This window comes from Leptolyngbya boryana PCC 6306, assembly GCF_000353285.1.
Lineage (GTDB): Bacteria > Cyanobacteriota > Cyanobacteriia > Leptolyngbyales > Leptolyngbyaceae > Leptolyngbya > Leptolyngbya boryana.
Genome location: NZ_KB731324.1, coordinates 6,134,010 through 6,191,680 on the forward strand (window position 1 = coordinate 6,134,010; position 57,671 = coordinate 6,191,680).

Sequence of the window (57,671 nt, forward strand, 5' to 3'; positions counted from 1 at the left end):
CAGCCCGATAATCAGGTGAGATTTCTAGCACTGACTGATCCAACTCGAAGTTCGATCTCAGTGCAATCACAAGCCCAAAAGAATCAAGCAACCAGTGTTCAATTCACTGCAGATGGGAAAAGTTACTTACAGACAGAACAGTGGATGTCGATCGAGCCGCCAACTGCGAAAGTGGCGAGTCAGAAATCCGGTACAACTGTGGTGAAAGTTTCAGTTCAACCTGTCAATAAAGTAAACGATGTGAAAGAGCAGATTGATGCTGCACTTCCTGTAAACGCATTTATGCGTTGACACAAGATAGGTTCTGCAGGCTCCCAAATGCGGGACTTTGAATTGAAGCAATGATGGGGCACTTGAGCAGGTGAGCTTGAGTGCTTTTTTGATTACTTCTGGACTACCCAAGCTGGATCAAGTGCTTGAAAGCGTTGAGCGAGATGATTCAGAGGAGCATCAGAGACAGGAGTTGAAGTTGATGCAGGCTCGACGCGCAGCGTGCTTTGGATCGTTTCAATCTCAGTCATGATGTGCTGAAGTTGGCTTTGGAGCTTTTGCATTTTTGCGATCGCATCCGCTTCATTGGGAGCAGTAGTAGACTGAGCTACCGCAGTCGAGCGTGAAAATCCCAGATAGGTTTGGGCTGCATGAAGAGGTACGGCAGTTTGAATTTGAGCCGCAACAGGTTGAGTCCCTTGAGTTGACCTGACAGCAGGTTGAGGCGTGACCAACTTAGGAACGCCAGGAGTAGGGAGCGGCACATCTTCATCGAGGAAAAACTTCAAGTTAGAATCTGCTAGATAAGCTTCAGACATCAGCGTGTTCTGCAACTGAGCTTCTTTCTGCTTCAGCTGCTTTTCTACTTCTAGAAGTTGCGCTTCAGCGAATTCTGAGTTTTGGGCAGCACGTCTCCAACCGAGAGCCGCACAGATCGTTAGGCTAGTTCCCAAGCTGAGAAAGCCGGCGATCGCGAGATAAGGAGTTGCAACCTCTCTCAATTGTCCCTCAAATATACGCTCTTCCTTAAATTGAACCGCGAGCGGCTGAGAACCATATAGCGTAAGAGGGACAGCAGAGGCTGAGAAGACCGCTCCAGCACTGAGGGCAGCAGGCACAAAGAGTTTTGCAAGTGAAGACATAAGTGACTGTTCTGAGTATCTTGGTTAGAAAACCGGGTTAGAGCAGTAATTTCTTTGAGTGATCGCGGCCAGGATTCACGATGGAAACGGAATCAAGACAACCGACGGCACTCGGAAGGATTACTTATTGCTACTAACCTTAATCTGTTTAAGAGGGAAAACAGGTGTAAATCTGATGAAGAATCGCCAAATCACAGAAAAGTTTCTGTAAAAATGCGGTTGTTTTTATCAAGATTCACGAAATTCAACGGCTAACAGGGGTTAGATCCGTAGAGGCGAAATCGCAGAGGTTTGTCGCGATTTCAGGAATTCACAAAAGTTTCATCAATGAAGATGAGACTTTTGTCTGAGGGTTACGTCAAGGATGGAAGAGTATTTTAGATGAGCATTTTCGCGATCGCTGCTTCAGGTTTAATAGCGCAAGATTCCTCTGCTTTATTCAGGTTTCTCTTTCAAACATTCCCGAAATCATGAGACTCAATCAGCGAATTGATTGCTTTGTAAATAGGCTCCGTGAATTCTTGATTCGATCAATTTTGCATCGGCACTTGAGCCGTAAACCGTTCTATCCAATTCTGTTTGTCGCCGCGATCGCCGCAATTCTTTTCAATTTCATTGCACCTGAATCTTTGCCTTCCGTGGCTCAAATGACCGTGCGAATTCAACTTCCGCTCTCGACACGGGGATCTGAGATTGTAGATGCGGCAGGGCAACCTGTGTTGCTGCGAGGGGTGAACTGGTTTGGACTGGAGACAGAGACGAATTCGCCGCATGGGCTTTGGGCGCGTGACTATAAAGAAATGTTGGGGCAGATCAAGGGGTTGGGATACAACGTGATTCGATTGCCGTATTCGGTGCAAGGATTGCGGGCGGCTGAGGTAAGCGGGATCAATTTTGCGATCGGGAGCAATCAGGAATTACAGGGGAAAAAGCCGATCGAGGTAATGGATGCAGTGATCCAAGAGGCAGGACAGCAAGGATTGATGGTGTTACTGGATAGCCATCGCTTAAATAATCAGCGCATTCCTGAGCTTTGGTATGGCGATGGATTTACAGAAGAGGATTGGATTTCCACTTGGACAATGCTGGCAGAGCGATATAAGAATCAGCCGCATGTGATTGGGGCTGATTTGAAAAATGAACCGCATGGCAAAGCAAGTTGGGGTACTGGAGATCGAGCAACAGATTGGCGATTGGCGGCAGAACGGGCTGGAAATGCCATTTTGAAAGTAAATCGCAATTGGCTGATTGTGGTCGAAGGGGTTGAGAACAATGTGCCAGGGCAGAGACTGAAGCACTGGATGGGCGGCAATCTTGAAGGGGTGAAGCGATTCCCGGTTCGTTTAGCCGTGCAGAATCGCGTGGTTTACTCGCCGCATGAATATGGTGCAGGGGTCTTTCAGCAGCCTTGGTTTTCTGCGATCGATTTTCCGCGGAATCTGACCACCCGATGGGAGCAAGGATTTTTTTATATTGTCCGACAAAAGATTGCGCCGATCTTTGTTGGAGAGTTCGGCGGTCGGCAAGTTGACGAAAAATCTAAAGAAGGGATTTGGCAGCGCCGATTTGTGGATTATTTGAAGCGCAACCAATTAGGATTCGCGTATTGGAGTTGGAATCCGAATAGCCAGGATACAGGTGGGATTTTGCAGGATGATTGGGTCGCGATCGATCAACCGAAACAACAGTTACTCAATCAATTGCTCCCCGTTCAACCGATGCAGACCCAAGCTCGTTAACAGCACACTGTTTGAATATCAGTTGGTTTCACGTCAATGGGTCTCACGCTCATGGATTTAACGTTAGTGGGGCGGGGACATTCCTCGCCAACACTTTACTTAAAGTTCTTCACCGGGTTCTAGAATGCGCTGAAAGAGATAGCCTGTTCCACGAGCCGTCAAGATCAGTTCTGGATTGCTCGGATCGTCTTCCAGTTTGGCGCGCAGGCGGGAGATATGTACGTCTACAACGCGGGTATCGACATGGCGCTCAGGCGTATAGCCCCAAACTTCTTGGAGAATTTCCGATCGCGAAAATGGCTCGCCGGATCGGCTGACTAAGAGTTCGAGCAGGCTGAATTCCATGCCCGTTAAGCGAATCCGTTCGTCCCCTTTGTAAACTTGGCGTTTGTTGGTATCGATACGAATGCTGTTAATGTGGATGACGCCAGAACTGGGAATTCCGGTTACGCCCGTTTTGTCTACCCGACGCAGAACCGAACGAATGCGAGCTTCGAGTTCTTTAGGCGAGAATGGCTTGACGACATAATCATCTGCACCCAATTCGAGTCCGGTAATACGATCGGCAACATCACCCAGAGCAGTGAGCATGATGATCGGGACATCGGATTCTTTACGGAGTTCTTGGCAGACACCGTAGCCATCCAGCTTTGGCATCATGACGTCGAGAACGACGAGATCGGGATCAGCGTTGCGGAATGTATCAAGGGCTTCTTCCCCATCAGCAGCCGTCACGACATCGTAACCAATCATTGAGAGCCGAGTTTCTAGAATACGACGAATGCTTGCTTCATCGTCTACAACCAGAATTTTTTCTTTATGACTTTCCACGATTTGTAATACTCCTTAAGTCAAATCCGTAGTCGTTAATTTTTCCAACTTTTATTATGGAGATAGTAGCTCACTTTTTAATTTTCAGGGCATCAAATCCTGATTATGTCTGAGCTTCAAGCTTTCTTAAGCTTTGCTAATGTCTACACGCAATTTATCATTAATTTTTACGAATGCCTAAAGTACGATCGACGTTTGTTTGCAATGAATGTGGGGCTGAATTTTCTCAACATTTTGGGCGCTGTCCGAGCTGTTCCACATGGAATTCGTTAGAGGAACAGGTCTCGCGCCCAACGACTCCCCCTGCGGCGGCTCAGATGACCCGGTTACGAGGCGCAACGAAAGGGCGTATGCAATCCGACTCTCCCGCCCGCGCGATCGCGTCGTTGAAATTGAATGAGATTTCGGATACGGCGCAGGATCGATTAGGGTCAGGATATGTGGAACTCGATCGCGTTTTAGGAGGCGGAATCGTACCAGGATCGCTGGTGTTGATTGGGGGCGATCCAGGAATCGGGAAATCGACGCTGTTGCTGCAGACAGCGAATCGATTAGCGACGAAATATCGGACGCTATATGTCTGTGCGGAAGAATCCGGGCGACAAGTGAAACTGCGAGCGCAACGGCTTGGCGTTGGCAAGCAGGGAGAAGCAACTGAACTGCTAGAGCCTTCTGAGGAGCAAGGCAGTCTGCATTTATTGCCAGAGATTGATTTAGATACGATTCTGGCAGAGTTGGAATCGCTGAAGCCAAGAGTGGCGATCATCGATAGTATTCAGGCGTTGTACTACAGTGCGTTGACTTCGGCTCCGGGATCAGTTTCGCAGGTGCGTGAGTGTACTTCGGTGCTGATGCAGGTTGCAAAACGGCAGAATATTACGCTGTTTATCGTCGGGCATGTAACCAAAGAAGGCGCGATCGCGGGTCCAAAAGTCTTAGAACACTTGGTTGATACTGTTTTGTATTTTGAAGGCGATCGCTTTGCAAGTCATCGATTATTGCGATCGGTGAAGAATCGATTCGGAGCAACTCATGAAATCGGCGTATTTGAAATGGTCGATCAAGGGCTGCAAGAAGTTCTGAATCCGTCGGAATTGTTCTTAGGCAGTCGAGAAGAAGCGGCAACCGGAACAGCTACAATCGTCGCGTGTGAAGGAACTCGTCCGATTGTGGTGGAATTGCAGGCTTTGGTGAGTGCGACGAGTTATAGTTCACCTCGTCGATCGACGACAGGGATTGAATACAATCGATTGCTGCAAATTCTGGCAGTTCTAGAGAAACGGGTTGGCATTCCGTTATCGAAGTTGGATGCCTATGTTGCGTCGTCGGGTGGGTTGAATGTTGGGGAACCTGCGGCGGATTTGGGCGTAGCAGTCGCGGTGGCAGCGAGTTTTCGCGATCGTATTGTTGATCCCTACACGGTTTTGATCGGTGAAGTCGGTTTGGGGGGGCAGGTGCGCCCGGTTTCGCAGACGGAATTAAGACTGAAGGAGGCGGCGAAATTGGGATTTAAAAAAGCGATCGTTCCCAAGGGCGCGAGTTATGGAGATGTCGGAATGGAAGTGATCCCAGTGTCACGGGTTTTGGATGCGATCAGTGTCGCGCTGGCGGGAAGTCGGGCGCGACAGCAAGAGGAACATGAAATTGAGCGGGAGGATGTCGTCGAGTAGAGAAGTCATCGGGAGGTGAGATAGAATTCTCGGTAGGTTTTCCTTTCGTTACAGCTTGGATTATGCGTCAACAAGAAGCCCTTGCAGTACTGGCAAACCATCAAACAACGCTGAAGAGTTTTGGCGTGAAGTCTCTCATGCTGTTCGGTTCAGTGGCACGGGATGAAGGGCGAACAGACAGCGATGTGGATCTGCTAGTAGAGTTTGATCGTCCGGTCGGGTTATTCACGTTTGTACGCTTGAAGCGATATCTGGAAGAGATTTTAGAGTGCCCGGTTGATCTGGGCACGCCTGACTCTCTCAAACCTTACTTGCGAGAACCCGTTTTTCGGGAGGCGATCCGTGCCTTCTAGAGATTGGCAAAATAGAGTCAGAGACGTGCTAACTGCGATCGTGGAGATCCGAGAGTTTACAAACGGGATCACGTTTGAACAGTTCCAAGCCGATCGAAAGACGATCAGTGCCGTTTTGTATAACCTTGCCATGATTGGTGAAGCAGTTCGTATCATTCCACCTGACTTAGAAGCTTCACACCCTGAAATTCCCTGGAACGACATGCGCGGAATGCGGAATATCGTGATTCACGAGTACTTTCAAGTGAATTTGTCTATCATCTGGCAAACGATTCAAGAAGACCTTGTTTCATTGGAATTTTCTCTTCGCCAATTACTAGACCCTTGAGGACAAAGCTAAAGGTTGCACATCATTGTAAGGATGCAAGGAGAGAAGTTTTAGTTGCGCCCTTTTATGGATGGGTGATCAGGGCAGTAGCGGACGATTTCGATCGTTTGAGGCAATACGCCGACCATTAGCGCAAACGCTTCGCTCGGTAAGCGGGACACTAATTCGGCTCCAAAATAATTTTCAAATTGATTCAGGATCATTTGCGCGCGCTGAAACGGCAGCGCATTATCTGTAATCTGCTGCGTTAAACGAATCCATTGCCGACGAATTAAATAAGCCTTCTGCCGCTCATCGTGAGCTTTTGGATACACTAATGACAGATCTCCGACTGCCAACACCCCTTTGCAATCTCGATCGAATAAATTTCCGACCGCCGCACCTGGACCTGCAAACTCCGCATGAAACTGCTTATAAATAATTAATCCATTTCGTCTACGGCTATTCACTATCAGCGATTGCCCGTGGCTAAGCTGAGTCAGAACATCAGACACTTTACGTAAAAAACAAGAACTTAAAGTTTGTGCCACTACACTCTAGTGGCTTTTTTCTGATCTGTCATGGGTGATGGACAGTTTCAAGACAGGATCATTGGCATTCTCTATACCCTTATTTTCGCCCCTGGCTTGCAAGCTGAATGCGATCGCTGAGTTGCCGTAAGGTTTGCGCCATGCTGGAGTCTTTCTCTTTTAATTGTCCGATTTTTTCGCAACTGTACATGACCGTCGTATGATCCTTGCCCCCAAACACTTCACCGATTTTTGGCAGACTCAATTCAGTGTGATGACGCATTAAATACATCCCAACTTGTCGAGCAACGCTGATTTCTCGACGGCGAGAGTTGCCTTTGAGATCCTCGATCGACACTCCAAACGCCTCTGAAACCGAGTTCAAAACCGCTTCAGGAGAGGCTTCAACTTTCTCGATCGGTGGATTCAGCATCGGCGCAATATTCTCAACGGTCATCGGCAACCCAGAGATTGAGATATATGCCACCGCTCGAATCAGTGCGCCTTCTAATTCTCGAATATTCGAGGTGTAGCTAGAGGCGATGTACTCGATCACTTCCCGCGGCAGTCGCATGTTCTCGTATTCCGCTTTCTTCTGCAAAATCGCCATCCGAGTTTCGAGATCGGGCGGTTGAATGTCGGCGATTAAGCCCATGGAAAAGCGAGAACAGAGCCGCTCTTGCAGGCGAGGAATCTGATTCGGGGGGCGATCCGAAGCGAGCACAACCTGTTTGCCTGCTTCATGCAACGTATTGAAGGTGTGAAAGAACTCTTCTTGGGTGTATTCCTTGCCTTCGATAAATTGGATGTCATCGACGAGGAGCACATCAGCAGCACGATAGCGATCGCGAAAACTCTGCAAATCGTCTTTACGAATGGCTGTGATCAAATCGTTGGTAAATTTCTCAGTTGAGACGTAGAACACTTTCGCATCCGCAGAAATCTCAAGACGGTAATGCCCAATCGCCTGCATCAAATGAGTTTTGCCCAGTCCGACCCCACCGCAGAGGAATAAAGGATTGAATTCTCGTCCGGGAGATTCGGCAACTGCCAGCGACGCGGCATGTGCCATGCGGTTATTCGGCCCGACAACGAGACGAGAAAAGACGTATTTCGAGTTGAGGTCAGTAGACTTGCTCGCTTGACCCTGAGCAGGTAACTGGTTATTAATCGGCGGAGGTTCCGTCATGAACGGATAAAACAAATCGGCATCCTCCTCGACCACCGCATCCGGATCAGGCACAAACCGAAATTGCACCTCGACCGGACGACCGAGAACATGGTGAACGACTTCGAGAATCGTTTTCATGTAGTACTTCTGAATCCAGTTCTTGGCAAATGGATTCGAGGTTCTCAACGTTAAACAAGTTTCTGTCAGCTCTTCAGGGATCGCCGTTTTCACCCACGCCTCAAACGTTGGGCGGCTGAACTTGAGGGCCAAAACGTCCAGAACTTCAGACCACATTCTATCGATCGAACTGTCTACCGCCATAGTTGCGCTCCGAACCCCAGACCAAAGCATAGAATAATCTACTCTATTGCATTTTGCCTCGAAGCGATCAAGCGAACTTTTTTTCGATCAAAACCGCATTCTGCGGTAATATCGATCGCTTACGTTAGCATGAGAGCGTAAAATCATTTAAGACTTTTATCTGATTTTTAGTCCTTACCTTTTGGCTTTCCGTGGTGAACACTTCCCCTTCCAGAGTTGATCTTTCTAAGCTCTACCCGTTTGAACTCGACGAATTTCAATTGAGCGCGATCGCTGCACTGGATGCCGGAAAATCCGTTGTCGTCTGCGCCCCGACCGGATCAGGAAAGACATTAGTGGGGGAATATGCGATTCATCGCGCACTCGCAGGTGGGAAACGAGTGTTTTACACCACGCCGCTCAAAGCCCTCTCAAACCAAAAGTTACGAGATTTTCGAGAAACGTTTGGAGCCGAAAATGTCGGGTTGCTGACGGGAGATATTTCAATCAATCGAGACGCACCGATCGTGGTGATGACAACTGAGATCTTTCGCAACATGCTGTATGGCACACCGATCGGGGAAGTTGGGACTTCAATGATTGGCGTAGAGGCGGTTGTGCTTGATGAATGTCATTACATGAACGATCGCCAGCGCGGCACAGTTTGGGAAGAGTCGATTATTTACTGTCCGCCTGAGATCCAACTCGTCGCACTCTCGGCAACCGTAGCAAATAGTGATCAATTAACCGATTGGATCTCGCAAGTTCATGGTGAGACGGAGTTAATTTATTCAGATTTTCGTCCGGTTCCGCTGCAATTCTCATTCTGCACTCCGAAGGGGCTGTTTCCACTGTTGGATGAGACGGGCAAGAAAATGAGTCCAAAACTGAAGCCGAAGCGCGCTCAGTACCGTCCAAGAGGGGCAAATCAACGCGGAGCAACTCGCCCAGAACCGCCCAGTTTGGCATTTACGATTAGCCAACTGAGCGCGAAGAATATGCTCCCGGCGATTTATTTCATCTTTAGTCGCCGGGGTTGTGATAAAGCGGTCAATGAACTGGGTGCTTTAACCTTGGTGAATGACGTGGAAACGGCAAGGTTAAAAAAACGGATTGATGATTTTCTCGATCGTAATCCTGAAGCCGGACGGGCAGGACAAGTTGAACCGCTGTATCGCGGCATTGCCGCTCACCATGCTGGAATTCTCCCGGCTTGGAAAGGGTTGGTCGAAGAACTGTTCCAAGAAGGTTTAATTAAAGTCGTATTTGCTACAGAAACACTGGCAGCGGGGATTAACATGCCTGCGAGAACGACGGTGATTTCCAGTCTTTCTAAGCGGACAGATGCAGGGCATCGATTGCTGAATCCTTCCGAGTTTCTGCAAATGTCAGGGCGGGCAGGACGACGCGGCATGGACGATCAAGGCTATGTTGTGACGGTACAAACGCCGTTTGAAGGGGCAAAAGAAGCGGCGTATTTAGCAACGTCTGGAGCCGATCCATTAGTCAGCCAGTTCACACCCAGTTATGGGATGGTGTTGAATTTGTTGCAAACGCATTCGATCGAAGAAGTAAAAGAATTGATCGAACGCAGTTTTGGACAATATTTGTCAACGCTTTATTTACGCCCGCAACAGCAAGAACTCGATCGCTGTAAGCTCGAATTAAAACAACTTGAAACGATCGTTTCTGACATTGATTGGAAGCTTTTGACGCAATACGAAAAGCTACAAGGGCGAATCAAAGAAGAGAAGCGCTTGCTGAAAACGTTGCAGAGTCAAGCAGATGATATGCAAGCAGGGGAACGGGCGATCGCACTTTCTTTTGCTGTTGCCGGAACTGCTTTAACACTGAAAGGAGATGGCTCCACACTAATTCCAGCCGTTTTGGTGATGAAGGCTCCTGGTTCTGGGCAGTTTCCTTACTTTGTCTGTTTGGGGCAGAACAATCGCTGGTATGTGGCAAGCGTCGCAGATGTGGTTGCCCTTCGAGGTGAGATTCCGCGATTGCAGGAAGTCGATGGGTTGACCCCACCTCCGGAGTTGGTATTTAAACCAGGACAGGCGCGTCGAGGAACAGAAGAAAGTGCAGCGATCGCACAAATGATTCCCGACCCCGCCGGATTGCCAGATGATGCGCCGGAAGTTTACGCGCAGAAGCAAAGGTTGAATGCTGTTCAGGCTCAGCTTGAGGCGCATCCAGTGCATCAGTGGGGCGATCGTCCCCAAATTATCAAGCGGCAGAAGCGGATAGAAATGCTGCAAAGTGAGATTGACGATCGACAAGAAAAACTCGATCGTCAATCTCAACGACACTGGGAAGAATTTGTGGCGCTGATCGAGGTACTCAGGAAGTTTGGATGTCTGGATGATTTGACTCCGACAATTCTTGGAGAAGCGACGGCTGCAATTCGCGGAGATAACGAACTGTGGTTAGGATTGGCGCTGATGTCGCATGATTTGGATCATCTTGATCCGCATCACTTGGCGACCGCTTGTGCTGCCTTAGTAACCGAGGTTTCGCGTCCGGATAGTTGGACTCGCTATGACGTGTCGGAACCTGTGCTAGAAGCGTTGAGCGAGTTAAGACGGGTGCGACGGCAACTGTTTCAGGTGCAGCGGCGGTATCAGGTCGTGCTTCCGGTGTGGCTAGAAGATGAAATGGTGGGATTGGTCGAGCAGTGGGCTTTAGGAGTCGATTGGTTGGAGTTGTGTAAGAATACGAGCTTGGATGAGGGAGATGTAGTGAGATTGTTGCGGCGGACGTTGGATTTTCTGTCGCAGATTCCGCATACGCCCCACGTTTCCGATGCTTTGAAGGCGAACGCGGGACGGGCAATTCAATTACTCGATCGCTTCCCGGTCAATGAAAGTGTGGAGTGACATTACTTTTCCTGAAGTGTTTCGAGGGAAGCACTAACCACATCGTCTTGGTTTGCTATGCGGGAGTGAAACTCGAACGATCGCAGACCTAATTCCGGCAGCAGTTCACTTTATTGCGTTGCACTCATCAGATATACAAGCTCCGATCCAAGCGATCGCAATATTCTGTATAGTTTTGTTAGGAGTCTTAGGAGACAAAATTTATGGCAGTAGTCACTTACTTTGCATTAGTTGGCAGCATGATCGCGGTTGCTTATGGCTTATTTCTCGCCTTCCGCTCGATCAAGCTCATCTAGGCAAGATGGGGGAATGGGGAGAGTTAAAACAATTTCTTCTGTTGCCTGTTGCGAAACATCGCACACGATTCTCCCCATCTTCCACTTTTCCAGTTCCTACTCCTCTATCTCCCTAACCTTTTCTTCACCCCACTCAACTTCAACACATCCTCCATCGTCGAGCAATAATTCGCCATCCCAAAGGATGCCGGACTCACTGGATTCAGATGTGTAAAGTGGCGATATTTCATCGAAAACCGATCCCATTCGCCCACCTGAATCCGAAACAGAAAGATGATAATATCCGCCATCCACAAGAGCGGAATATTCATCAAGGGGCGTAATTTCAGGTAATCACACAATTCCTCGATCGCTTGATTTACCGTAATTTTTGCATTGCCTAAAACTAAACTTTGTCCCGGTGCGGGATGATCGACCAAGTATCGCACAACCTGGGCAATATCATGTCCATGTGTAAAGTGAAAACTTCCATCCGCTTTAAACAGCCGAATTAATTTCGCCCATTTCGCGACGCCGGGAATTCCGGCAGTGATGGCTGAATAAGGATATCGATCTCCACCTCCAATCACTAAAGTTGGAAAGAGTTTGGTGATTTTCTTAGAGATCTCTAACTGCTCTAATTGCTCATAGCAAAGATATTTTGACTTCAAATACTCATTGCCCATTTCCTTCGCTTCAGGCAAGAGTTGATTTTGACGATCGAGAATACTCGCAGTCGAAAAATAGAGAATTTGCTCCACCCGATTTGGATCAAGCATGGAAATCAATTGCAGATTCCGCTCCACATTCACGTCATAAACAGCATCTCCACCCCAAGCGGTTGCCGCTAAGATTGCACAATCGATCGTCTGTAACAAATCCCGATGCTGCTCAATCTCCTGCATATCAGATTGAATCACAGTCACATTCGGTCTGAAAGTCACATCGATCTTGAGCTTTCGGGCATCCCGAACTAGCAAAAATAATTCATGCTCAGTCTCTTGGATCAGGGTTTCAACAAGGTAGTGACCAATGCAACCTGTTGCACCTGTCACAAAAATTCGCTTGGTCATTGGGGGAGGTGATGATGGATGAAAGACATGATTACGTGTGAGGAAATCCCTATGAATAAACAGAATAAACGCTTCTGCCTATTTCTGATCCTTTCACCTGTCTTTTCAGTGAATCAGTAGGGTCAGTGTTTTCGCGACGTTTAAAACAGATCCAGCCCCCTAAATCTCCCAAATTTGCAGGACTTTGAACGGTAGAAATTTCTCAAGTCAGAATAATTTCTCTTGCTCAAAGTCCCCAGATTGGGGGACTTAGGGGGCTAAACTCTCGAATCAAAGCGATTAGACAGCGCTCAGGAGTTGATCAACTTGTTTTGCAGTCTCAAAGAAGTAAGCTGCATTTTCCTCAGGCGTATTCGGCAAAATGCCATGACCCAGGTTCAAAATATGTCCTCGGTTGCCTGCTTTGCGAATCGTGTCGAGAATGCGATCGCGGATAAATTCCTTCGAGCCAAACAATACGCCTGGATCAAGGTTTCCTTGCACTTTCACATCTTTGCCCAATCTGGCACGCGCATCTGCCATATCGACTGTCCAATCGATCGTCAAAATGTCCGCGCCTGCTTTCGACATCCGCTCTAACAAACCCGCGCTTCCGGTCACTAACAGAATCAACGGAGTCTCCGGATGAACCTGCTTAATCTTGCGGAAGACTTGTTGCTGATACGGTAATGCAAACGTATCGTAATCTTGGGGGCTAAGCTGACCCGCCCAAGAATCAAACATCTGAATCACTTGCGCGCCGCAATCGATTTGATAACAAGCGTACGTTGCGATCGCATCTGCCAATTTCGACAACAACTGATGCAGAATGGCTGGATCAGAAAACGCCATATTCTTAATCACCGAATAGGTTTTCGACCCTTTTCCTTCCACCGCATATGCTGCCAACGTCCAAGGCGCACCGACGAAACCGAGAACAGTTGCCTCGTTCTTCACTTCTTCGCGCAACGAATTCAAAATCGTTTTAATAAACGGCATCGTCTCTTCAGGAACCAAAGGATGGAGCTTGTCCACCTGAGCCTGAGAGCGAATCGGATCAGCGATAATGGGTCCTTTCCCTTCAGCGATATCCATTTCGATACCTAGCCCCGGTAAAGGAGTCACAATATCTGAAAACAAAATCACTCCATCGGGCTTAAATGCGCGCCACGGTTGCAGCGAGACTTCGATCGCGACTTCTGGAATTTCAGACCGCTCCCGGAATGACGGATAGCGATCGCGCAAATCCCGATATGCCTTCATATAGCGACCAGCCTGTCGCATCATCCAAACTGGCGGACGATCCAACGCCTCGCCTCGTGCTGCCCGTAACAAAAGTGGAAGGTGCGAAGAACCCGTCATGGAGAAGCCTCTTAATAAATCCTTTTGTTTTCTACGTTTCTTAGCCTATCACCGGACGGGATCGCGTTGTGCCGCAAACCCAATCAATGTAACGGTTTTGAAATATTCATGCTGCTAAGTGAAGAGGGTTCTTTACCACGAAATGTCCCTATTAACAGAGGGGATCTCAAGCTTTAGTCAGATTTAACGGGGGTTCAAAATTTCTACGCTGGAGTCGTTCAAGGTGAAACGAGGTTTATAAATCATGTCTAATTTTGCTGCAAAGTTTGCAATTGTATCTGCTTTGATTCTTGCTCCGTTGTCTCTGCCAGCGATGAGCCAAACCACTCCTGGCGAACCGGGAACTGGAACTGGAACGACTGCGGTTGATGCTGATTATCATCAAGAAGGTCGGAATGGCTATTGGGGCTTGTTAGGGTTGTTGGGTCTGTTTGGTTTGATGGGACGCAAGAGCAGTCGCGATGAGTACTCGTCGTCATCGTCGGCAACAGCATATCGCGATCCTGCTGATGTATCGAGTACCCGCGATCGCTACTAAACGTATCCCAGAACTTCGGGATATTCCAGAACTCCGGGCTTGCAGAAGCTCGGAGTTTTTTAAATTGATAGGGCTGATTCACAACATCCAGATACCGACTTAAAGCTCAGCCTTGATGCAATCTCGTGCTGTTCAATAGCAAGAAAAGTAAGCACTATACGAAGCAAAATTTCAGACTGTAAAATGAGATATTCCTCAGTTCGAGAAATTTGATGCATGAGTAGTCCGATCAATCTTCTGAGCAATCGATATCGCATTCTCAATGTTTTGGGAGAGGGAGGATTTGGCAAAACCTACCTGGTCGAAGATACTCAAATGCCTTCGAGACGAAAATGTGTTCTCAAGCAACTCAAACCCATTCATGACAATCTCCAAATTCATCAACTCGTCCAAGAGCGATTTCAACGAGAAGCCGCAATTCTCGAACAATTAGGAGAACATCACCATCAAATTCCACGGCTCTATGCTTACTTTGCCGAAGGAGAAGAGTTCTACCTGGTAGAAGAATGGATCGAAGGCGAAACCTTGACACAGTGCGTCGAATCGCGAGGCGTGTTTAGTGAGAGGCAAGCACGATCGCTCTTACTGGATCTCTTACCCACGCTTTCAGATATTCATCGTCAAGGCATTGTCCATCGCGATATCAAACCCGACAACATCATTCTGCGGCATTCGGACGGAAAACCCGTTTTGATTGACTTTGGAGCCGTCAAAGAAACGATCAATACGGTAATGAGTGCTAGCGGGAATCCAACCCATTCGATCGTAATTGGCACCCCTGGATATACACCCTCGGAACAGATGGCAGGTCGTCCCGTATTTTCCAGTGATTTGTATAGCTTGGGATTAACTGCAATCTATCTGCTGACTGGCAGACAGCCACAACAGCTAGATAATGATCCGATGACCGGAAAAGTATTGTGGCAGCAGTATGCTCCGAATGGGAGTCCTGACTTTGCAGCAGTCCTCGATCGAGCAATTCAGCCCTACGCCAATCAACGATTTGCAGGCGCAGAAGACATGGCGATCGCATTAACGCCCGGTGCAGTTCCACCCTCGACGATCCTGCCGTCTGTATCTCAAATCCCTAACGATACGATACAGATTGCGCCAACACCTCTAACCCAACCGCCCTCTGTGGCACGATCTCCCTGGACTTGGCAATGGGCATTTGTTGGCGTAGCCGTAGCTTCTCTGGCGGGAATCGCTGGGTTGATTGCCTACTTCACAAGCCGATCGACTCCGATCATCTCGAATTCGCCAGTCGAGAACGCGATCGCATCTCCGTCTCCGAAGCCATCTCTCGATCCATCTCCTGCACCTTTACCCAGCGAACCGCCGCAGTCAAAGCCTTCTCCAATTCCTGAGCAACCCGCAAAGCCTCCTGAGCCGCCTGCTAAACCTGTACCCGCGATCGACGCATCGTGCAGATTGCAAACAGGAACAACATTGAGATCGCAAACGTTGACCTTAGATACTTGTTCGATCGATGCCAGTAATCCTGCGGTGATTCGCTTTGTGTACTATCTCGATGCCGAACAAGTTCGAGCAGAAACCGACTGTGCGAGCGGGACTTGGAAAAGCTTGCCAGAACAACAGGTGAATCGTCCTCAATCTGCTGCAACTGAGCAAATGCTAGCGCGCATTTGTGGTCAAACAGTACCGCAAGATTCAGTCTCCAAAGCAGACGTTGCCACTGTAATTGATCCACCCTCGAATGTCAGAGCTTCGCCGAATGGAGCGATTCTTTGTGCCGTGCGAGAAAAGCAAGAAATTAACGTTTATGAACGGAAAGGAGATTGGTACACAACAGATGTGTGCGGAACTCCAGGCTTCATTCATCAAGGACAACTGAAATTTTAGACGAGTGTATTTTCAAGTACCCGTTCCGCTAGATTGCTGAACATTTCTTACTTTTTGCGGAAATTATGCTGAAACCATGAATGATGCTATCGAAGAAGACCATAGGCTTGATCTTAGGTTGCGCGAGGACGTTGGATGAAACTCTCTTGGATATCTCTAAAGCTGTTGCGATTTTTGGCGATCGCGGCTCTCACAACCAGCACTATTGTTGGACTGATTCCACAATTCGTTGTTTCACAGACAGAAACGCTAGAGATTCCGGTACGAACTGTACCAGCTAGCACGATGCGACCTTCCTACGGACACTTTCCTTATCGAGAAGACGATCCATCGCGATTGAAAACGGTCGGTCAGTTTGTCCGTAGCCGCTCTTCGAGGTCTGAATCGATGGATGTTGAAGCCGTTCAAGCTTTTCAGCAGATGGCGATCGCGGCTCGAAAATCAGGTGTGTCGCTGATGCCCATTTCTGGATTTCGGTCTGTCTCGGTGCAGACTGGATTATGGAAGCAACAGATTGCCCGTCGAGGCAGCAAACAAGCAGCGGCAAAATGGAGCGCTCCACCCGGATACAGCGAACATCATACAGGCTATGCGATCGATATTGCTGATCGGCAACGCCCCGATACGGATTTACAGATCAGCTTTGCAAACACTCGGGCGTATCAATGGTTAGCTGCGACGGCTGATCAATATGGATTTGAGCTATCCTTCCCACGCAATAACAAGCAGGGCGTGAGCTTTGAACCTTGGCACTGGCGGTATGTCGGGAGTGCAAGAGCAGAACAAATTTTTTCTGTTGCTCACAAAAGCGGATATTAGTCATGCAAGCCTGCCTCCCAAACGCCTACATAAATCCGATCTTGTTCATTCCGGGCAATGACTCCTTGCAGATTGCCCTGTTGGAAATTATGGAGATTGCTCTGTCTGCGATAAACTCGCTTCAACGCCTCAATCACTTCTGGATTTGCTTCACTGCCTAACATGCCATTGACTGTGACTTGCATGGTCAAATTATCCACAGCTTGAGCAAAGGAGGCTTCAGTTTGTCTGACTTGGTTACTATTGCGATCGTATAAATATGCCAAGGTAATGCGATCGGGAACAACCTCATACAAAACGCTGCGAGTATTTTGCCAATAGCCCGGTTTCGTTTGGGCAGGCTCTCCTAGTGCGGCTCGCACCTCTCGTTCTGAAGTGCCAACAGCAAAGCCTGGAACGCGACTCGGATTAGCTCGAGAGGCGGTGGGAGCTTCTTCTGTAATCGGCGCTGGCAGGGATGGATCGATCCGCACAGGCTGGGGTGCGGGTGTCGGAGTGGGCGATGCAGCAACGCTCGGTTTGGGTTTTGGTGTTTCAGAAGGCGTAGGTTTCGGTGGTGCAGAAGGGGTAGGAGAAACCGAGGGCAAGGGGCTTGGGGAATTGAGCGTAAGTTGTGGTGCCGGGGGTTGGCGGGATTGCCACCAGAGAATCGCGATCGCGACTCCAGTGAGCGTTAATCCTGATAAAGCAGCAAGGAGCCAAACGGCTCGCAATCCCGGTTTCGCGATCGTCGTCATCGGTTCACGCGCAGGCAGCACGACAACGGTTGCAGAAGTTCCCGGTTTGGGGGGCTGAGTCACCGTTGAGCTAAGCTGAGTCACCGTTGGGCTAGACAGGGGCAATAGCTCTAGCCATTGCGCGATCGTCGCAGGTCGATCGCTGGCATTCATCGCCATTCCGCGCAGGATGGCTTGATTCACGCCTGGGCTGATCGAAGGTTCTAACTCTCTGGGTTCGGGCATCTGTTCGTGATCGCGTAAAATTGATGCCGTCGGAATTCTGGCGGTGACTAATGCATACAGGGTTGCTGCTAAACCGTAAACATCACTAGCAGGACTGCGTTTTTCTTGAGCAAAATACTGTTCGATTGGTGCATATCCGACCGACATCATTTGCGTGTGAGTTTGGGTTTGATTCGGTGTAAATTCTCGTGCAATTCCAAAGTCGATGAGAATTGCTTCTTGAGTTTTCTCATGCAAAATGATGTTTTGCGGCTTGATATCTCGATGCAGCAGACCGTTGCGGTGAACGACTTCAAGGGCTGAGCCGATTTGATGGATGTAGCGAATTGCGATCGCTTCGGGCAGCGGTCGATCGGGAAAGACTAAGTCTTCCAAGGTCTGCCCTGGAATGTAATCCATCACCATGTAAGCGCGATCGTTTTCAACAAAAAAGTCGCTGACCCGGACAATATTGGGATGAATACAAGTCGCAAGCCGTCGGGCTTCATCTTGGAATTTGCGCTGAAAATCGGCAAAGTTTTTCTCTGCCTTCAAAGCTTCATTCAGCGTTTTGATCACGACGGTTTGATCCAAAAAGTGATGAACGGCTTTGAAGGTAATGCCAAATCCTCCCCGCCCGATTTCTTCTTGCAGGGTGTACTTGCCGTTTGAAATTGTCTGACCGATGAGTGAATCCATGCCTAAGATTGAACCGCATTTCGAGGAAGAACGCACCGCAGTTGTGTGACGGTTTCGTTCAACTTTCCTAACTCTAACCGACCGTTCATCACCTCGACCAAAGTTTGGTTCATCAGCAGGCGAAATCCCAGAGAAGGTGGGTCTAAATCTTTTGGAGCTTCGGTTTTGAGCAGATCGATCGCTTCTCGCCATACCTCGATCGGTCGCTGATCTTCTAGCTCAATCACTGCAAATTCGGATTCTATGTGAGCTGAGAGCTTGAGCGTGCCTTCCTGCATTGTTGCGATCGCGCTACTGATCAAACTGACTAAAATCTGCTCTAGCGTTTTGCGATCGACAAACACATCCAGATCGGGTTCTGGTAACACGATTTGAAATCGCAAATTCCGGTTTTCTGCTAATAGATGCGTTAAAGAAAAGACATTGTCAAACACATCACTGACGGAAACAGACTGAAAGTCTAATGGGCTGGTTCCATATTCGACTTTAGAAACATGGATGACTTCATCCAATAATTTCACGAGCTTTAAAGCGGATAGGTTCGCCTGTTCAATAAATTCGCGCTCCTCTTCAGGCGATTCGCAGAGATCGCCTAGAACTAATTGCTGCGAACCGATTAATCCACTTAAGGGCGATCGTAACTCGTGGGAAGTGCGGGCTAAAAATCCTGCCTTGAATTGCGCAAGTTCGAGTGCGGATTGATACGCCAATTCCAATGTGCGATCGGGAGTAGAGGATGCGACTTTAGACGATCGCTTCGCCCACCAACCCCCCACAAATCCAATTCCCAAGCCGCCAGCTAGCCAAACCAAATTCATCCAACTCATCGTTCTGGATTGCAAAAAGAAAGTCTTTATCACTCTAAACGACTTCACCCATTGCACTCGAAATCCTGACACCGAATTGATTTGTAACCAAATCAAACCAATTTAGTATCAGGATCTCATTTTTTCTAGAAACGTCGCAGATCTAACAAATCTCTAGCTTGAGCGAGACTGCTAAGCCGTTTTACCAACGACCCCTTCTACGAGCCAGTTCATCGATTCAAGCTCGATCGCAGTTGTCGCATAGTCTTTTCCAGCAGGGACAACCTCTTTACCCGTATTATCTTTGAGTCCGCCTTTGTAAATGACTAGCGAACCCGCCTTCATTTTGTCCCTCGCGGCTTCTGCGTCCTTCTTCGCAGTCTCAGACACCGCCGGTCCAAATGCCGAAATCTTCACAAATCCATCCTTATATCCGCCGCGCAGCAAATGCGGAATCCCTCCATTCATCAAGGTTTTACCTTCTTGAATCATCTTGACGTAATCGGAATACACCTTCGTCCAATCCCACTCTGCACCCGTCAGATAGCCTTTCGGCGCAAGTGCTGCCTGATTGGCGTGATAGCCAGACGTAAACGCCCCGCGTTTCTCTGCCGTTTCTATCACAACTTTCGGACTGTCTACATGGCAAGTAATCACATCTGCCCCTTGGTCAATCAAACTGTTGGTCGCTTCCGCTTCTTTTACTGGCAAAGACCAGTCCCCGGTAAAAATCACCTGGGTTGTAATTGTTGGCTTAACGCTTCGCGCTCCCAGGGTAAAACTATTGATGTTGCGAAGCACTTGTGGAATTGGTTTTGCTGCCACAAAACCTAACTTTCCGGTTTTGCTCATATGCCCGGCAACCACGCCTGCAACATACTGCGCTTCATCAATGTAACCAAAATAGCTGCCGACATTTTTGGGATGCTTGGCTGCATCATACATTGCGCCACAGTGGAAAAATTGTACTTCTGGATAATCGGTGGCGAGTTTAAGAATATGCGGGTCAAAATAGCCGAATGAGGTGGGAAACAGAACGGTTGCTTTGTCCTGCTCGATCATGTTCCGCATTGCTTCTTGTACTTCGGTCGTTTCAGGCACGCTGGCTTGATCGACGACTTTCACACCTTGGACACCTTCTTTTCCCTGGAAGTGGGCTTGATTATAGCCAAAATCGTCTTTAGGACCGACGTAGATAAACCCCATTACAAGTTCTTTGCCTGCGGCGGGGCTGCTACTGGATGTTGAAGAATCGTTCGCTGGGGTACAGCCAACCCAGAGCTTTGAAGTTGCACCAAATGCCCCAGTCGCTAACAATCCGCGTATGACTTGGCGGCGGGAAATGCGCGATCGCGGTGAATCCTGACTGCTCATCGTTCCTCCTCACAGAAGTTAATTGCCATCGTATTGAAATCGATTTTTCTACTCGCTTTTGTATTGTTCAACACGTATCTTGCGATGCCTGAGCAGAGGCTCACGCGATCGCAGAAATCAATGCTGTCGAATCGGCAACCGCCCCAAACACACCGCCCTGCATTTTGACCATGTTCAGCGCGGCTAGATGGTTGCCATAGTCCGTTGCACCCGTACAATCGGACAGTAACAAACATTCATATCCTCGATCGTTGGCATCTCTCATGGTTGTATGCACACAGACATCAGTGGTAATGCCGGACAGGATCAAGTTTTGTATGCCTTTACGGTGCAAAACCAAATCGAGATCAGTGGCATAAAATGATCCTTTTCCGGGTTTATCAATGATCACTTCTCCGGGTAATGGAGCGAGTTCAGGAATAATCTCCCAACCTGACTCTCCTCGAACCAAAATTCGCCCACAAGGTCCCGGATCGCCAATTCCGGCTCCGATTTGCTGCGATCGCCAGCGTTTATTTTCTGGCAAATCTGAGAGATCCGGGCGATGTCCTTCGCGAGTGTGCAGAATTGTGTAATTCAGGTCTCGCATCACTTTGAGGAGGTTCCGAATCGGTTCGATCGGGGCGCGCGTCAGAGACAGGTCATAGCCCATCTTGTCCACATAACCGCCCTTACCGCAGAAATCTGTCTGCATATCAATCACAATCAGAGCCGTATTCTCAGGGCGTAAATCGCCATTGAATGGATATTGATAAGGCTCAGCCTCTACATACCGTCCCATGATTTAACCTCTGGTGACTGAAGTTGGTAATTCTTCGCCTTGATACGATCGCGTTGGCGCGTCAAATCCGCAGCTTGTGCCATCGGTGTGAATCACTTCATCTTCCCAAGGCAGGCGATACGATTCATTCACCAAGTCTTTCATGTAGGTGTAGGGGCAATCCTGTGCTCCGCCTTTCACCGCGACATAGCCGCGATGCCCAAATTGGTAAATATTGTTTTCGACGCTCCAGTGTCTCCGAGCTTCTCGCACCAGATCGGGACGCAATTCGGCTGTGATAATTTCATCCGGTCGATGGCTGCCCATCACTAAGGGCATTCCGTCGAAATTGACAAACATACCTTCGCCCATCGAGTCAAATGTGCCATCTGTGCCGCACATACACACAGATGCGGTGTAGATCAGATTACAAAACGCATTCGCCTGGTTGGTAATTTGCCAACTGTGGCGGATTGGAGCGGTATATCCTGCGGTACGAATCATGATTTCCGCACCCTTGTAAGCACATTCGCGCGCCATTTCTGGGAACATGCCGTCGTGGCAGATAATTAACGCAAGCGTGCTGCCATTCGGTCCTTCACAGACCGGAATTCCCAGATTTCCAGGTTCCCAAGGCTCAACCGGAACCCAAGGATGCAGTTTCCGGTAGTAGAGTTTCAATTCGCCTTGGTCGTCGATAATGATGCCGCTATTGTAGGGATTGCCGTGTGGGTTGTACTCCATGATCGAGAAGCATCCCCAAATGCGATTTTCTCGGCAGGCGGCTTGGAAGGCTTGAACTTCTGGACCATCGATTCGGCACATAATTTTTGGATTTGTGTCCATCGAGAGTCCGTGTAGGGAATACTCTGGAAAGACGACTAAATCCATACTGGGCATATTACGACGGGCTTTGCTGACCATTTGGCAAATGCGATCGGTCTGAGCCGCAAGATCGTCGGGCGTGACAACATTTGGAAGCTGTAGCTGCACCAGTCCCAATACAACACCCTTTGGAGATTTATTCAATCCACCTAAACCACTCATGCACTTTGCCCTCAAGACTCAACTGATTGTCAGCTTTATCACATTTGGTTGAGGGCGATTCGTACTTTGGAATACCGTTTTGCTCCGTTCCATCGATTCGCACAGTTTGCGCGATCGCTCCACCCCTAAGATGCAGAATGCCGAACGGATATTTGAATCAGCGACGATTGGGTTCGATCGCAATCGTTCCAACCGTTGCCGGATGCTGAAGATTCATCGGTAAGCGAATCGTAAACTGACTTCCTTCTCCTTCCTTCGAGTGCATGAGCACCGTTCCAGCGTGAAGTTCAGCGAGTTTTTTGGTCAACGCTAACCCTAAACCTGTGCCTTCGTGCTTACGAGACAATGAGCCATCGACCTGCTGAAAGGGTTTGAACAAGAGATGCTGTTTGTCTTCTGCAATTCCAATCCCTTGATCCCAAACAGTGAAATCTAGAAACTCGCCATTGAGTTTCACGCTCAGTCCGATTTCATGATCTTCGTTCGAGAACTTAATCGCATTCGAGAGCAAGTTCAGTAGCATCTGTCGCAGCCGCAATTCGTCTGCCATCAAGGGTTCTAGATCCGGCTGGATCTCATAGTTCACGGTCAAATTTTTTATGCGAGCCTGTTCGCTGACAAACCCCAAGGTTTTCTCGCAAATTTCATCGACGACGAGCGGCGCGAGTTCTAAGCGCAACTGTCCTGCCTCGACTTTCGACAAGTCTAAGACATCATTGATCAAGCCTAGCAAATGCTGACCGCTTTGATAGATCTGATGAATGTAGATCTGTTGTTTTGAATTCAGACCGCCGAAGATTTGTTTTTGCAAAATCGACGAAAAGCCCAAAATCGAAGTCAGTGGAGTGCGCAACTCGTGTGACATGTTCGCCAAAAAGTCCGACTTCATCTGGCTTGCCCGTTCTAACTCATCGTTCTTTGTGGCAAGTTCGTCTTCTGTTCGTTTCTGCACCGTGATGTCACGGGTAATCATTGAAACTGCGGTTGGGCGATTACGTTCATCCAAGACCGGACTGACGGAAACCAGAGCAGGAAAAGATTCGCCGTTGCGACGATTACAAATGACTTCACCGCTCCAACCGCCTGAGATTGCTTGTTTAATTAACTCTTCGGTCTGCTTTTTCTCGGGGTAAAAAATTGCAGCATGTGCCCCGATCATCATGTCGGTTTGCCAGTTAAAAATTCGGCTCGCCGCAGAATTTGTGTAGATAATTTCTCCGTTCAAATCCGTAATTACGGTACTGTCATAGGCGGATTCAACTGCGCGAGAAAAGATTTTTAACTGTTTTTCAATCCGCTTTCTTTCCGTCACATCTCGCCCAATTCCTATACCGCCGATGAGTTCGCCATCGCGGCAGAGGAGTTTTCCATTTACTTCTAGAAAAATCTCTGTGCCCACTGCTGTCGTCAGCACAAACTCAAAATCTCTCAACTCTCCGGTCTGCATTAAATTCGCGAACGCTTGCATTGTTTTTTCGCGATAAAGCGGGGAGACAAAATCTAAATACGATCGTCCTAAGATTTCGTCTCTAGGACATCCCAGCAGTTTTTGACCATAGGAATTCATGTAGGTCAGAGTTCCTGTCAAGTCAACGGTGTAAACCATATCGTTGGCAGTTTCGACATAAGCTCGGAACAGTTCTTCCGATTGACTCAGGCTGATTTCCACGGAGCCAATTCGTACGAGTTTGTCAGGAAGTGTATGATTCGACATTTCCACAAGGTTACCAGATCGAAGCGGATGGACAGATGAGGATAGAAGCTTTTTGAAGTGAATCGTTGACGTCCTAGCAGGCGAAGAAATTGGATGAAGTAGAGGTGAGACGTGCTAAGTTGACAACGCGCATGATGAAAAGAAAAAGATTTAAACAAAAAGGAAATATTTAGCAATTTAATCAAATGAACGCTGAAAAAGCGTTTCACCCAAATGAGTGATCTTTCATTTCCAGCGGTGGAATTCGATAGAAGGTTGGACAAAAGTTCAATCTCTGAAATCCTCATAGAAGTTTGTACCAGGATTAAAAAACATAAAGCGGGGTTTCTACGGATCATTGTCCCAACTAATTTTCTTTTTTGTTAAAAGTAAGTAAGTATTTTTACAAATGGCTAAATGAGAGTACGTAATTTAATGCGGCTTTATCTCAGTTGGTTGGCTGAACAGTCTAAGATAGAACTCTCTAACTTCACAAATTAAGACGAGAGAGCGGGTTGCCTCAGAACAAACAGACCTAATCTCTCTATTCATCGGCTCTCTGTAATTTCCGTAAAGTTTGAGTGAAGTTGTTTGCCAGCAACATATTATTTTTCCTTCTTCTCGCGATCGAGTGTTTTATGAAAGCCTTAATTGGAGCGTCTTTACCAGAGTTAACGGAATGGGTCAAAACGCAAGAGCAACCCGCATACCGGGGACAACAATTACATCAGTGGATCTATCAGCGGGGCATCCGCTCTTTAGCTGAAATTTCTGTGTTTCCGAAGCAATGGCGATCGCAAGTGGCGGATTGGTCAATTGGGCGATCGGAAATTCATCACCAAGCGACCGCTTTAGATGGCACGGTGAAATTCTTGTTGCGATTAAGCGACGGTCAAATTGTTGAAACCGTTGGAATTCCGAGTGAGCAGCGGTTAACGGTTTGCGTCTCTTCGCAAGTCGGTTGTCCGATGGCTTGTGATTTTTGTGCGACGGGTAAAGGCGGATTTAAGCGCAATCTGGAACGCCATGAAATTGTGGATCAAGTGTTAACAGTGCAAGAAGTTTTTCAGCAACGGGTTAGCAATATCGTGTTTATGGGCATGGGCGAACCCCTGCTGAACGCGGAAAATGTTCTAGAGGCAGTGCGATCGATTAATGAAGATATTGGCATTGGTCGGCGCTATATCACTATTTCTACGGTCGGGATTCCTGGGAGAATCCGCAAACTTGCGGATCACCACTTGCAGGCGACGCTGGCGGTAAGTTTACATGCGTCGAATCAGCAGGTGAGAGAGCGATTAATTCCGAGTGCACGTCAATATCCGTTAGAAGCACTTTTAGAGGAATGTCGCGAGTATGTGCGTCTGACAGGACGGCGAGTGACGTTTGAGTATATTTTGTTGGCTGGAGTCAATGATTGTGCTGAACATGCGATCGAGCTTGCGGAGCATTTGCGGGGATTCCAGAGCCATGTGAATCTGATTCCGTACAATCCGATTAGCGAAGCGGATTATCAACGACCAGATCAGCGTCGGATTGATGGGTTTGTGAAGGCGTTGAAAGATCGGAGAATCGCGGTGAGTGTGCGGCGGACGCGCGGATTGGAAGCGGATGCGGCTTGCGGGCAGTTACGCGCATCGTTTGCTGGAAGTTGAGCGTGGAGTTTGAGTTTTAAGCTGCGCTCAACTTGAAGAACCGATATCCTTGAGTTGAGCGCAGCCGAAACACGGCTACAGATTATCGACGAACATAAATTCCAGGCGCATATGCTTCGATGACACGACCAGACTTTGAGCAGGTGATCATTAGATAATCACATTCCGGGCATTGCGTCCGAGTCAAGGCTCCTGGTTCAATTCGATATCGTTCTGCATGGCTACCGCAATTGGGACAATGAACGGTTTGAACAACTTGCATCTTAAAAATCCTCAATCTTGGCACTAAATTCAAACAATTTAAAGAGCGAACATTAGGTAGTTCTGAACAAATATTGCGCTGATGGAATTTTGTATCTACCGTTACTAAATTTCTCAAATCATTGAGAAGAATCTGATTCTATTATGGACAGCAAACATGCTGAGTGTGTTCAGAATTCATTTTTATTTTAAATTTCTTCAACTTGGGGATCACCTATCCGTAGGGTGATCCCGCCTCTCCATACGACTTTACGCTGTTTATAAATTAATCTCAAATTAAATTGTGATTTGAAGGCGGCAAACGAAGTTTTTGAAGCTGAGTTTACAACTTTAGTAATAGAACGCTTGATTTTTCTCTCAAGTTTCAGCGTTCTTTCTATTACTTAAATGCTTAAGAGGCAAGACACTGTTGAGGGTTTCCGGGTTGCGGTTCGACAATTACGTCTTTGATACCAGACACCCGAATTAAAGACGTAACGACTAGTTTTGCTCGATCGTTTGCCTTGTCTAAAATGCCATCTGAACAAGCAGCAAGTTGGATTTTCTTTAAAGCTTCGTCTTGAGCGAGTTTCTGTAAATTTGGTGCAACATCAGGGCCTAACCCAAGCGGGCCGCGATTGTAGTCGTAGACACTCGAACGCGTCACATCGATTTTCTTGTCTAAAATTTTTGGTGCGGGCAGTTGCAATCGGATTGTATCCCCGACAATCTGCACATTGTCAGGCTTCAGCGTGCTGAGATCGACTCCTGCTCGCACTTCTCCGCGCGCAATATATAAAAGCTTGGTTGTCCCAATGACGACCCCTGCGATCGCGGCATCTTGCTGAGTGGGAACGACCGCTTCCATTGTAAAAACCGCTGTGGTCAGTTCGCTGGCTTGGCGAACTTGTTGAATCACAACCGAGCGCGTTTCGACCTTCGGTTCCGGTGAGTTTGAGGCAATGAGCGATCGCAAGTGATCAAAGAACTGATTGCCTGATCGTGCAAACCCAACCAGCAGAACTACCCCGAGTAGCAATCCACTCCCCGCCAACATTAAACTTAAGTTTTTAAACACGCTGCTGCCTTCTCGTTTTTGGCGGTTTTTTCTTCGCATCGTCTGAATTTCAGTGCTGCACCCGTAATTTAAGCAGAGATCTTCGTTTACATGCTATCGTACAAGATTACTATACTGAGAACTGCCCGACTTGGCGAAGAGTGAATTAGAATTTGTTAGGAAATTTTGTAGATTTTGCCAGCATCATGAAGCGCGTTTCTATCAGTGCTATTTCAATGGCTGGAAGTGTGACCACTCCTGAGAAAACAAGTCAGACAACCCGCCAAACCTACCCGAATTACAAAGTCATTGTGCTTGATGACGATTTCAATACGTTTGAGCATGTTGCCCGGTGTCTGATGCAGTACATTCCGAAGATGACGGCTGATCTGGCTTGGAAATTGACGAATCAGGTGCATTTTGAGGGACAGGCGATCGTTTGGACGGGACCGCTAGAGCAGGCGGAGCTTTATCACATGCAGCTTGGCATGGAGGGCTTAACGATGGCTCCCTTGGAGCAAGCATGAAAAATGAGCAGGGAAGACTGGTTCTCAACCATTCCACCCATATTCCAGGGCTGATTGCTCTGCTTGAGAAGCTGATTAAAGTTGAGGGAATTCAGACGATTACGCCCGGAGTCATTGGCTCTGTGCGCGCTCATTCACCCAAATTTAAGCTGAAGATTTCTGTACCGATTCGCGGTGGATTTAAAGCGATCGCGCGTCAAGGCAAAACCGTGCAAGAAGTGTTTATTCTGACGACACTGGCACAGGAGCAACTTGAAAACGCGATCGCTCAACGTTTGAAATGAGGCAGCGAACTTCGATCGGCTCGGATTCGCCTTCTAAATTACTCAACAGGCTGCTGAGTGGAAGCAATACGGTGCAGGGGCAAGCTTAATGCGCAGGAGAAAGTGAGGAGGTAAGAAATCACGGCTGTCCATTTGAGGCTTAACATACAGGTCGTCCAATCTGGACAAACCCACTTCTGTGCTCCCACTGCAATGCAATGTACAATCCAGTAGGCAAATGCCATCGAAAACAAAACTTGATCGGCAACTTCGTTCTCTTCTTGCTGAGTCTGCGCCTTTTTCTGATTCAACAAAAGATAAAGTCCAGCAACACTTGCGAAGAATGAAGCGAGATTGAGATATTCGTGCCAAGTGGAATGAGCCATAGTGCGATGTCAGCGGGTTTCTTAAGTCTCGAATCAGTCTAAAGGATGAGGGGTGTAATCCTCTAGAAAGTCTTACAAATAGCAATATTCAAGCGCCTTTATTCACAAAACTACAGACAGTAATCAGATTAAAAGATTGATGGATTTGCCGCTAATTTACCACCCTAATTACGTTGCACCTCTTCCACTGGGTCATCGCTTTCCCATGGAGAAATTTAAGAAACTTTACGAGCTATTGTTAAGCGATCGAGTGGCTGATCTCGATCAGTTTCATGTTCCCGATCGTCCTGCTCAAGATTGGATCGAGCTTGTTCATACTGCCGATTATGTGAATGCGTATTGTTCTGGAACGCTGGATGCAAAGGCTCAAAGACGAATTGGCTTGCCTTGGAGTTCAGAATTGGTGAATCGAACTTGTACGGCAGTCGGTGGAACAATTTTGACAGCGCAGCTTGCTTTGAAATGTGGTCTTGCTTGCAATACGGCGGGGGGAACTCATCACGCATTTCCGAGCTATGGATCGGGATTTTGTATCTTTAATGATTTAGCGATCGCGTCTCGCGTTTTGCAGAAATTAGGGTTAGTTGAAAAAATTCTGATTGTTGATCTCGATGTGCATCAAGGAGATGGAACGGCGTTTATTTTTCAATCTGATCCGAGTGTATTTACGTTCTCGATGCATTGTGAAATTAATTTTCCTGGAACGAAGCAGCAGAGTGATTTAGATGTTCCTCTAAAAGAAGGAATGGAAGATGACGAATATTTGCAAGTTTTGGATCAGTATCTTCCTGATTTACTTTCTGAAGTGAAGCCGGATTTAGTTTTTTATGATGCAGGTGTTGATCCGCATTTCGGAGATCGATTAGGCAAGCTAGCCCTGACGGATTCTGGATTGTATCGCCGGGAAATGCAGGTCTTAACGACTTGTGTAGGGCGAGGCTATCCGGTCGCTTGTGTGATTGGAGGTGGATATGCTGAGGATATGGATGCTTTGGTTTACCGACATTCGATCGTGCATCGTGCTGCGAGTGATGTGTATCGACACGCTCGGCTTTGATTCAGTCCAAACTCTTCAGGGATGATTATCAAGGAATGCCCTGCGATCGCGCTCAACCATTTGAGACAGAACGGAAGCAAACTCTTGTAAGCTTAGTGACTAGCTGAATTTTCAGAAAGAGCGAAATCATGGCTTCTTTTCTTCCCAATCTCGACACACTTACCCTGCCTCAGCAAGTTGCTCAGATGGTAGTTGTCAGAGCATCCGGATTTCTATTTGATCACCAAATCCAATATCCAATCTGGGAACCCCCCGCGGCTACGCTAGAACACTGGGTCAAAGATTTGGGTGTAGGAGGTGTGATCTTATTGGGTGCGAGTGCTGGAGAAATTGCTCTGAGAACTCAGCAGCTTCAAAACTGGGCATCAACGCCATTACTGATTTGTGCCGATGTAGAAGAAGGAGTCGGACAGCGATTCTCAGGTGCAACTTGGTTTCCGCCCCCCATGTCGATCGCTGAAATTGCCAAACGCGATCTTCCACTCGCCTGTCACTATGCCGAACAGATGGGAAGCATCACTGCAGAGGAAAGTTTAGCGATCGGCTTAAATTGGCTGCTATCTCCTACAGTCGATGTCAATAACAATCCGAATAATCCAGTGATCAATGTGCGGGCATTCGGTGAAACGCCTGAGATTGTCAGTGAATTAGCAAAAGCATTTATTCGAGGCGCACATCAACATCCGATTCTGACGACTGCAAAACATTTTCCCGGACATGGCGATACAGCCGTTGATTCGCATCTCGAATTGCCACTGATTCCGCACGATCGAGCAAGATTAGAAGCAATTGAATTTCCGCCGTTTAGGAATGCAGTCTCTGCGGGTGTCGATGTTGTGATGAGTGCTCACTTACAGGTTCCCGCACTCGATCCGAACTATCCTGCTACACTTTCGCCCAAAGTTCTCACAGATGAATTGCGGCAGAATTTAGGATTTGAAGGTGTGATTGTCACAGATGCTTTAGTTATGGGTGCGATCGCGAATCGCTATGGAACAGCAGAAGCGTGCGTTTTAGCCGTCGAAGCTGGAGCCGATATTATGCTGATGCCATTAGAGCCAGAAAAAGCGATCGATGCTGTTTGTGAAGCAGTCGAAGCAGGACGGATTGATCGCGATCGCATTCGTGCATCTGTTGAAAGGATCTGGCGAGCGAAGCAGAAAGCTTGTATCCCAGAGATTCCGTCTGAAGAAGGTCATGCTTGGGAAAATCTTGCTTCATTGCCTTTAGAGACGAATGATCTGACTCAAAAGATTGCTCAGCCTGAGATGCTAGCAACTAATGCTCAGTTACTTCGAGATTCGATGCGAGTCTATCAGCCGAATCCATCGCGATTAGTAACTTTGTCGGGTGTGGGGCAAAACATTGTAGTCGTAGATAGCATTCTCGATTGTGAGTTCTTAGGTCGAACAGCTCCCGCGATCGCAGTTCCGTCTCAGTTCGGATTCACTCAGACTCAGATTATCGATCGACATACGCCGTACATTGATTTGAGTACTCGCGATGCAAGTCCATCTGTCTTGCAGCTATTCATCCGAGGCAATCCATTTCGAGGGATTGCTGGACTAACACAAGCAGCACAAGATTGGTTTACTTACTTGCTCAATACTGATCAACTTTATGCGATCGTAGTTTATGGCAGTCCTTATGTCCTCGATCGTTTTATTCCACAGTTACCATCTGATGTTCCCTATGTGTTTAGCTATGGGCAAATGCAATCTGCACAAGCGATCTCATTAGAGGCTTTGTTTGGATCTCCTTCCAAAGTAGCAATTGGGCAATTCATATAGATTTTCTGTAGACTCTACGATCTCTCTTCACACTCAAACAAGTGTAATCCAAACTGCTCAGAAAGATCCTCACACACCTTAACTCCCCGCACACTATTTCCCCGCTCATCTAACGGGGGCGAAAAAATCCCAAGCCCTAACCTCCCCGGAACGACCACCATCAATCCACCGCTTACCCCACTTTTGGCAGGCAATCCAACTCGATATGCCCACTCTCCGGAATAGTTGTACATTCCACACATATACATCACGCTGAGCATATCCCGAACATAGCGAGACGGCACAGCTTGAACTCCAGTGCGCGGATTTTTTCCCTGATTTGCTAGAGTCGCTGCCATCGTAGCTAAATCACAGCAATTCACCATCAAAGAGCATTGCTGAAAGTAGAGATCCAAAGACTCATCAATGCGATCGTCAATCATGCCAAAGTTCCGCATCAGATAAGCCATCGCTCGATTCCGAAATCCAGTCGTTCGCTCAGACATAAACGTTGGCATATCAATGTAGCTCTCATGTCCGATATAGCGCTCAAACATTGCCAACATTCGATTGAGCCGCTCTGATGCACCCTGACCTTTAATCAAACTCGTCGTCGCGATCGCGCCTGCATTTACCATCGGATTGTAAGGACGCTTCGACTGTTCATCTAGCACGATCGCATTAAAAGCATCCCCCGTGGGTTCGACTCCAACTTTAGAAAGCACCTGTTCCCTCCCATGATCTTCAAGTGCTAGCCCATGCACAAATACCTTAGAGATTGATTGAATGGTAAACAATTGCTCAGCATCGCCTACCGAAAACTGCTCTCCATCCACAGTGACAATGCAAATTCCAAACAACTTTGGGTCTGTTTTTGCCAGTTCAGGAATATAGGTCGCTGGAGTTCCTAAATTGAGCGATCGATACTTTTCATGAACCTGATTCAAGACCTCCTGAATCGGGTGAACGTCTGGGGCGGTTATAGGTTCGATCGTCATAGTAGAATGTCGAGGAAATCTTCTCAATGCTCTCAGAATGGTAAATCATTACTCCCCCGAACATCTGCTCAAGATTGCACAGAAATTCACATCGCAATCGATTCGCGAAGTTCGAGCATTGGGAAACGGCAATATTAACGATACCTTTTTAGTTGCACTGGAAACGTCGCAATTTGTCTTGCAGCGAATGAATACGCAAGTCTTTCGCCAGCCTGAATGGGTGATGCAGAATATGTGTGTCTGCACTCAACACATTTGCGATCGACTTCCCACGCTGAATCTAGATCGACGTTGGGAAACGCCACAAGTGATTTTCACCAACGAGAAGCAAGACCATTATTTAGAAGAAGACTCGTTTTGGAGAGCCATTAGTTTTATTGAAAATTCTCGATCGTATGACACCATTCAGAATCTCAGTCAAGCCGAAGAGATTGGTTATGCTTTAGGACTGTTTCATTGTTTAGTCAGTGATTTACCTCCTGAAAAGCTCTTAGATACGCTAGAAGGATTTCACATCACGCCGCTTTATTTGCAACAGTACGATCGCGCATTATCAAATTCCACCGTTTCTCGCACGCCAGAAGTCAACTATTGTTTGAAATTTGTCAGCGATCGCCAAGCTTGGGCACAGGTTTTAGAAAATGCGAAACACTCAGGAAAATTAAAACTGCGACTGATGCATGGCGATCCTAAGATCAATAACATCATGTTCGACACCCAAACAAACCAAGCCGTGAGTGTGATTGACCTCGACACTGTAAAACCTGGCTTGATTCACTACGATATTGGCGATTGTCTGCGCTCAGGCTGTAATGCGATCGGCGAAGAAACCCAAGCCTGGGAGACGGTAAGATTTGAACCTGATCTATGCGAGGGAATTTTACGAGGCTATGTCAGGATTGCAAAAACGTTTCTCACAGAACAGGACTATGCCTATTTGTTTGATGCTATTCGCTTAATCACATTTGAATTAGGGCTAAGATTCTTCACCGACTATCTCATGGGCAATCGTTACTTCAAGGTGAACTATCCAGACCATAACTTAGTGCGTGCCTTGGTGCAGTTCAAGTTAGCAGAGAGCATTGAATCTCAAGAACCAGCCATTTGTGCGATCGTGGAGGACTTACGATGAAGCATTTTACTCTCCACCCTTTTGATGCAGACTCGGATCTCAAACTGTCAGGGAGCATTTCTCGATCGAACAATCGATTGCGCCTGACTTACGATCTATTCGACGAACGCTCTCAAGTGTTCATTCCTGCCGCAAAATCGCCAACCCGTCAGAATAATCTATGGCAGACCACCTGCTTTGAGTTTTTTCTCGGTGTCCAGAACTCCCCACAATATTGGGAATTTAACCTTTCTCCAAGCGGCGATTGGAATATCTATCGCTTTGAAAATTATCGAACAGGAATGCAGGAAGAACTCAAATTTACATCACTTCCCTTTGAGATAAATGTGAAAGCCAAGCAAGTTTCACTCACAATTGAACTTGATCTTAATTCGATCGTCCAGCCCGATCAACCTCTTGATGTTTCAATTACTACAGTCATTGAAACATCGCCTCAAAATATTACATATTGGGCACTTCAGCACTGTGGAACTGAAGCAGACTTCCATCTTCGAGAAAGCTTCGTGCTAAAACTTTAATCCATCAGCTAAGATTCTTCCTGATATCGATCGAATTTCTAGAAGCTGGTTTGATCTTCAGATCGTCATATTCAGGAATAGAATTACCTCCTATTTAGAAAGTGCTTTTTTGGACACAAGTGCAGACGAAATAATAGTAGTTTCACCACTTCACATCTGATATCTACTCACTGTTAAATAGCATCATCATCAGGGCAATCTACCTAACGCATATCGATCGTTGATCGAGTTTGACTCTCCGTCGATGAAGGCGGAACAACCTGTTAGGGAGTGTGTTCCATGACAAAAAGTTTGCAGCGAATTGAGCAAGACGATTGGATTAATCAGCCTGTCGGTCGTCCAAAGACGATCAATGATCAATATTTAGATCGCTTAAAAGAATTAGTCAGTCATAGCCCAAAACAGTTCGGCTATCCGTTCGATCGCTGGACAGCCCAGTGGCTCAGAAAACATTTGTTACAAGAAACCGGAGTCGCGATTAGCGATCGACATATTAATCGCCTATTAAAACAGATGGGCTTATCGACTCGTGCAAACCTGCACCGCCAGCGTTTCGACACTTCAGCGAGCGCTTCAAACTGATTTCATTCCCCAAATTCTCCGCCTGTATCAGGGTTTCCAGCCCCAAACAGGCGGTTTTTTCATGCGATCGGCGCGCCTTCGGAAAGAAAATTCTGAAATAATTGTTAACACTCTTTACAAATCTCAATCTTCCCCTTAATATGTAAAGTGTGGTTAACACAACCACTTCATACATCTTCTCAAACGTAATTATCAAACCATGACAACGACCTTACAGAGACGCGAAAGCGCAAACCTGTGGGCGCAGTTCTGCAACTGGGTCACCTCCACCGAAAACCGCCTGTATGTAGGCTGGTTCGGCGTATTGATGATCCCCACCTTGCTGGCTGCAACCATCTGCTACATCATCGCCTTCATCGCTGCTCCTCCTGTGGACATCGACGGCATCCGTGAACCTGTTGCAGGTTCCTTGCTCTACGGCAACAACATCATCTCTGGTGCAGTTGTTCCTTCCTCGAACGCAATTGGCTTGCACTTCTACCCAATTTGGGAAGCAGCATCCTTAGATGAGTGGTTGTACAACGGTGGTCCTTACCAACTCGTCGTATTCCACTTCTTGATCGGCGTCTTCTGCTACATGGGACGTGAGTGGGAACTTTCCTACCGTCTCGGCATGCGTCCTTGGATCTGTGTTGCATACTCTGCACCTGTTGCAGCAGCAACCGCAGTCTTCTTGATCTACCCGATTGGACAAGGATCGTTCTCCGACGGTATGCCCCTCGGAATCTCTGGAACCTTCAACTTCATGTTGGTCTTCCAAGCAGAGCACAACATCTTGATGCACCCGTTCCACATGTTGGGCGTAGCTGGTGTATTCGGTGGTAGCTTGTTCTCGGCAATGCACGGTTCGTTGGTCACTTCTTCGTTGGTACGTGAGACCACTGAAGTTGAGAGCCAAAACTACGGTTACAAGTTTGGACAAGAAGAAGAGACCTACAACATCGTTGCAGCGCACGGCTACTTCGGACGGTTGATCTTCCAATACGCATCGTTCAACAACTCTCGCGCACTGCACTTCTTCTTGGGTGCATGGCCGGTCGTCGGCATCTGGTTCACCGCATTGGGTGTGTCCACGATGGCGTTCAACTTGAACGGATTCAACTTCAACCAATCGATCATCGACTCGCAAGGTCGTGTAGTGAGCACCTGGTCTGATGTAATCAACCGTGCGAACCTGGGTATGGAAGTGATGCACGAGCGTAACGCTCACAACTTCCCGCTCGACTTGGCTGCTGGTGAAGTTGCACCTGTTGCAATGAGCGCACCTGCAATCAACGGTTAATCTTTAACTGACTTGAGCTAAATGAAGCCCTCCAGAAATGGGGGGCTTTTTTGTATGAATTATTTCCAGCGCTTTGCTGATTTGAGAAACCCTTTATTCTGTAGGTTTGATGATTGGGCGATCGCTGACAGGTACATATGACGTTTGATCTGCCATCATCTCAATTCTTTGCTTTTCCGAGTTCCCAAATCTGGCAAGAATTTGTGCTTCAAGAAAAGTGTGCTGAATTCTTGATTGGCTTTGAGCTTCGGCTGCACTCAACTCACAAAAAACTTAGATCTTAGAGCGTTGAGCAGAGCCGAGAGGAGATACAAGCAATTTCTCTAGCCGCGACTACAGCAGTCCTAAATCGGCTGTGAAATAGGGGAATGGAGAGCAATTTCCCCATTCCCCAACTTGCAAGATCTTACAAACCAAACAGGAGTGCTATAGGCTCTGCACCATAGTTTAAGAAGCGAGAGCAACAGCCCAGAATTCTTCCTAAATTGGTGCTAGTCTGAGCAGTTCCTAACTTAGAAATCGTCAATTCCCTCCACAGTCCAAGCAGGATCAGGAAGCGATGGAATGTAAGCTCCGAGTACGAAATTGCCGTTGTTGAGATACCAAACTGCATTCGAGCCAGTCAAGCGATCGCGCCACAATAAATCAAGCTGATTATCTTGGTTGTACTCTCCAATGCCGACAATATCCCAATTTGGCAACGCATTCTCCAACTTGATGCTTTGACTCAACTGGATTCCATTCATAATCCAAATGCCATTTTCACCCGTCACCAGATTGCGCCAAACGATATCCGTTTGACCATCGCGATTAAAGTCTGCAAAACCTCTAATTTGCCAATTTAAATCGATTGCAGGATTGATTACGCCACGAGTTAATCGAGTGCGATCGAACAACCAATATGCAATTTCACCTGTCGTCGGATTGCGCCAGATTAAATCAAGACTGCGATCGTTATTCATATCGGCAACCCCTTCTAACCGCCAGTTAGTATCCATCGCAGGCAGAATTGAACTGCTCGAAGAAAACTGAGTCCCATTGAATGTCCAGAATGCGGTTTCACCCGTTTCGTCGTTTCGCCACACTAGATCGGGAGTGCCATCACCACTAAAATCATCGACTGCCAAAATCTTCCAAGTGGTCGGAACGTTCCAGCCTAACGGAACAGTCACTTTCTCACGAACTTGCCCATTCTGGGTCAGCCAAATCGACAATTCGCGGGTTCGCAAATTCCGCCAAACAATGTCAGCATCGCCATTGCGATCGAAGTCTCCCGTTCCTTGAATCTCCCAATCGCGGCTTAAGGTTTCTAACATGGTCGTGCGATTAAACACATCTTGATTCACTCGCCAGATGCGGTTTTCACCCGTTTGATAGTTCCGCAGAACAATCTCACCTTTTCTTTGGTTGCCTATCAAACCGACCCCTTCGATTGCCCAATTGCGATCGGGTAGGCTCGGCAAGAGCGCATACGCTCCAAATACCTCACGCGCCATGTACCAAATTGCCATTTCTTGTGTCACAGTATTGCGCCACAACAGATCTAAACTCTGATCTCCATTGAAATCGTAAACTTGCTCAAGCTGCCAACTCGTCGGTGGAACAGATTGAATAAAAGAACTGCTTTGGAGTTCGCCATTTCGTAGGAACCAGATTGCGTTCTCACCTGTTCGCTGATTGCGCCAGAACAAATCGACAAATCCATCTCGATTAAAGTCGCCCGACGTGATCGGTCGCCAAGCAATATCTGGAACTTTCTGCAAGAACTGGCTCGATTTGATATTGGTTCCGTTCATGAACCATAGGGCTGTTTCTCCGGTGCGCGTATTTGACCAGAAAATGTCTGCGTTGCCATCGTTGTCAAAGTCGGCAACAACATCAATCTGCCAGCTTGTGTCTGCAACTCTGGTAATGAAAGATGATGAACTCAACGCTGTATCACGCATGAACCAGAGCGCATTCTCACCTGTGCTGACATTGCGGAAGAGGATGTCTGGTTTGCGATCGCGGTTAAAGTCTGCAATTCCCTTGACTTCCCAACTACTATCGGTGGTCGGCAGCAGACTTCCTCTGAATGAGAGATCAGGAGCCATTTGCCAAATTGCAGTTTCTCCAGTGCTAGGGTTGCGCCAGAGGAGATCCGTGTCGCCATCGCCATCGAAGTCAGCCGAGCCAGCGATTTGCCAACGCGGGTCTGGTACGGTGAAGAAGGGAATCTCGCGCTCTAATAAACTGCCAGATGGAAGCCAGAGCATGTTTTCTCCAGTGCGCTGATTGCGCCAGAGAATGTCATACGGCGAATCCGTTGTGTCACCGCCCGGAGGAGTGTCATCTTCGGTGATCGTCGCGGTGGCTGAACCTGTCTGAATGGTTGCACCAGATGCATTGCTGAGTGCGACTTGGAAAGTTTCATTACCTTCAAACTGTGTATCACCCAAAGTGTTCACAGTGATTGTCTTTTTCGTCTCATTGGCTGCAAATGTTAGTGTTCCTGATGCAGCAACATAATCGTTGCCTGTAATCGTGGCGGTTCCATCTACAGTGCTGTAACGGACTGTAATGGGAACTGGGCTGGCTTCACTGAGACTCACCTCAAACGTAAAGGGAGTGATACCGCTATTGCCTTCTGCAAGACTAGGTGGAACTGCTGCGATCGATAGCCGTGGCAATGCTTCATCGTTGATGATTGTTCCCGTTGCACTGCCATCTGCAATTTGAGCATTGCTAGGTTCGCTCAATTCAATGGTAAAGGTTTCATCGAGTTCAAACTGGGTATCTCCGATCGCTTGAACGGTGATAGTCTGCTCAGTTTGTCCAGGCGCAAAGGTGACAGTTGTGGGAGTCGATACCGTTGCAAAATCATTCCCATCTGCTGTGCCGTTCTTCGTGACGTACTTCACGGTTACAGTCTCGCTACTGGGATTCGAGAGACGGACTTTGAATTGAATCGGGGTTGTGCCAGAGTTGCCTTCTAGAACTGGGGTGGCATCGTCGATCGTAATGGTTGGGCGGAAATCATCGCTGAGAATTGTTCCGATGCCTTGATTTGGAGCCGTGAATAGATCGGCGTTTGTTGGAGCAGAAAGACGAATTGAGAAAGCTTCATCGAGTTCAAATTTGCGATCGCCTCGGACTTTGACGGTGATTTGCTGGCTGGTGACACCTGGAGTAAAAGTGAGCTTACCTGATACAGCTTGATAGTCGTTATCGCTGACCAGTGCTGTGCCATCAACCGTTGTGAAATCGACGGTAATTGCTTCACTGCTTGGATTTGAGAGCGAAACGGTGAAGATTGCATCGGTGAATGCTCCGTCTACATTGCCTTCTGAGACAACGACATTGCCAATGCTAATCGTCGGGCGAGCATCATCGTTATTGATTACGCCTTTTGCTGTTGATAGCGACGATAGGGTTGCATTGGTGGGATTGAAGAGTTCTACAAAGAAGTCTTCATTCGGCTCAAATTTTGTATCTCCTCGAACCACGATCGAGATTTCTTTTTCGGTTTCGCGAGGTGCAAAAGTCAGTGTTCCAGGGGTTGTGAGTCCTGTATAATCTCCATCTGCGACGGTTGCTGTGCCGTCTAGGGTGCGATATTGGACGGTGACCGTATTGGTTGTAGGTTGTAGCAGCTTAACTTTGAAGGTGTAGGTTGTGTTGCCGTTGCCTTCGCTAGCAATGACATCATCAATTCGGATCGTCGGAGTTGGAGCATTGTCATCATTGAGAATGGTTCCTTGTGCTTCGCTGTTGCTAGAGAGCGTTGCTCCAATTGGGTCGCTTAAGCGAACAAAGAAGGTTTCATCTGGTTCAATTCCGTCGATTCCAGAATCCGTTGCAACATTAACCGTGATCGTTTGCTCGGTTTGTCCAGGTGCAAAAATTAAGGTTCCATTTGTAGCGGCAAAATCTGCGGGAGAAGTCGCAGTGCCGTTAGCAGTTGTGTAGTTGACGCGGATTTCTTCGCTACTCGGATTGTTCAGCGTGACCACGAAGACAAACGGAGTTGTGCCAGAATCGCCTTCGGCTTGTGCTCCAGTGCGAGAGGAAATCGATAACTGCGGTGCTGCGTCGTCGTTGTTCAATACACCCAGTCCGTCCGTTGCGGTGGGAGAGAGATCTGCATTAACTGCATCTTCTAAACGGACAATAAACCGTTCGGTTGGCTCGAATTTACGATCGGCAATAGCTTGAACTGTAATGGTCTTCTCGGTTTCACCAGGATTAAAGGTGATGGTTCCATTTGTTGCCACATAATCATTGTCGGCAACGGTTGCAGTGTCATCGATCGTTCGGTATTTCACCGTGACGGTTTGGGTGGTCGGATTCGAGAGACGGATTGTGAAAGGATAAGCGGCAGCCGTTGGGTCATCTTCGCTTAAAGGTGTGCTTGCAATCCCGATCGTGGGTCGCTGGTCGTCGTTTTTGATGGTTCCGATCGCGCTTCCAGTTCCTGCGATCGTCGTATTGACTGGATTCGATAAGGTGAGCGTGATCGTTTCGTCGTCTTCCAGCTTGTTGTCGTTTGTTGTTTGAACTGTGACGGTTTTTGTACGCTCATTTGGAGCAAAAATTAGGGTCTGAGTCAGACGAGTGTAATCAAAATCGCTGAGTAATGCGGTTCCGTCACTAGTCGCAACATCAATGCGGATTTCATCACTACTGGTATCTGAAAGCGACACTTCAAAGGAAAGAACTCCACCTTCATTCACAGTTGCAGGTGAGACGCTAATCGATGGGAAGGTTAAATCATCGTTTTGAATGGTTCCAAGACCGATCGCATCTGTTGGAATCGTTACTAAGCTTGGAGTTGTCGTGTTCAGCTTTACGGAGAACGTTTCATCTTGTTCCCGTCGGCTATCTCCTGTCGCATTGACAGTAATCGTTTGCTTGGTTGTTCCGGGTGCAAATCGAATTGTTCCGCTTGCTGTTTGATAGTCGTTGTCTGAGACGAGTGCCGTTCCGTCTTCGGTGGTGTAGTTCAGAACAATTTCTTGATCGCTCGCATTGGATAAGCTGACTTCAAACTCGAATGGCGTATTTCCACTATTGCCTTCTGCCTTGGTAACGTTGGTGATCGATACCGTTGGAATGGGATCGTTATCGGTGATGGTTCCAGTTGCGGATGCAGTGGTAATAGTTGCATTGGTTGGCTCAGAAAGTTGCACTGAGAACGATTCATTGCGTTCGCGTTGAGTATCATCGGTGATTGCGATCGCAATTGTTTTCTGAGTTTCTCCTGCTGCGAAAGTTAAGCTATCAGATACGTTTGTGAAGTCTTCAACTGTCGCTGTTCCAGGAACTGTTGCGTATTTCACAGTCACAGGCACTTCTGTCTCGCCTGTGAGTTTCACGACAAAGTTATAAGGCGTTGTGCCCTCGGATTGTTCAGTAACTGTCTCAATGCTGAGAGTGGGTGCAGTGTCATCATTGGTGATCGTGACTGTTTTTGCGGCTTGAGCTTCAGGTAAAATTGCACCGACAGCATTGGAAAGCTGAATTTTGAACTGTTCATCGGCTTCAAAAATACTATCGCCATTGACAGTGACATTAATCGTTTTAGTTTGTTCGCCTGCTGCAAACGTTAATTGACCCGGTGCGAGCACATAATCTTTGCCATTCGCTGCACCTAAATCAACGGCTGCATAATCTACTGTGATCGGGGTGCTGCTAGTTTGATTGAGCTGAACGGTTAGCGCATAAGTCTGTGTGCTGGATTGTCCTTCCGTGATTGAATCGAGACCTACGATCGAGATCGTAGGTGCAATGTCGTCATTCTCGATCGTTGCAGTTGCAGAGCCAGTTTGTAATCTCGCATTTGCACTCGCATCGCTCAGTTCAACTGTGAAGGTTTCATCTGGCTCAAACTGTGTATCGCCTTTGACTTGAACGGTAATAGTTTGAGTGTCTGACTCCCCAACATTGAAGGTGAGAATGCCTGTTGTCGCAGTGAAGTCATTAGCATCAGCCGTTCCAGGCTGAACTGTATATCGAACCGTCACAGGGTCTGTTGTCGCAGGAGTTGCCAGTTTGACTTGGAAGGTAAACGCTTTTTCGCCCGAATTCCCTTCTTTGATGTCCTGAGTGGTATTGGTAATGGAGACAAAGATTGGGATCTCGTTATCGATAAACTTCAGCGAAGTAGTTCCAAAACTATCTGCGATCGCATAATCTGGGCTTGCTACAACACTGAGATTCAATACTTCTTCGTCTTCAAGTGCAGTGTCATCGATCGCGCTTAAAGTGAGAATGCCTTCATTCACTCCGTTTGCAAACTCGATCGTAAGTTCTGAACCGTTTTGAGTCAGCGTAATTCCTGAGCCAGCAGTGAAAGTGTAATCGCTGGCAGAGACGGTGCTTGTGTTGTCGATCGCTAACTTCACCGTTAACGAACCTGCGGTTTGATTGCGCCGAATCGTGTATTGAACTGAATTCGTCGGTGTGGCTTCTGCGATCGTGTTTTTGCTCAGTGACAAACTCACGGTCGTGGATAGATTCAAGCCAAAGACATCATATTTTCCGTTCAAATCTCGTGGCGTTAAATCTGTAGCAAGACTAGTGAAAGCAACATAACCGCCATTGTTACTAATGACAGGATTGAAAGAAGCGCCTTGACCACTATTTGTCTCAGCAGGAATTTGGCTCGCTAGAAGTGTGAGATTCTGAGTGACATCTCGGACAAACGCATCCAGTGCACTATTTGTATCGTTACCGACAAGATTACTTGAGAAGCTATTAAAGACAACATAGCGCCCGTCGTTGCTAATTCCAGTCGCAAAAGAACCTGTGCCAGTGCCGCTGCCAGTGCCGCCATCTGCACCCGTTGCATTATTCCCACTGTCTGAACCTGCCAGATTGACGCTAATCAATTTCGTGACATTCGTGGTTAGATCTCGTAAGAAGACATCACTGGTTCCATTTGTGTCTGTGGCAACTAAATCAGTAAAGGTGCTAGTAAACGCGACGAATTTACCATCGCCACTCAGTCTCGGGCTGAATGCTCTTAGGGGCGTGAATTCGCTGCTGACGCTATATCCGCCTGCTTGATTCACACTGACGTGTACCGTTGTGTTTGTATCTAAGTTGCGAACAAAGACATCTTCGTCATTGTCGCCATCGGGTGTGCCTGCAAGGTTCTTGGCAGTACTTGTAAACGCGATCGTTCTTCCATCCTGGCTCATACTGACTTGGTACGAATCGCCATCTGAAATTGCACCACTTGCTCCCGTTGCTCGGCTCACGAGTGTAATACTGCTGTTTGTGCGATCCCAGACGAAGACATCTCTGAGTCCATTCGTATCACCAACCGCAAGATTCGATGCAGCACTGACAAAAGCAACATATCGTCCATCGGGGCTAATAACAGGCTGCTCTGAGATGCCACCTGTTGCACCTTGAGTGATATTCAGAATCGAATTATCCTGACTATCCCAAACAAATACATCTTGCAGTCCATTCGTGTCGCCAGCAACAAGATTGGTTGCGCTACTCGTAAAGGCAACATAGCGACCATTTGCACTCAGTGCTGGATTGAGTGAAGCTGCATTCGCACTGTTCGCTCCATCTATTGCTCGGCTGACTAATCGCAATTGCTGCGTTTGCACATCGACCCAGAAAATGTCGATCGCATTATTATTATCGACACTACCTAAATTTGTCGCTTCACTCGTAAAGACGACATAGCGACCATCCGCGCTAATGCTGGCGTTTCCTGAAGTGCCATTGGCGATCGTTGCACCCTTGCTGATCAGCGTTGTCGTTCCAGTTTGACGATCGCGCAAGAAAACATCGGCAACTCCATTTGTATCGCCATCTGTAAGCTCAGAGGCATTACTGGTAAAGACAATGTAACGCCCCGTTTCGCTCAGTGAATTTTCTGCCAGCGTCGAGTCTCCACTGCCTGTCCGTGAGCTTGTATTGGGGTCAGCATTACGGCGACTGATGAGAGTGGCTGCTCCAGTTGCTACCGGAATGATGTATCCATCAAAGTTAGAGTTGACATCTTCTGGATTGAGATTGCTTGCCTGACTGACAAACACAACACTTGTCCCATCACTGGTGATGATGGGGACAGAGATCGAAGGTTCAATCCCAGTCGAAGTGGTTCCAGAACTGTTATTGCCAACGCCTCCGGTCGGCGTGCGGCTGATTAAGAATGTTTTACCTGAATCGGGTTGTCCGGTCGAAATATCTCGGACAAAAATATCTTGCACTCCATTCGTGTCGCCATTGGCTAAATTGGTACCCAGGCTTGTAAAGGCGATCCGCTTGCCATCTGCGCTCAGCGTAATGTTGCCAGAGTCCCCATCTGATGGAGTTCCTGTGGTGTTCTGACTGACTAAAATAGTCTGATTCGTTGTTAAGTTCCGAGCAAATACATCTACTTTATTGTTCGTATCGCCTGCGACGAGATCGGTTGAAGCACTTGTAAAAGCGAGGGTTTGCCCGTCTCGACTGAGTACCGGATTTTGCGAGCCTAGATTTAACCCGATCGCGCCAGGTATTGTATTCCCGCTGTTTGTATTTGTCGCATTCACACTGGCAAGCTGAATGGTTCCGGCTAACGGGTCTTCGGGCGATCGCGTCCAGACAAAGACATCTCGCACTCCGTTCGTATCGGTTGCGAAATTGGTCGCATCACTGACAAATGCTACCCGGCTTCCATCGCGACTGATAACCGGGCTAGATGATGCTGCATTACCAGAAGTCGTTAAGTTAATAACCGTATCGGTTTCTTGCTGCCACAGGAAGATATCTTGTACGCCATTTGTATCAGATGCTGCCAGATTGGAATAGAGGCTGGCAAATGCTACATATTTTCCATCGCCACTGATCACAGGCGCATCGGCTCCAACGGTTCGGCTGATTGTGCCGATCCGATTTCGACTGACATGAGTTAAAGCACCTGTCGATCGTGTCCAAACATACACGTCTGGGCGAGCCGAACTATCGGTGGGTAAAAGTTGAGATTGAGTTTGAAATGCAATTCGGCTGCCATCATCGCTGATACTAGGAGCAGATGAGGCACGGATTCCACTCTTGCCTGTGTCATCTCGGCTGACTAGTGAAATGTTGCCTGTAGTCCGCTCCCACACAAAAATATTGTTAATGGAATCTGTATTGCTTGCCATTGATCCAACAAGATTGTTGGCATTGCTAATGAATGCAACAAAGTTGCCATCGAAGCTAATGACGGGATTGAGGGATGCGCCCGTTGCACTGCCACTTTTGCTAAAATTCTGGCTAATCAGGGTGACGGAATCGGTTTGTCGATCGTATAGAAATACATCCGATGCTCCGTTACTATCATTGGCTCCCAAGCTCGAAGCGCTGCTCGCAAAGACAACATAGCGTCCATCTCCACTGACTGCGTTTTGTCCAATGTTATCGAGTCCCACGCTGCCTTTTACGAGTGTAGGATTGCTCACTGAAATCAGATCGACAGGCAGAATTGATTGGTAGTTAGCCTGAATATCAGCATTGAATGCGATCGCGGATTCGATCGCTCCGGTTTGCACTTCCAGCGCCCAATCCCCATTCAGGTTAACATTGCCAGTTAGATTATTCGACGCAGCAATATCTGCACCAGTTAACAGGCTGAAGTGCTGAATAAAGCTTTGTCCAATCTCTCCTTGAGCGACATCACAACCGTAGATCAAAATGTCTGCATCTGCGGTGAGGGACTGGCTCCACAGCTTAAATTCTGACTGATAGCGATCGAGTGTTGCTCGATCGAGCCAAGTTTCACCTAGTTTGAGCGCACCACTCGCTCCGTGCGAGATAAGGTGCAAGCTCGAAATCCCGCTCTCTTCTAAGAGTGCTGAAGTAATTTGGGCGATCGCATCTTTGACGGGATCGAGAATTAAAATATGAGCATCGCCTTGAATCCCTGCAACTAATTCCTGGTAGTTTGGAACGCTCGAATCGATCACAATCAAGGACGATTTGCCCTGAAGCGATGACCAAGTTGGACTGAAATCATTTTGCGAAACTGCGATCGATGGAATTGTGCTGGTTTCAAGTGGAGATTGACGATTCCATTGGGGTAATCTCGCGAAGTCCATATTCTTCTCCAGGTAGGACGAGGGTTCTAGTTTGCTCAATGGGTAGATTTCCCAATCCGCGCCTTAGGACATTCACCTGGAATTACAAAGCAGTAATTTCGCAGATTTTTCGAGAAGAAATTGTGAAGCATGATCGCGGGATGTACGGATGCACGCAACAATTTTTCGGTTATGACGATCGTGGATAAAACCTATTGACTCTGTCGAATTTAAGAGGGCTATGCTTCAGCATTCCCAGGTTGATAGCCCTCTGTATCGATTTCTTTGCTCATTAGAGCAAAATTAACTTATGCACTTTGCTCAGTCTCAGTTTCAGGCGTAATTTTTGCTCCTTTCGTCGCTTTAATTCGGGCGATGCTGCTTTTACGAATGCGATCGCTTTTCCGCGTTCCACCTGCCATCTCATACTCTCGGCTATCTTTGCCGTATTTGAATGCGACTCCAGTTAACATGCGATCGCTGAGATCACCTAAGCTTTTTTCAAGTTCCTCAATTTGTTTTTTAGAAGAGTCGAGGAATGTGAGCGCGCGATTATAGTCTTCAATATGACTGCGTAATCGATCAATTTGCACGCTCATATGCACCACACTGCGAGACTCACCAAAATCCATCGCCGGATCAACAGCTTTTAGCCCTGAGATGCGGATCTCAGCCTTTTCTAAAATTCGCGAAGTACGCTTTTTACGAGACATTTTTCTCTCCTCTACAGATTTATGCGACCAGCTTGGCTTACTCAACCGGACTTCTGGTTCAGCAGAAAACGCAGAAAGAATGTAAGGATTTTATAAAGTTGCTTTGATAATGCAAGTGATTTCTCTACCGCGATCGATTTTGTCTCCGCAAATTTACATGCTGTCTCTGTGTAAGTCACTGATCAAATCACAAAAATAGAAGCTGTCGTTACGACAGCTTGTCTATTCGTTACGACAGTTGTTGCATTTCTCGTGACAGCTTGTCTATTCGCTACGACAGTTGTTGCATTTCTTGTGACAGCTTGTTTATTCGTTACGACAGTTGTTGCATTTCTCGTGACAGCTTGTTTACTCGTTACGACAGTTTTGTGATTGTCAGGAATGAAAATGTTCAATAATTAACAACTTGTGAACGAAGACGGCTTGATAGTGTGATGATTCAAGAGGGTGAATTTAGAATTGCTCGTCAGTCCTGAGTATCCTACTGCATCAATGTCAGATCTTTGAGAGTGCATCAAGCTCATGTGGAAATGGTTGAGTAGAGATGGATCTTCACTGCGAGCCAATCGATGGAATGTCCTCTATGTGGTCACGCTAAAGCTCATCAACATGGCAAGATGCCCAACAGTCATGAATGAAAAGCGACCAAGGTTCAGATCAAATCTCCCGATAATTCGGTAAAACTAATTGCAGCTAAGTTAATTCGTTATCAGATCTAGGCTTCCTGGTACAATCGCTCTTGTACAAGAATAGATTTGATTCGTTTTATGAGTACCGAAAATACGACAGGCGCCGATGCGATCGATGTTGCGATCGCAAAAGGAATTGACTTTGATGGTTCTCCGATCCCCACTGAAAAGCTCGACCTTTATAACAAAGTCATGGCACTTGAAGCGGGACGGCAACGCAGTGGAGTATCGAATACGATGCGATCGAGAATTGTGCGGATTGGAGCAAAACATATTCCTCAAGCTGATCTCAACCAAATGCTAGAGGCGGCTGGATTTGCACCATTGAAAGATAAAGAAATCGCTTTCTTTTACAACAAATAATGGTTGCTTACTCGGATATTTTAGCGGCTGCCGATCGTCTGGCTGGAATCGCTCACAAAACCCCTGTGATCACCTCCAGACTAGTGAATCATCGAACTGGAGCACAGGTGTTTTTCAAGTGTGAGAATTTCCAGCGATCGGGATCGTTTAAGTTTCGGGGAGCATACAACGCGATGGCTCAATTGTCCGATGAACAAAAGCAGCGAGGCGTTCTTGCTTATTCATCGGGCAATCATGGGCAAGCTCTTGCTTTAGCAGGTGAGCTTTTAGACATTCCGGTTACGATCGTGATGCCCAGTGATGCGCCTGTGGTGAAAAAGGCTGCAACTGAAAGCTATGGTGCAGAAGTGATCACCTATAACCGAGCGTTGCAGAAACGAGAAGACGTGGCTCAATCCATTTTGAGCGATCGTATTTTAATTCCTCCATTTGATTATGAGCCTGTGATCGCCGGACAAGGCACTGCGGCAAAAGAATTGATCGAAGAAGTGGGTGAACTGGATGTTTTGCTCGTTTGCTGTGGAGGCGGAGGATTGCTTTCAGGATGTGCGATCGCCACAAAACATCTTGCACCAAACTGTCAAATCATTGGGGTTGAACCGAGACAAGCAGATGATGCGAAGCGATCGTTCTATAGTCGAACGCTGCAAACCGTGGAAAATCCGAATACGATCGCAGATGGTGCAAGAACGCCTGCTCTCGGACAACTGACCTTTCCAATCATTTTGGAACGAGTAGATGAAATGGTCACAGTTTCCGAAGCGGCAATTCTTCGCACGATGTTCTTTCTATGGGAACGGCTGAAAATCGTAGTGGAACCGACAGGTGTGCTTGCTGCCGCTGCATTACTCGAAGGAATCGTCTCTTTCCCCGATGCCAAAATTGGCGTAATCATTAGCGGGGGTAACATCGATCTCAAAGAAGCCGGAAAGCTCTTTACAAAAGCAAATGCTCGTGAGAAAGCAACTCGTCGCCGTCCTTTAGCACCAGAAATGAGCTAAATTCAATGCGATCGCTGTTCTGCTCATTGCCTAGATTCTCACAATCAAAGGGTATTGTCGAAGTCTTAGGGACGATGGAAAGTACTTCGGAGTACTCCAGACAGTTTAAAGCCGCAGCGAGATAGTTTGATTTCTACGGGTCTAGTAGTTCACCATCAGTCAATCAGATCGAGAGATAGGAGGATAGAGAGAAGATCTGCACTCAGAGTTGCTGCTCCCCATCTCCCCACTCCGCAAAATTAAAGTGGCAAACTACGCGTCATGCCTAACGTTTGATCGAAGCTTGGACTTGGTCGAAGACCGCTCCATCGTCAAAGAACTTCTTCTGTGCTTGGCTCCACCCGCCATACTCCTGAATCGTGCCCAAAGTCTTCACCGCCGGGTACTTGTCCGTATTCTCTTTCGTCTTCACCGGGGCACCATCCAACGGGCGGAAGCCTAACTTGACGAATTCGGCTTGTGCTTCCGGGGTGTACAAATACTGCACAAATGCCTCTGCAACTTCTCGCGTGCCATGCTTATCCACGTTCTTATCAATCACCGAAATCGGAATATCGATCGACACATTGGGATCTGGCACGACATATTCCAGCTTTTCCCCCTTTTGCTGTGCCAGAATCACTTCATTCTCATAGTTGATCAAGGCATCACCTTGTCCCTGCTTGGAGAATGCGTCAGTCGATTCGCGGGCATCTTTTGCCAGCACTGCCACATTGGCAAACGCTTTGGTGACAAACTCGGTCGCTTTAGCTTCATCCTTATTGTTGGCTCTCAAAGCATGATCCCAGAGAGCGAGGAAGTTCCAGCGAGCGCCCCCCGAGGTTTTCGGGTCTGCCGTGACCCATTTGACATCGGGACGGGTCAAATCATCAAAGGTTTTGATATTTTTGGGATTACCGGGACGGACAATCACCGCAGCGACCGTTTTGGCGACAATGCCATTATTCGGGGTTTTGGTCGTCCAGTCAGAATTGACAAATCCGGCTTTGACGAGCTTTTCGGTATCTGCGGCGATCGCTAAGTTGGCGACATCGGCTTCAAGACCATCAATAATGGCGCGAGTTTGAGAGCCTGAGCCACCGTAGCTTTGTTTAAAGGTGACGGTTTGCCCTTTTTCTTTTTGCCATTTTTCGACGAACTTAGGAATGATGGCATCGTGAGCGGCTTTGGGGACGGCATAGCCGACGAGGGTGAGTTCGACCTCTTTAGCGGAATTGGCAACGGGGCTAGCGCTATTGGGACTAGAAGAAGTTGAAGCGGTGTTGCCGCCGCAGGAGGCGATAGCGACACTTAGGGTGGTGCCGATCACAAAGAGTGAAACGAATTTTTTCAGCGATCGTAAATTAAATAGCGGTCTGTTTTGCTTCAACTTCATGAATTGTTCTCCTAATCTACGGTAATATTGTAGGATTACCGTTCTTTTCAGCTTTCAATCGTATCGGAGAAAGAGATAAAGCGCAAGAAAATACTCCCATTTTTTGATCGGATTACTTGAGATTAGGATTGTTTTAAGGCTTGTAGAGGAGTCAGCGCGAGCGTTTCTATGAATCTGCGTCAGAAGTCTTTTTTGGTCTATTGCGTCTGTGACATCTAGATGACTGAATTTAATCATTCAGTGAGTACACTCAAATGCCGTAGATGATCAAACCCTTCTCGGGTTGCGGCAGCCTTAACAAATTCATCATGTTCAAGATCGTGACAATTTGCACTTGGCGATCTACGATATTGAAATACTCCGGTAATCCTATAGATAAATAGGATTTATGTAATGACCAGTTTATTCTCTTCACCTTTCTCGTCTGCGGTTCACTCTCACGACTTTGGACTGCGATCGTTGCTCGATCCAAGGTTCAAACTTTGGCGGATTGAATCGGGAGTCGCGCGATCGCTCACTTGGCTAGAAGACGGAACGATCATCACACTTGGCATTTGGGGTGCCGGGGACATTGTGGGTCAGGCGCTTTCTTGTGTAGATCCTTATCAAGTGGAATGCCTCACAAAAGTAACAGCAACGCCGCTATCCTCAGAACAATGGCAACCTGATGCAGCGTTGCTGCTGTCTCATCTCCAACAGATGGAGCAATTAGCTGTGATTCGCAGTCATCGAAAAGTCGATGCCATGATGATTAAGCTGCTGAATTGGTTAGCAAAGCGATTCGGACGAGAAGTAGAAGCTGGAAATTTAATTGATCTGAAGCTCACTCATCAAGATATTGCGGATGTGTTGGGAACAACGCGCGTGACAGTGACACGGATTCTTGGACAATTTGAGGAACAAGGCGTGATTGAGCGATCGCTGCGTCGCATTGTCTTGCGAGAATCGGAAGCTTGGCACTATGAAATTTAAGTCTTAATTTCAAGCTTGAAACTAAGACTTAAATCATACGATTCGTCTTGATCTGGATTCGAGCTTCTAATGGCTCTGAGTCTTCTGATTTCAAAGGATGCTGTTCAAAATGCAGCTTGCTTTCTCAGAGCGCTAAGTTTAGTGCATGAGGCAAATATAAATCTCGATGAGCAGAGTACCACTGCACAGTATTCATCAGTCCCTGTTTTAGAGCAGTTTTCGGCATCCAACCGAGTATTGACCGAGTATTGTCCAAGTTTGCTACACGAACTTGCTCCATAGGTCGATCGGGTAATGCACCAAATAGAGGCTGAATACTCGGATCGATCAAGCGATTCAGGTTTTGAACAATCTCTGAAATAGGAGTCAAGCGACTTGACCCTAGCTCGAAAGTACACCCTTCTATATTGGGCACGTGAGCGGCTGCGATTAAGCCATCCACAACATCATCTACGTAAACCCAATCGACCTGACGCTGACCACTGCTTAACTGTGGCGCTTTTCCTTCTAATAATGAAAGAGTCACGTAAGGAATCAGCTTCTTGATATCTTTCTGGGCTGGTCCATACACCATAAAGATACGAGCATTGACGATCGGGACTTGATAGAGCTGATAGAACATCTGGGCATAGGCACTGCTTGCCCATTTTGCGGCAGCATAGGGCGAGGATGGAATGGGAACATCGCCCGCATTTGGCTCTTCTAATGATCCGGCTAAGACAATCCTCTGTCCGCCAAATTCAGCCATCAGCGTTAGCAGATTGACCGTGCTCACCAAATTATTTTCTAGAGTCGATCGCACAGCATCCATGCTACGTGAACCTGATACATAGCTTGCTAAGTGAAAGACAATATCAGGCTTAATGCTCTTCCAAATTTGCCGCAGCTCATCAAAATTTTTCACATCTCCCTGAAGCCAGTGCATCGCGGCATGAGGCGATGATCGCTTCAGTCGAGAGATTCCATAAACCTCTGCTCCAGAGCAAAGAAGCTGTCGGCAAAGATGTTCTCCAATGAAGCCAGACGCGCCTGTGACTAATACCTTTTGTGTGCTAAACAACTGGGGCAAATTCATATTTTTGATAGTAAGGTAAGCTGACTTTTTACTTCTGAAAATAACTGAACAATGTGAACTACATAATGCTTATCTTCTGCTCGGACTAATTGTTTCTAATTAGTGAAAGCTCATCTTGAAGGTTTTGCCTAATTAGACTTTTAGAACAAACAGCTAAAACTTTGCAAGGATTTTGGGCAGATTTCTACATTTTGGATGATATGACGGTATTGTTGTCTGAAATTGCTTTGTGCACCCTTATCCTGACTCTAACAACAAAGAGTGAAATAAGGATGAAATTTTTTGTGATGAAATTCCCCAGAACTTTTCCGAGGATCAGAGAAAATAACATTTAGAAATATTGCTTTAAGTTGCGACATTTCATCTTGATTTCATCCTTATCTGCTAATAATGCAAATAGCAGCTAGAGTGATCGATTTTAGGTAGAAAGTGCGAACGCTATGCGAATTCTTCTTGTTGAGGATGAGCCAGACTTAGGGAGTGCGATCGAGAAAGCGCTAACGCGCGAACGTTACATTGTCGATTGGACAAAAAATGGTAATGAAGCTTGGGAGTATCTCACTCAATCCCAAGCGCAGTATATGCTGGCTGTGATTGATTGGATGTTGCCTGGTTTGTCTGGGATTGAAATCTGCAATCGGCTTCGGGCACAAAGAAAATCATTGCCTGTGCTGCTCCTAACTGCACGAGATAGTATCAGCGATCGCGTGACTGGATTAGATGCAGGCGCGGATGACTATCTGGTTAAACCGTTTGGCATGGCAGAACTGCTTGCCCGACTGCGAGCGCTGCAGCGTCGATCCCCTCAAGTTCAAGCTCAGACTCTTCAGGTTGGCTCGCTCATCTTAGACTATGGTTCCTCTTGTGTGAAGCTTCAAGCATCAGAGGCAAAAGTCCTGCTGACTGCGAAGGAATTTCAACTTCTAGAGTATTTGATGAAGCATACGAATCAAATCGTCAGTACTGAGCAAATCCGCAATCAGCTTTGGACACTCAACTCAGACTCGGTGAGCAATGTTGTTGCGGCACAAGTGCGCCTACTGCGTCGAAAGTTGGCAGAACAAGACTTAGGTCACGCGATCGAAACAGTTTATGGACTAGGATATCGATTGAATCTTCCCACATAAGGCTTATGTAAAGCTTATGCACCAAAATCGACTGTTTAATCGAACGCGACTACAGCTTGCAGCTTGGTATGCAGGAGTTATGGGAGCGATTTTGGGTGTTTGTGGCGTTGCGGTTTATCTACATCTAGCAGAAACTCATTTTGAAGCGATCGCTGGCGAAATTCAAACCTTAGTAGGGTCTTTACATGACAGCATTGAACCGATGCTCGAAAAACCGGGCGAACTGCATCCGCGTGTCAGGCAGATTCTTCCCGGACTTTGTGTTGGAGGTCAGCTTTGCCGCCCGGTTAAAACATCACATATTCATGTTTTAGGAGCCGATTACCAAGATCCCTACTATGTGAGATTCACAAACCTATCCTTCCAAACATTAGCAACAGTTAACACTCCCCCCCCGCCAGATTCTGCTGCTCAAGGCAAAAATTGGCAAATCCTCACAGACGAGAAAGGACGACGCTATCATCAATTCTCAATGGTGTTGACGACTTCAGCAGGGCAGCCTTGGGGCTATATTCAAGTTGGACGATCGCTCTCTGGATATCAACGATATCTTGCCTCGCTGAAAGTGTTTCTGCTGATTGGCTTACCGATAGCAATGGTGTCAATTGGGGGAGCAAGCTGGTGGCTAGCCGGATTAGCGATGCAGCCTGTGTATAATTCGTATCGACAAATCCAGCAATTCACCGCAGATGCTGCCCATGAACTGAGAACGCCTCTTGCTGCAATTCAAGCGACGGTTGAGACAACCTTAGGTACAGAAAATCTGAACTTGATTGAAGCTCAGACGACTCTGCAAACGATTACTCGTCAGAATCAGAGGCTGGCTCAACTCGTTCAAGATCTGCTGATGCTGTCTCGGATGGATCTGAAAGTCTTACCGACTAAACATCAGAACTGTTGTTTAGATGATTTATTGCACGATTTAGTTGAAGAATTTGCTGCTTTCGCGATCTCCGCTAAAGTTTCCTTAGAACTCTCAATCCAGGCTCAAGATCTCTATGTTGTTGGAGATGAAGAACAGCTCTACCGTTTAGTCATGAACCTGATTACGAATGCCATCCAATATTCGTATCCTGGTGGGACTGTAATGCTGCGATTGCTCAAAGAAGACTCGACTGCCATCATTCAAGTTGAAGATACAGGGGTTGGAATCGAGACAGCGGAGCAGGCTCGAATTTTTGACCGATTTTATCGTGTGAACCAAGACCGCTCTCGGCAGACGGGCGGGGCAGGATTGGGACTGGCGATCGCTCAAGCGATTGTGGAACTTCACAAGGGAAGTCTTAAAGTTCAAAGCCAATTCGGAAAAGGGAGTATTTTTACACTTCGCCTGCCGCTTAAGACTTAGCCATGATCGAGCCATGACTTGCATTGAGCGTTCTCAATCGTCCGCACCTACTGATAGACAGATTGTATAGGTTGAATATTTCCTGTTAGTCTCAGGTAGAGGAAACACTGACTATAGTTCTCTAAGTGAGCAGGGCGCTTTCTAATTTCCTTGATGGGCTTGTGGTAGAAGTATTGAATGCGATCGCATTTTCTTGAATGTGCTTAAAAAATGGTCAAGCCGAATCCTCCTAGTCAACACCGCAGTCCTTTTCTCAATTGGCTGCTAGAAGAAGAACATCACGAGCGAGAAGGACCCTATCACAAAGCACAGACTGAGCGGAAGTACCCTTGGTGGCAAGTGATGTGCTTGACGGGGGTGGATTATTTTTCAACGCTGGGATATCAGCCTGGGATTGCTGCCTTAGCTGCAGGGGCTTTATCTCCGATCGCGACATTTATCTTAGTCTTACTCACTTTGTTTGGAGCCTTACCGATCTATCGGCGAATTGCAATGAATAGTCCGCATGGAGAAGGCTCGATCGCGATGCTCGAACATTTACTAGCATGGTGGCAGGGCAAGTTTTTCGTACTCTGTCTCCTCGGCTTTGTCGCGACCGATTTTATCATTACGATTACACTCTCTGCCGCAGATGCCACTGCACATATTGTAGAGAATCCGATGGTTCCGGAATTTCTGCACAGTCAGACAGTGGGTATTACGCTGATGCTGATTACATTACTCGGAATTGTGTTTTTGCGAGGATTTCGAGAAGCGATCGGGCTTGCTGTAGTGCTGGTATTTGCTTATCTTGCTTTGAATTTAATCACGATCTCAGTGAGTGCCCTGCACATTTTGAATCAACCGAGCGTGATTACAGATTGGCAAGCGGCTCTCTTTGCCGATCGCAGTAATCCCGTTCTTTTACTGGCATCGGCTGCTTTACTCTTTCCCAAGCTTGCATTAGGGCTATCTGGGTTTGAAACGGGCGTGGCAGTGATGCCACTCGTGCAAGGAAGTGGAAACGACACAGAACCAAAACCGCGTGGCAGAATTCGCAATACTCACAAATTGCTGCTGACTGCGGCTGTGACGATGAGCGTTTTCTTGATTGCGAGTAGTCTGGTGACGACGCTGTTGATTCCGGTTGCAGAATTTCAACCTGGGGGTGCAGCAAATGGGCGAGCCTTAGCATATCTCGCTCATCGTTACTTGGGAAGTGGATTCGGAACACTTTACGACCTCAGCACAATTTCGATTCTATGGTTTGCTGGAGCGTCTGCAATGGCAGGACTGCTCAATATTGTGCCGCGTTATCTGCCGCGCTATGGCATGGCTCCAAATTGGGCAAGAGCTGCCCGACCGCTGGTGTTGGTTTATATTGCGATCGCGTTTACGGTGACGGTAGTTTTTCAAGCAGATGTGGAAGCTCAAGGGGGTGCTTATGCAACTGGCGTATTAGTGTTAATGAGTTCGGCAGCATTTGCGGTGACACTCTCTGCTTATCGCCGTAGAGCTACCCGCAGTATTTTGCTCTTTGGCTTAATTACGTTAGTTTTTGTTTATACCACTGTTGTTAACATTATTGAACGTCCTGAGGGCATTCGGATTGCGGCTTTGTTTATTGCCACGATCGTGATTACATCACTGATTTCTCGGATTTGGAGATCGACCGAATTGCGAGTTGAGCGAATTGATCTAGATGCAAGTGCCCGTCAGTTGATCAACGATGAACGTGCTCATATGATTCGACTGATTGCGAATCGTAAACAGGCAGGGGATTGGCAAGAATATTTTCTCAAAGAACAACAAGTTCGTGAAGATAACCATATTCCAGATGCAGAGCCGATTCTATTTTTAGAAGTTGAGATCTCGGATGCGTCGGAATTTTCCGAAACGATTCAAATTCAAGGCGTTGAAGTGGGAGAATATCGAATTTTGCGTGCCCGGAGTGCCGCTGTCCCAAACGCGATCGCTGCGATTCTGCTTTACTTGCGCAACGAAACGGGTAAGCTGCCCCATGTCTATTTTGGATGGGCAGAAGGTAATCCTGTGAAGTATTTGGCACGATTTATTCTATTTGGTGAGGGTGATATTCCAGTGTTGACCCGTGAGGTATTGCGGAAAGCAGAACGCGACCCTCAACAGCGTCCTAGAATTCACGTAGGCGGATAATCTCGATTTTGAATGGATTTGAGAAATGAAAAAATTGGAATTTGAGCTAGAATTCAAATCTCGGCTCGATGCTTTTGGGATGGCAAGACTACATCCTATTTTTACCGTTTAGGTGGTTGCAGATGCTTCAACGATCCAATCTCCGTGTTGTGATGAGCGCGCTTCTCATCGGTCACATGAACTTGACAATGGTCGGCTGTGCAAGTTCTACTCCATCTTCTGCGCCACCAGGACAGAGCGGATCAACCCCGATCGCAGAAGCTCAACCCAAGCAGACCCCAAATTCATCGGAGAGTTCAGGCGCTCAACCCGAAAAAACCGAGGCTCCAGCTAGTACCCAACCAACAGCAGAAGTAAAGCCCAAATCTCAGTCTGTCCCATCCTCAAAAACCTCTGCTTCGTCTGAAATTGCGATGCCGGATATTCCTCAGGATAAAGTGATCAGCGCGGTTAAAGCAGATTGGAATGGAGATAGTATCGCAGATCGCGCAATCTTAACTGTTTCAGAAGCCGATGCTACGGAGACGGATCTGCTGATCTATCTGTCAGATCCGTCTCAAAAGTCTAGACTTGCTCTGAGTAAGCGAAATGTTGCTTGGCGTGGTGCAATGTATGGCACACAGCCTTCGCTGTCCGTAAACCCTCAAGGTTCTCTCGTCATCAATTCTGCAAATGATGCGATTGGTCGCGATCGCTGGAGCAAAAAGATTACAGCGATGTATGAAAACGGAGAGTTTGTTGTGGCAGGGTACACCTACTCTTATCACGACACGCTTGATCTTGCAGTGGGTGGTACTTGTGATGTGAATTTGCTGACAGGCAGAGGTGTGAAGAATAATCAAGAATTTAGAACAACGCTCAAACCGATGAATTTAGAAAATTGGACAGAGGATTCTGAACCCAAAGAGTGTAATTTCTAATGAATCTGAGTGCGATCGTATTAGCGGGTGGAAATAGTTCTCGAATGGGTCAAGACAAAGCTCTACTTGAGATTGATGGGGTTCCTCTACTCGAACGAACTTGTGATGCAGCAAGACACTGTACTGATTTGATTTATATTGTGACTTCGTGGCGCGATCGCTATGAGCCAATGGTGTCTGACGTGCAATGGATTGAAGAATCCAGTCCGCGATCGCCGATTGTTGGTTTTGCAGAAGCACTTGAACAGGTTGCGACTGAGTGGGTTTTACTACTCGCTTG

At 47.3% G+C, this 57,671-nt stretch carries 47 protein-coding genes (2 of these 47 cut by a window edge); 27 read left to right on the forward strand and 20 right to left on the reverse strand.

Going from position 1 to position 57,671, the window contains the following annotated elements:
- Nucleotides 1-291, forward strand: partial view of a hypothetical protein gene (locus tag LEPBO_RS0130475; RefSeq protein WP_017291395.1) — the 3' end only. Its footprint begins 405 nt before the window's first position; 291 of the gene's 696 nt are visible here — the last part of the coding sequence; its start codon lies off the left edge, out of view; the stop codon is at nt 289-291.
- Nucleotides 292-383: 92 nt separating this feature from the next.
- Here the strand turns inward: LEPBO_RS0130475 and LEPBO_RS0130480 are convergent, their stop codons facing one another.
- On the reverse strand, nt 384-1,133 hold the full coding sequence (locus tag LEPBO_RS0130480) for a hypothetical protein (protein WP_017291396.1): 750 nt from the start codon (nt 1,131-1,133) through the stop codon (nt 384-386).
- Between the two features lie 521 nt (nt 1,134-1,654).
- On the opposite strand from LEPBO_RS0130480, the gene LEPBO_RS0130485 reads away from it, so the two are divergent.
- Complete coding sequence (locus LEPBO_RS0130485; protein ID WP_197693226.1) at nt 1,655-2,872, forward strand: glycoside hydrolase family 5 protein; 1,218 nt, start codon at nt 1,655-1,657, stop codon at nt 2,870-2,872.
- Between the two features lie 99 nt (nt 2,873-2,971).
- Here the strand turns inward: LEPBO_RS0130485 and rpaB are convergent, their stop codons facing one another.
- Nucleotides 2,972-3,703, reverse strand: a complete 732-nt coding sequence (gene rpaB / locus LEPBO_RS0130490; protein WP_017291398.1) for a response regulator transcription factor RpaB — start codon at nt 3,701-3,703, stop codon at nt 2,972-2,974.
- Nucleotides 3,704-3,876: 173 nt separating this feature from the next.
- Here rpaB and radA point away from each other — a divergent pair, with 173 nt between their 5' ends.
- The 3 genes from radA (at nt 3,877) to LEPBO_RS0130505 (ending at nt 6,054) form a co-directional block, all read left to right on the forward strand.
- Complete coding sequence (gene radA, locus LEPBO_RS0130495) at nt 3,877-5,373, forward strand: DNA repair protein RadA (RefSeq protein ID WP_017291399.1); 1,497 nt, start codon at nt 3,877-3,879, stop codon at nt 5,371-5,373.
- A gap of 62 nt (nt 5,374-5,435) precedes the next feature.
- Nucleotides 5,436-5,726, forward strand: a complete 291-nt coding sequence (locus tag LEPBO_RS0130500; protein ID WP_017291400.1) for a nucleotidyltransferase family protein — start codon at nt 5,436-5,438, stop codon at nt 5,724-5,726.
- Nucleotides 5,716-6,054 carry a HepT-like ribonuclease domain-containing protein gene (locus tag LEPBO_RS0130505; protein WP_026149034.1) on the forward strand — a complete coding sequence of 113 codons (339 nt, stop codon included), beginning with the start codon at nt 5,716-5,718 and terminating at the stop codon, nt 6,052-6,054. The genes LEPBO_RS0130500 and LEPBO_RS0130505 overlap by 11 nt, the downstream gene beginning before the upstream one ends.
- A 50-nt stretch (nt 6,055-6,104) precedes the next feature.
- On the opposite strand, the gene LEPBO_RS38765 is transcribed toward LEPBO_RS0130505, so the two are convergent.
- Together LEPBO_RS38765 and dnaA are read right to left on the reverse strand one after the other, a co-directional pair.
- Nucleotides 6,105-6,548: a hypothetical protein gene (locus LEPBO_RS38765; protein ID WP_081614815.1), complete on the reverse strand. Its 444-nt coding sequence runs from the start codon at nt 6,546-6,548 to the stop codon at nt 6,105-6,107.
- A 115-nt stretch (nt 6,549-6,663) separates the two neighbouring features.
- Nucleotides 6,664-8,055 carry a chromosomal replication initiator protein DnaA gene (gene dnaA, locus LEPBO_RS0130515; protein WP_026149035.1) on the reverse strand — a complete coding sequence of 464 codons (1,392 nt, stop codon included), beginning with the start codon at nt 8,053-8,055 and terminating at the stop codon, nt 6,664-6,666.
- Nucleotides 8,056-8,249: 194 nt separating this feature from the next.
- Between dnaA and LEPBO_RS0130520 the strand changes: the two genes are divergently transcribed.
- Both LEPBO_RS0130520 and petL read left to right on the forward strand, forming a co-directional pair.
- Nucleotides 8,250-10,916: a DEAD/DEAH box helicase gene (locus tag LEPBO_RS0130520; RefSeq protein WP_026149036.1), complete on the forward strand. Its 2,667-nt coding sequence runs from the start codon at nt 8,250-8,252 to the stop codon at nt 10,914-10,916.
- A gap of 203 nt (nt 10,917-11,119) precedes the next feature.
- On the forward strand, nt 11,120-11,212 hold the full coding sequence (gene petL / locus LEPBO_RS41320) for a cytochrome b6-f complex subunit PetL (protein WP_017291405.1): 93 nt from the start codon (nt 11,120-11,122) through the stop codon (nt 11,210-11,212).
- A gap of 104 nt (nt 11,213-11,316) precedes the next feature.
- On the opposite strand, the gene LEPBO_RS0130530 is transcribed toward petL, so the two are convergent.
- Both LEPBO_RS0130530 and hemE read right to left on the reverse strand, forming a co-directional pair.
- Nucleotides 11,317-12,264, reverse strand: a complete 948-nt coding sequence (locus LEPBO_RS0130530) for an NAD-dependent epimerase/dehydratase family protein (protein WP_017291406.1) — start codon at nt 12,262-12,264, stop codon at nt 11,317-11,319.
- 279 nt (nt 12,265-12,543) lie between these two features.
- On the reverse strand, nt 12,544-13,605 hold the full coding sequence (hemE, locus tag LEPBO_RS0130535) for a uroporphyrinogen decarboxylase (RefSeq protein ID WP_017291407.1): 1,062 nt from the start codon (nt 13,603-13,605) through the stop codon (nt 12,544-12,546).
- Between the two features lie 244 nt (nt 13,606-13,849).
- Between hemE and LEPBO_RS38770 the strand changes: the two genes are divergently transcribed.
- The 3 genes from LEPBO_RS38770 to LEPBO_RS41940 all read left to right on the forward strand — a co-directional run bounded on the left by LEPBO_RS38770 (nt 13,850) and on the right by LEPBO_RS41940 (nt 16,825).
- Entirely contained in the window at nt 13,850-14,143 is a 294-nt protein-coding gene (locus LEPBO_RS38770) for a WGxxGxxG family protein (RefSeq protein ID WP_017291408.1), read from the forward strand.
- A gap of 216 nt (nt 14,144-14,359) precedes the next feature.
- Entirely contained in the window at nt 14,360-16,006 is a 1,647-nt protein-coding gene (locus LEPBO_RS38775) for a protein kinase domain-containing protein (RefSeq protein WP_017291409.1), read from the forward strand.
- Between the two features lie 135 nt (nt 16,007-16,141).
- Entirely contained in the window at nt 16,142-16,825 is a 684-nt protein-coding gene (locus LEPBO_RS41940) for a M15 family metallopeptidase (protein ID WP_017291410.1), read from the forward strand.
- Here LEPBO_RS41940 and LEPBO_RS0130555 read toward each other — a convergent pair.
- The 6 genes from LEPBO_RS0130555 to LEPBO_RS0130580 form a co-directional block, all read right to left on the reverse strand.
- On the reverse strand, nt 16,822-18,465 hold the full coding sequence (locus tag LEPBO_RS0130555; RefSeq protein WP_017291411.1) for a serine/threonine protein kinase: 1,644 nt from the start codon (nt 18,463-18,465) through the stop codon (nt 16,822-16,824). The two genes, LEPBO_RS41940 and LEPBO_RS0130555, sit on opposite strands and share 4 nt — an antisense overlap.
- A gap of 2 nt (nt 18,466-18,467) precedes the next feature.
- Nucleotides 18,468-19,292 carry a sensor histidine kinase gene (locus tag LEPBO_RS38785; RefSeq protein ID WP_017291412.1) on the reverse strand — a complete coding sequence of 275 codons (825 nt, stop codon included), beginning with the start codon at nt 19,290-19,292 and terminating at the stop codon, nt 18,468-18,470.
- A gap of 171 nt (nt 19,293-19,463) precedes the next feature.
- The gene (locus LEPBO_RS0130565) at nt 19,464-20,645 is read right to left on the reverse strand and encodes a BMP family ABC transporter substrate-binding protein (protein WP_017291413.1); all 1,182 of its coding nucleotides are present in this window, start codon (nt 20,643-20,645) and stop codon (nt 19,464-19,466) included.
- A 100-nt stretch (nt 20,646-20,745) separates the two neighbouring features.
- On the reverse strand, nt 20,746-21,426 hold the full coding sequence (gene biuH / locus LEPBO_RS0130570; protein ID WP_017291414.1) for a biuret amidohydrolase: 681 nt from the start codon (nt 21,424-21,426) through the stop codon (nt 20,746-20,748).
- A 3-nt stretch (nt 21,427-21,429) separates the two neighbouring features.
- Nucleotides 21,430-22,452 carry a formamidase gene (locus LEPBO_RS0130575; RefSeq protein WP_017291415.1) on the reverse strand — a complete coding sequence of 341 codons (1,023 nt, stop codon included), beginning with the start codon at nt 22,450-22,452 and terminating at the stop codon, nt 21,430-21,432.
- A gap of 157 nt (nt 22,453-22,609) precedes the next feature.
- Nucleotides 22,610-24,166: a sensor histidine kinase gene (locus LEPBO_RS0130580; RefSeq protein ID WP_017291416.1), complete on the reverse strand. Its 1,557-nt coding sequence runs from the start codon at nt 24,164-24,166 to the stop codon at nt 22,610-22,612.
- Nucleotides 24,167-24,783: 617 nt separating this feature from the next.
- Here LEPBO_RS0130580 and rlmN point away from each other — a divergent pair.
- Nucleotides 24,784-25,800, forward strand: a complete 1,017-nt coding sequence (gene rlmN, locus LEPBO_RS0130585; RefSeq protein WP_017291417.1) for a 23S rRNA (adenine(2503)-C(2))-methyltransferase RlmN — start codon at nt 24,784-24,786, stop codon at nt 25,798-25,800.
- Nucleotides 25,801-25,882: 82 nt separating this feature from the next.
- Here rlmN and LEPBO_RS0130590 read toward each other — a convergent pair whose 3' ends face one another.
- Nucleotides 25,883-26,062: a hypothetical protein gene (locus LEPBO_RS0130590; protein WP_017291418.1), complete on the reverse strand. Its 180-nt coding sequence runs from the start codon at nt 26,060-26,062 to the stop codon at nt 25,883-25,885.
- A gap of 390 nt (nt 26,063-26,452) precedes the next feature.
- On the reverse strand, nt 26,453-27,157 hold the full coding sequence (locus LEPBO_RS0130595; RefSeq protein WP_017291419.1) for a DUF4230 domain-containing protein: 705 nt from the start codon (nt 27,155-27,157) through the stop codon (nt 26,453-26,455).
- A gap of 146 nt (nt 27,158-27,303) precedes the next feature.
- Between LEPBO_RS0130595 and clpS the strand changes: the two genes are divergently transcribed.
- Together clpS and LEPBO_RS0130605 are read left to right on the forward strand one after the other, a co-directional pair.
- The gene (gene clpS / locus LEPBO_RS0130600) at nt 27,304-27,624 is read left to right on the forward strand and encodes an ATP-dependent Clp protease adapter ClpS (protein ID WP_144056301.1); all 321 of its coding nucleotides are present in this window, start codon (nt 27,304-27,306) and stop codon (nt 27,622-27,624) included.
- Nucleotides 27,621-27,908: a DUF2103 domain-containing protein gene (locus tag LEPBO_RS0130605; RefSeq protein WP_017291421.1), complete on the forward strand. Its 288-nt coding sequence runs from the start codon at nt 27,621-27,623 to the stop codon at nt 27,906-27,908. The genes clpS and LEPBO_RS0130605 overlap by 4 nt, the downstream gene beginning before the upstream one ends.
- A 38-nt stretch (nt 27,909-27,946) precedes the next feature.
- Here LEPBO_RS0130605 and LEPBO_RS0130610 read toward each other — a convergent pair whose 3' ends face one another.
- The gene (locus tag LEPBO_RS0130610) at nt 27,947-28,273 is read right to left on the reverse strand and encodes a hypothetical protein (RefSeq protein ID WP_017291422.1); all 327 of its coding nucleotides are present in this window, start codon (nt 28,271-28,273) and stop codon (nt 27,947-27,949) included.
- 205 nt (nt 28,274-28,478) lie between these two features.
- Between LEPBO_RS0130610 and LEPBO_RS0130615 the strand changes: the two genes are divergently transcribed.
- Both LEPBO_RS0130615 and LEPBO_RS0130620 read left to right on the forward strand, forming a co-directional pair.
- Complete coding sequence (locus LEPBO_RS0130615) at nt 28,479-29,330, forward strand: histone deacetylase family protein (RefSeq protein WP_317135203.1); 852 nt, start codon at nt 28,479-28,481, stop codon at nt 29,328-29,330.
- Nucleotides 29,331-29,458: 128 nt separating this feature from the next.
- On the forward strand, nt 29,459-31,120 hold the full coding sequence (locus LEPBO_RS0130620) for a glycoside hydrolase family 3 N-terminal domain-containing protein (protein ID WP_017291424.1): 1,662 nt from the start codon (nt 29,459-29,461) through the stop codon (nt 31,118-31,120).
- Nucleotides 31,121-31,134: 14 nt separating this feature from the next.
- Here the strand turns inward: LEPBO_RS0130620 and glsA are convergent, their stop codons facing one another.
- On the reverse strand, nt 31,135-32,097 hold the full coding sequence (gene glsA / locus LEPBO_RS0130625; RefSeq protein ID WP_017291425.1) for a glutaminase A: 963 nt from the start codon (nt 32,095-32,097) through the stop codon (nt 31,135-31,137).
- A gap of 37 nt (nt 32,098-32,134) precedes the next feature.
- Here glsA and LEPBO_RS0130630 point away from each other — a divergent pair, with 37 nt between their 5' ends.
- From LEPBO_RS0130630 to psbA, 4 genes are all read left to right on the forward strand, one after another.
- Nucleotides 32,135-33,229, forward strand: coding sequence for a phosphotransferase enzyme family protein (locus LEPBO_RS0130630; protein WP_017291426.1), 1,095 nt, complete (start codon nt 32,135-32,137; stop codon nt 33,227-33,229).
- Complete coding sequence (locus tag LEPBO_RS0130635) at nt 33,226-33,747, forward strand: DOMON-like domain-containing protein (RefSeq protein WP_017291427.1); 522 nt, start codon at nt 33,226-33,228, stop codon at nt 33,745-33,747. Before LEPBO_RS0130630 ends, LEPBO_RS0130635 begins: the two co-directional genes overlap by 4 nt.
- 279 nt (nt 33,748-34,026) lie before the next feature.
- Nucleotides 34,027-34,329 carry a helix-turn-helix domain-containing protein gene (locus LEPBO_RS38790; RefSeq protein WP_017291428.1) on the forward strand — a complete coding sequence of 101 codons (303 nt, stop codon included), beginning with the start codon at nt 34,027-34,029 and terminating at the stop codon, nt 34,327-34,329.
- Nucleotides 34,330-34,528: 199 nt separating this feature from the next.
- The gene (gene psbA / locus LEPBO_RS0130645; RefSeq protein WP_017288020.1) at nt 34,529-35,611 is read left to right on the forward strand and encodes a photosystem II q(b) protein; all 1,083 of its coding nucleotides are present in this window, start codon (nt 34,529-34,531) and stop codon (nt 35,609-35,611) included.
- A gap of 512 nt (nt 35,612-36,123) precedes the next feature.
- On the opposite strand, the gene LEPBO_RS0130655 is transcribed toward psbA, so the two are convergent.
- Together LEPBO_RS0130655 and LEPBO_RS0130660 are read right to left on the reverse strand one after the other, a co-directional pair.
- Nucleotides 36,124-45,675: a Calx-beta domain-containing protein gene (locus LEPBO_RS0130655; RefSeq protein ID WP_017291430.1), complete on the reverse strand. Its 9,552-nt coding sequence runs from the start codon at nt 45,673-45,675 to the stop codon at nt 36,124-36,126.
- Nucleotides 45,676-45,962: 287 nt separating this feature from the next.
- Nucleotides 45,963-46,367 carry a hypothetical protein gene (locus tag LEPBO_RS0130660; protein ID WP_017291431.1) on the reverse strand — a complete coding sequence of 135 codons (405 nt, stop codon included), beginning with the start codon at nt 46,365-46,367 and terminating at the stop codon, nt 45,963-45,965.
- 767 nt (nt 46,368-47,134) lie between these two features.
- On the opposite strand from LEPBO_RS0130660, the gene LEPBO_RS0130670 reads away from it, so the two are divergent.
- Complete coding sequence (locus LEPBO_RS0130670) at nt 47,135-47,419, forward strand: small RNA NsiR4-regulated ssr1528 family protein (RefSeq protein WP_017291433.1); 285 nt, start codon at nt 47,135-47,137, stop codon at nt 47,417-47,419.
- Nucleotides 47,419-48,420, forward strand: coding sequence for a threo-3-hydroxy-L-aspartate ammonia-lyase (locus tag LEPBO_RS38795; RefSeq protein ID WP_017291434.1), 1,002 nt, complete (start codon nt 47,419-47,421; stop codon nt 48,418-48,420). The genes LEPBO_RS0130670 and LEPBO_RS38795 overlap by 1 nt, the downstream gene beginning before the upstream one ends.
- A gap of 265 nt (nt 48,421-48,685) precedes the next feature.
- Here the strand turns inward: LEPBO_RS38795 and LEPBO_RS0130680 are convergent, their stop codons facing one another.
- Nucleotides 48,686-49,795, reverse strand: a complete 1,110-nt coding sequence (locus tag LEPBO_RS0130680) for a sulfate ABC transporter substrate-binding protein (protein WP_017291435.1) — start codon at nt 49,793-49,795, stop codon at nt 48,686-48,688.
- A gap of 393 nt (nt 49,796-50,188) precedes the next feature.
- Between LEPBO_RS0130680 and LEPBO_RS0130690 the strand changes: the two genes are divergently transcribed.
- Nucleotides 50,189-50,767, forward strand: a complete 579-nt coding sequence (locus tag LEPBO_RS0130690) for a Crp/Fnr family transcriptional regulator (protein WP_017291436.1) — start codon at nt 50,189-50,191, stop codon at nt 50,765-50,767.
- A gap of 124 nt (nt 50,768-50,891) precedes the next feature.
- Here LEPBO_RS0130690 and LEPBO_RS0130695 read toward each other — a convergent pair whose 3' ends face one another.
- Nucleotides 50,892-51,842 (reverse strand): NAD-dependent epimerase/dehydratase family protein, encoded by a 951-nt coding sequence (locus tag LEPBO_RS0130695; RefSeq protein ID WP_017291437.1) that lies wholly within the window; start codon nt 51,840-51,842, stop codon nt 50,892-50,894.
- A gap of 440 nt (nt 51,843-52,282) precedes the next feature.
- Here LEPBO_RS0130695 and rppA point away from each other — a divergent pair, with 440 nt between their 5' ends.
- The 5 genes from rppA to LEPBO_RS0130720 form a co-directional block, all read left to right on the forward strand.
- Nucleotides 52,283-52,969, forward strand: a complete 687-nt coding sequence (rppA, locus tag LEPBO_RS0130700) for a two-component system response regulator RppA (protein ID WP_017291438.1) — start codon at nt 52,283-52,285, stop codon at nt 52,967-52,969.
- 16 nt (nt 52,970-52,985) lie between these two features.
- A complete protein-coding gene (gene rppB / locus LEPBO_RS0130705; protein ID WP_017291439.1) occupies nt 52,986-54,317 on the forward strand; it encodes a two-component system sensor histidine kinase RppB in 1,332 nt (443 codons plus the stop codon).
- 210 nt (nt 54,318-54,527) lie between these two features.
- A complete protein-coding gene (locus tag LEPBO_RS0130710; protein WP_017291440.1) occupies nt 54,528-56,471 on the forward strand; it encodes an APC family permease in 1,944 nt (647 codons plus the stop codon).
- A gap of 122 nt (nt 56,472-56,593) precedes the next feature.
- Entirely contained in the window at nt 56,594-57,391 is a 798-nt protein-coding gene (locus LEPBO_RS41945; RefSeq protein WP_144056302.1) for a superantigen-like protein SSL4, read from the forward strand.
- Nucleotides 57,391-57,671, forward strand: partial view of a molybdenum cofactor guanylyltransferase gene (locus tag LEPBO_RS0130720; protein WP_017291442.1) — the 5' portion only. Its footprint extends 277 nt past the window's final position; the window shows 281 of its 558 coding nt (coding positions 1-281); the start codon lies at nt 57,391-57,393; the stop codon falls past the right edge of the window. The genes LEPBO_RS41945 and LEPBO_RS0130720 overlap by 1 nt, the downstream gene beginning before the upstream one ends.

What these genes read in the sequence shown, in the direction of transcription:
- LEPBO_RS0130480 (WP_017291396.1), bottom strand. Translation starts at nt 1,133, where the DNA reads ATGTCTTCACTTGCAAAACTCTTTGTGCCTGCTGCCCTCAGTGCTGGA.
- radA (WP_017291399.1), top strand. Translation starts at nt 3,877, where the DNA reads ATGCCTAAAGTACGATCGACGTTTGTTTGCAATGAATGTGGGGCTGAA.
- LEPBO_RS0130500 (WP_017291400.1), top strand. Translation starts at nt 5,436, where the DNA reads ATGCGTCAACAAGAAGCCCTTGCAGTACTGGCAAACCATCAAACAACG.
- dnaA (WP_026149035.1), bottom strand. Translation starts at nt 8,055, where the DNA reads ATGGCGGTAGACAGTTCGATCGATAGAATGTGGTCTGAAGTTCTGGAC.
- petL (WP_017291405.1), top strand. Translation starts at nt 11,120, where the DNA reads ATGGCAGTAGTCACTTACTTTGCATTAGTTGGCAGCATGATCGCGGTT.
- LEPBO_RS0130530 (WP_017291406.1), bottom strand. Translation starts at nt 12,264, where the DNA reads ATGACCAAGCGAATTTTTGTGACAGGTGCAACAGGTTGCATTGGTCAC.
- hemE (WP_017291407.1), bottom strand. Translation starts at nt 13,605, where the DNA reads ATGACGGGTTCTTCGCACCTTCCACTTTTGTTACGGGCAGCACGAGGC.
- LEPBO_RS38770 (WP_017291408.1), top strand. Translation starts at nt 13,850, where the DNA reads ATGTCTAATTTTGCTGCAAAGTTTGCAATTGTATCTGCTTTGATTCTT.
- LEPBO_RS38775 (WP_017291409.1), top strand. Translation starts at nt 14,360, where the DNA reads ATGAGTAGTCCGATCAATCTTCTGAGCAATCGATATCGCATTCTCAAT.
- LEPBO_RS41940 (WP_017291410.1), top strand. Translation starts at nt 16,142, where the DNA reads ATGAAACTCTCTTGGATATCTCTAAAGCTGTTGCGATTTTTGGCGATC.
- LEPBO_RS0130555 (WP_017291411.1), bottom strand. Translation starts at nt 18,465, where the DNA reads ATGGATTCACTCATCGGTCAGACAATTTCAAACGGCAAGTACACCCTG.
- LEPBO_RS38785 (WP_017291412.1), bottom strand. Translation starts at nt 19,292, where the DNA reads ATGAGTTGGATGAATTTGGTTTGGCTAGCTGGCGGCTTGGGAATTGGA.
- LEPBO_RS0130565 (WP_017291413.1), bottom strand. Translation starts at nt 20,645, where the DNA reads ATGAGCAGTCAGGATTCACCGCGATCGCGCATTTCCCGCCGCCAAGTC.
- biuH (WP_017291414.1), bottom strand. Translation starts at nt 21,426, where the DNA reads ATGGGACGGTATGTAGAGGCTGAGCCTTATCAATATCCATTCAATGGC.
- LEPBO_RS0130575 (WP_017291415.1), bottom strand. Translation starts at nt 22,452, where the DNA reads ATGAGTGGTTTAGGTGGATTGAATAAATCTCCAAAGGGTGTTGTATTG.
- LEPBO_RS0130580 (WP_017291416.1), bottom strand. Translation starts at nt 24,166, where the DNA reads ATGTCGAATCATACACTTCCTGACAAACTCGTACGAATTGGCTCCGTG.
- rlmN (WP_017291417.1), top strand. Translation starts at nt 24,784, where the DNA reads ATGAAAGCCTTAATTGGAGCGTCTTTACCAGAGTTAACGGAATGGGTC.
- LEPBO_RS0130590 (WP_017291418.1), bottom strand. Translation starts at nt 26,062, where the DNA reads ATGCAAGTTGTTCAAACCGTTCATTGTCCCAATTGCGGTAGCCATGCA.
- LEPBO_RS0130595 (WP_017291419.1), bottom strand. Translation starts at nt 27,157, where the DNA reads ATGCGAAGAAAAAACCGCCAAAAACGAGAAGGCAGCAGCGTGTTTAAA.
- clpS (WP_144056301.1), top strand. Translation starts at nt 27,304, where the DNA reads ATGAAGCGCGTTTCTATCAGTGCTATTTCAATGGCTGGAAGTGTGACC.
- LEPBO_RS0130605 (WP_017291421.1), top strand. Translation starts at nt 27,621, where the DNA reads ATGAAAAATGAGCAGGGAAGACTGGTTCTCAACCATTCCACCCATATT.
- LEPBO_RS0130610 (WP_017291422.1), bottom strand. Translation starts at nt 28,273, where the DNA reads ATGGCTCATTCCACTTGGCACGAATATCTCAATCTCGCTTCATTCTTC.
- LEPBO_RS0130615 (WP_317135203.1), top strand. Translation starts at nt 28,479, where the DNA reads ATGGAGAAATTTAAGAAACTTTACGAGCTATTGTTAAGCGATCGAGTG.
- LEPBO_RS0130620 (WP_017291424.1), top strand. Translation starts at nt 29,459, where the DNA reads ATGGCTTCTTTTCTTCCCAATCTCGACACACTTACCCTGCCTCAGCAA.
- glsA (WP_017291425.1), bottom strand. Translation starts at nt 32,097, where the DNA reads ATGACGATCGAACCTATAACCGCCCCAGACGTTCACCCGATTCAGGAG.
- LEPBO_RS0130630 (WP_017291426.1), top strand. Translation starts at nt 32,135, where the DNA reads ATGGTAAATCATTACTCCCCCGAACATCTGCTCAAGATTGCACAGAAA.
- LEPBO_RS0130635 (WP_017291427.1), top strand. Translation starts at nt 33,226, where the DNA reads ATGAAGCATTTTACTCTCCACCCTTTTGATGCAGACTCGGATCTCAAA.
- LEPBO_RS38790 (WP_017291428.1), top strand. Translation starts at nt 34,027, where the DNA reads ATGACAAAAAGTTTGCAGCGAATTGAGCAAGACGATTGGATTAATCAG.
- psbA (WP_017288020.1), top strand. Translation starts at nt 34,529, where the DNA reads ATGACAACGACCTTACAGAGACGCGAAAGCGCAAACCTGTGGGCGCAG.
- LEPBO_RS0130655 (WP_017291430.1), bottom strand. Translation starts at nt 45,675, where the DNA reads ATGGACTTCGCGAGATTACCCCAATGGAATCGTCAATCTCCACTTGAA.
- LEPBO_RS0130660 (WP_017291431.1), bottom strand. Translation starts at nt 46,367, where the DNA reads ATGTCTCGTAAAAAGCGTACTTCGCGAATTTTAGAAAAGGCTGAGATC.
- LEPBO_RS0130670 (WP_017291433.1), top strand. Translation starts at nt 47,135, where the DNA reads ATGAGTACCGAAAATACGACAGGCGCCGATGCGATCGATGTTGCGATC.
- LEPBO_RS38795 (WP_017291434.1), top strand. Translation starts at nt 47,419, where the DNA reads ATGGTTGCTTACTCGGATATTTTAGCGGCTGCCGATCGTCTGGCTGGA.
- LEPBO_RS0130680 (WP_017291435.1), bottom strand. Translation starts at nt 49,795, where the DNA reads ATGAAGTTGAAGCAAAACAGACCGCTATTTAATTTACGATCGCTGAAA.
- LEPBO_RS0130690 (WP_017291436.1), top strand. Translation starts at nt 50,189, where the DNA reads ATGACCAGTTTATTCTCTTCACCTTTCTCGTCTGCGGTTCACTCTCAC.
- LEPBO_RS0130695 (WP_017291437.1), bottom strand. Translation starts at nt 51,842, where the DNA reads ATGAATTTGCCCCAGTTGTTTAGCACACAAAAGGTATTAGTCACAGGC.
- rppA (WP_017291438.1), top strand. Translation starts at nt 52,283, where the DNA reads ATGCGAATTCTTCTTGTTGAGGATGAGCCAGACTTAGGGAGTGCGATC.
- rppB (WP_017291439.1), top strand. Translation starts at nt 52,986, where the DNA reads ATGCACCAAAATCGACTGTTTAATCGAACGCGACTACAGCTTGCAGCT.
- LEPBO_RS0130710 (WP_017291440.1), top strand. Translation starts at nt 54,528, where the DNA reads ATGGTCAAGCCGAATCCTCCTAGTCAACACCGCAGTCCTTTTCTCAAT.
- LEPBO_RS41945 (WP_144056302.1), top strand. Translation starts at nt 56,594, where the DNA reads ATGCTTCAACGATCCAATCTCCGTGTTGTGATGAGCGCGCTTCTCATC.